Raw genomic sequence first — 57,671 nt, forward strand, 5'->3', positions numbered from 1 at the left:
TTATCATGCGGAACATTCTGTACTCCCTCAGCTCACCAATCATAGTATTCAAGAAACTGAAGAAAAGGCACGTTTATTCACTAAATTATTAAAGTTAAGTCATGAAAGTGATTTGATCCGTTGTTTTGAGAACTTTGAGGAGATAAAAAAACCGGTTGAAGAGGAGCTTAAACAATTACTTGCCCTACATATCGATGTGAGTGGCGTTTCGGATCAATTTCTATCCTATGCAGTAACTCTTTGTAAGCAGACAGGAGCCCCCGTGGCTGGGCCACAATACGCTGAATTAAGAGATAATGGGAACAGAAAACTCGCTGTAGAATCAGCCAACTTTCCCAAAACAGTGCTTTATCGTCTTATTGGAGTAAGGCCGGAATGCAATCCTGGATTTAAATCTCCAACACAATTATGGATTGAGCATGAGCATCATACTCAACCGGATATAAATTCGAGTGGATTTTTACTTAAAGCGCATAATAAACATGGCCAGGATACTGAGTACGTTGAGGGCTGGAATCGAAAAAGTATTGATATAATCCCGACGGAACAGTGTATAGATGTAGAACGGCAATACCTGGACACACATGTCAGTGTTTATCACTCTACAACAAAAGCCAGCTATGCATTGGATTTGTTTTGCCGTAAATTGGCAGAGCTTAATGATGGATCAAAATCTATAGCCTGGATACGTGGTATTAAATCAAAGCCTATAGGCAAAGTATGTGAAAGCTTTGAGCGCATGAAACAAATAATGTCTCAAGATCATGCACTCGATAATAGCGAATATAATTTATGGCATATATTATCGTGTAATCCCAGCTTGTGGCAAAATGCCGATTATGCTTCTGATGAATCCACAGTGGATTATTTTTATAATAACTCATCAGTTACTCGACTTGATTTCAAATGTTTAATCAATAATATTCTGGATCAAATGGGGTTATTATTTGGATACGAATTAGAACGAAATGAGCTGTACGCGAAATTCCAAAAACTGGTTACAGATGAACGTTTTGGAAAGCAGGGCGTTCTTTATCAATATCTAATCCCTCATCATTTGGTTGATGAAATTGCGTACATTTCAAAACAAAACGGGATTGTAGACCCTGAGAATCCCAGCGCTCTCGAGACTTTGGTACAGCTAAAAACACCGGGTAGTGAGGTGCGAAATCAGCATACATTACAGGTACGTTTGTTTGTTCCTAAATTGTTAACTCCTGAAATAGCTCAACAATTGGTCTATAAAAATTACCTCAATTTAGAGGCTCATCTACGCGAAGAGTTTGAAAAAACAGTGGATGATTTGTCTATTATGGCCGTTAAAGGACCAACCAAGGGCATTGTCGAAAAAAAGGTGGCAGATGAAATTCGGCATAGTTCAAAATTCTTTATTCCATTTTTCAAAACAGATCGAGACTTGAGCAAATTTGTGGAAAAAAAGGACGTTGTTTCTACAGCCGATGCGGAAGAGTGTTTTCTATTTTCTGAGGAGGGTAGTGAGCTGTTTTTGAAGCTCACCACAAACTAACGCACAAAGTTGTATATATCAGTAGACATATTAGTTCAATTTTGATACAATTTGCTTACTTTAATTTTGCCAAAATCTCTTTGTTGTTTGTACTCTCATCCTGTCATAAAATGAGCGGGACCATAAGGCGAGTTGATGAATGCTTTATAAACCCTTTGTGGAGCATAAAGTCTGCAGTACACAAGCATACCATGGATTAGTTCATTTGACTCGAGTCGAGCACTTCAGACTAAGACCAATGTACTGTCATTAACGATGAGACAGTGGAAAAGGAAATTGAATGCATTTGTTCAAAATTGAATACGTTGATCCTAATATATATGCTATTAAAATAGACAATGCATTTCAAAAGCATATAAAAGCCACGGATCTTGAGAAGTTGAGCCAAAGTATTACTCAATTTCTTAAAGACATCAAACATCCCGCTCTAGAGTGGTTTGAGCATTTACAAGTTAGCGTAGGCCTTCATCTTGAGTTAACAAATGGCGAATTTAAGACGCTTAAAAAACTCTTGCTCATCGGGGAAGATCGAGAAGTGATCAAACTCCCGGTTGAGTTAAAGTACTCGGTAGAGTTGCAACACAGGATTCTCATTACGCATAGAAAACTGGATCATTTTATAGATTATTGGCGCTTACCTAATCCACAAGGGATTAAATATAGATTATTTCGATGTTTGTCTGAAGACATTATAGAGGTTCCCTACGTAGAAATGCCCCTCGAATATGATTTTAGGCGCAATCTATATGCATTTCGTCCAAATCATGGAACAACACACAGTATTCGTTTGGTTCAATTATTCAATAGTGTACTAAAATTGATGCAGTTTATGGTCAAAGATACTCTGGATTCAGATAATTCTAATGCTCTTTTATCTCTCTCACTTGAAGAGAAAAACTGCCTCGAGTTGGCTTTCTTTTTATATCGCTCAGGAAGAACCAATGAATTGGGATGGTCGGGTGATCGGAGTTATAGTCCACGTTCGTCTGAGATTTTTAGACAAATAGCCTTAAAGTTAGGATACGATCCTGGTTTAGTTGATGCGATTGCGATCTGTTTTGATTATAAAAGCCCTAATCCATTATACTTATATCACCACCAATACATAACGGAAGAAAGACGAACAAAAATCAAACTATTCAAGCAATTATTTAAATTGGTTCATAGTGCAGATTTGATTCGTTGCTTTTCTAATTACGATTCTATTGCGGAACACCTTAAATCTGTGTTTGATACCTTACTTGGCAAATTAGATTCTGATCTAATGGACGAGCTGGCTCATCAAACTTTAGTGATGGCTGCGAAATATTGCAAATTTACCGGTGCGCCAGTTGTAGTGCCATCTCTACAATCCGAATCAATGGGGACTTATTTTGGTAATAAATACGTCATGGTCAAGGCGGTTGCAGAGGTTGAAAAAACCTTTACTGATCTTGATATGATTGATTTTGATTGGAACAATCTTGTCAGTGTTAAAAACAAAGCTGAGGATGTTGATGCAATGAATGATATAAAAAGCGCCTATTGCGGTGTTTTATCCTCTAATAATCAATCTTCTACAATTGATGTATTTAATACCGAAAGTAGTGATTATTCAAAAAAACCGGGCTTTTTTTCAACACACAATGAACGATCAAGCGTGAATAACTGCACCATAAATCATTCAGTGGATCATCGATTCTGATTAAAACCCTTACTATGTCCATTTAAATCAGCATTATCTGTTGTTAGCGGTTGATTATTTGTAGTACCGTCAATTGCGAATAATGTTCGAACATTTGTTGTTGGAGGTTCTATATCTGATTCAGCAATATGTTCTTTCTTAGGTAATTTGCTGAATATGTATTCTGTGGACTTTAGATCGGACTGGGGTTTTTGAATGGTTAAAGAGGGATTAATTAACCAGGTTTTCGGATTAGAACAGGCATAACTTATTATTCCACTTAAGATGAGTGCAACAAGCAGGCCGCTAGCAAAACCAATTGGATTCAGAGCTGCCACAGCTGATGCACCAAATGTTGAAGTTGCAGAACCCGCTATATTCCATGAAATCATATAAATAAAAAAGGCACATAAAACGCTTATACTTAATGCAATGCCTGCATACATTAAGTGAAACCCGTTCATACGAGAAGGAGCTTTTGAGGGAGACAACCAATTGGTGAACAGGTGTTTATTAGGAGTGATGTTTTGTCCTTTCAATTGAAGAAGTGCGACTGTTTTCTTTGCTGGGAAAACCAGATCGTTAAAGACTCTGATTTTATTCGCTTTAATTGCATTCTGAATAATAAGCATTATGGGTAAGCTATTACGTTCCTCGTGACTTTGAACTTCTTGATCCCATTCTTCATGAATGTCTGTTTGATTATTGCTGTATTCATCAATGAACCGGAGTATGAGCCTATTAATGACTTCAAAATGGATGCTGTCAAGAATAACTCGATCTATCAATCGTACTTGTGAATCTCGCAAATCAATGTGTGTTTCTGATCCGAAAAAATAACGAACTCGGTGTTCATTGCTTTTGCCGATAAAATCATAGATTTTTTTATGATTATTAAGCAATATGCCATCTAATTCAGCATCGGTAATTTCTTTTTTATCATAGCGAGCAGATAAACACTCTTTTAATTTTGCCTTGGACGATAATTTTTCTAAAAACAGACGCTTATATTCTTGATCAAGAAGCAACCTGTCGGTAAAAATACAAGTCATGATATACAGCCTTTCTAAATACAATTCTCCAACCGACCCACAGATCAGGTCAGTTGGTCTTAATATTAATCCATTTTAGGAGAAGAGAGCAGTACAGCGACAGGAGTCGGAGCCATTTTCTTAAGATCATCCCATTTTGACCATAACAATGCTTTGTAATCGGTATTCGTGAGTGTTGTCATGAAATAATCGATGGCTTGTTTAAATCCAGTATAGGCATTGAGATCTAATTTTCGAGTTTCGACGCTTATCTTTAAATCATGCAACTTTATTCTTTGGTCGCCACTTGGTTGTGAGGATTTTGAGAAAAGGGAGAACGGTGATGACATGAACGAATAGCCGATTGAAATGGCATTGGAAATATAACCTGTTGGTTCTTCTGCTCGTTCTGCTTCTTTGGGCCAGGCCATCATAAATTCGGTCGTACATAAAGGAGCCATTAATTGTATCATCCTTTGAATGTCAGGGTTTAAAAGGCTCTTAGTATTATCAATGCGTTCATCGTAATGAGTATTCCCACCTTTTAAACACCAGTTGTACAATTGCTTCATCTCGGTTAATTGGCTATAAAAATCAGATATACTGAATCGCTCAAGGATAAACCCGGCTACGCCAAAATAGAGACATGCCGACAGGATTGGATTAATAAAATCAGGAATGGGTAAAAATCGTGCGACAATAAACGATCCTCCCCATGCTTTAATACCATTACTTAAAGCTTGATATACATACATTTGATTGACACTGTATTCAAAGTCATTAATGTATTTTTTCAAAGCATTCAGTTGTTCTAAATTAGCTGAATCAAAAGGTCTTGAAACTAAGGTTCTTAATTCGTCACTTCGTTTTGCACGTTCTGTTTCAAGTGCAGCCATTCCACCAGCATTCAGTTTACCCACAACTCTCTCCTTGATGTAAAAAATTCATTTTATACTATAAATTAATCAAATATTGAATGAGAATTTATCGATAAGTTCAAATTATTTAACAATTATTCGGCACTATTGTATTATAAAAAAAATCGTGGTCTTATTTATCTTAAATTCTGATTAGGATCCCAACAATGCAAGTTACTGTTGATCCTGTAAAATTTTATAAATGGAGTGCAGGAAATAGCGATCATAAGTTGGCTCTTAACTCCTTTTTACTAACCTGTACTGCGGATGGAGTGTGGCACAGCAATCGAAGTTATGAGTACACTTATAAGAATACGCAATATCACTTTAGTTTTACACAGTCGTTCATTAAGAGTCAGCGGAAAGAAGGTAAATCTGGTTATAAATTATCTGTATTTGATACAAATAAGACGCCTATTGGTAAAGGAGGTTATGCTGTAGTTTATCCTATTATTGCTACCTTTATCCAATATGATGAAGGGCGAATACTTGCTAAAACTGGAAGGCCCAAAGTGGTTAAAATCCAGAAGAATCTTGAAAAAGATAAAGCGCGATCAGTTCTTGAGGAACACGATAGACTGGCTCAAGCCGCGCATTTACGAGTCAAAAAGCCTTTATTTTCTGAAGAGGGCCAAGGTAATCAAAGCTATTTGGTTATTGAGCAGGCTCGAGGATTTACTCTGGAGCAGGTTTTAAATCCCCAGAAGCGCTCCCAAATTATCGATAAAATACCCAGCTTATCAGTGCAAAAACGCCTTGAATTGACCTTGGCTATATTGAATGCAATCAAATCTCAAGTCATTGAACGAAAATTAGTCCATAGAGATATAAAACCTGGAAACATAATGATCGATTTCAGTCAGGATCCTCCCAGGGCCATCTTGATTGATTATGGCTTTGCGATGGTTCAGGAACATCAAGATTTTCGAAGGCTTGGTACACGAGCGTATCGTTCTCCGGAATCCTTTGAGAGTAGACCGGTTTATACACCCAAGTCCGATATTTATTCAGCTGGCAGGGTATTAAGCTATGTGTGGGGTGATCCGTATCAGAATTATTACATCAATCGTACCAAAGATTATGATTTTATAAAAATCAAATCAACTAATGAGCAATTATTCTCACTTCCTGAAATTCAGTTGTATCTCGATGAAGCAGATCAACAGTCAATTAAGGGATGCCTCAAGCAGATGTTGGCGGAGAAACCTCAAGAAAGACCATCAATTGATGAGGTAATTTCTTTAATGTCACAAATCAGTTCAGAGCACTATAAAATGGAGGATGCACAATACGTTGCTCCATCCTTTTTAAATGAATTTAAAGTAAGAGCCAAACCCCAAATCAACCTCATAAAAAAACAGTTGAACATTATGAAAAATAAAGAGGCGGATTTACGTAACCGAGGTTTTATCGCTGCAGCAGATGTTATGCACCATTTGAGAAAAACAATTACTCGAAATACTCATTATCTTGAGGAACATCTAAATCCATCAGTAATGTTACGATATAAAAAAAAATGCCTCTCAGATATTCAAAACTCCAAAAATATGCTGATGGTTCATCGGGATCTTCATTGGATACTGGCAGAAATAGCTATGGTTTGTGCACTGCTGGGTGTTGGTTATCTCATCGCTTTAGGTATAAATTATTATTTAAATGGCAGGTTGGGTTTGTTTTCTCAAACCAAATCAGCTCAAATCACTGAATCCCTTAAAGATATTGTGAGCTGTGCATCAATTTGCTAAAAGATGTTTGGGGTTATAAATTAATAACATCGAATTAACACTCGCTTTGGGATTATCTGATGAAACTTTCAACTATTTTTAGATTGATGCGTTTCTGGCCTCCATTTTGGGGCGCTGGTATTAGCGTTAAACGTTTTAACAAGGATTTGAGTTCCATCGAAGTACAAATGAAAATGCGATTTTGGAATAAAAATTATGTCGGTACCCACTATGGTGGTTCCTTATATTCGATGACGGATCCATTTTATATGCTGATGCTAATGAATTTATTAGGAAAAAATTATATTGTATGGGATAAATCGGCTTCTATACGTTATAAAATTCCGGCAAGAGGAACTGTTTTTGCCAAGTTTGAATTAAGCAATGAACAAATTGAACAGTTTAAAGAGGAAATTGAGCGCCATCATAAAATTGAGCCAGAGTTCACTATAGAGGTTAAAAATTCTGATGGTGATGTGATTACCGTGGTTAAAAAAGTAATTCATATATCAAAAAAAAAGAAAAAATAACTTAATGCCTAAGCTGGTAACAGGTTTTTAATACGGAGTGAGAGACACTATGAAATGATTGGTTTGAGCTCAAATACAAGGATGCAGTGCCATTGAGTATGGCATTACAGGATGTAACTGAATCGGTATAAGTGTTAATTGCATGATAAAGACAGAACACAGTTCAAATATTGCGAATGAAACAGAAGGGACAGTAAATAATTGCATCACTGAAGAAGCAGCCAATACAGACATTAACCCTGCTGTTGTGGCTCATGATCCTGTTGATACACACAGTACTCCGGACAGTAGTGTTGTAGTTCAGTTAGAGGGATCATTTAAACGATCTTATGTTATTGATGTTTTAGCTTCTTATTCCACTCGGTGTGCTTCATCCACTATGGTCATTCCTCTTATGGGGATGAAAGAACTCAACCAGGCTTTGGCTGGTTTATTTATTGTCTCACCGATTATCTCTAATCTGTTGACTTATATCCCGATGACATGGCGCGTAAATAAAACCGGAGGCAAAAGGGAAGGGTTAGCATTAATGGCACTTTCTTTGATGGGTTTGACTGGTCTGACGGTTTTAGTTTCGTGTACTGACATTACCTTGGTTAATAGTTTTGATTGGCGCTATGGAATCATGCTTTCATGCGGTTTTTTAATTGGGCATGGTGCTGGTGTCAATTTACTGATGATCGATACCTTAAAATGGGTTCCTAAAAAAAGTGATGTTCCCAATTTACAATTACTGTATTCGTTTTTAGTTGATACAGCTGCTGTAACCACCCCTATAGCGTCTTATTTTTTAAGTCAATTCGGTTACTATATCCCATTTTCAATGTACTCCAGTTTAATCCTTGCAGGAGGATTGATTGAATGGGCTTTAGGAAATCCATCTCCTTATCATCAGTTCAGAGCTCAATTTCCGCATGAGAAAGCAAAACAATTAGCTATTGAATCCGGCCAATTGGAAGATTTTCTTACAATCAATTATGATGACGTCTCAATTATGGACATGCTGAGAGAAAACTTCTCTGTATTATTTGACCGGCGATCCCTGCTTTTAGGGATTACGCTATTTGGTTCACTGGGAAGTTTTTTTGTATCCAGGTCTGTTTTGCCAAGGCTGTTGGCTAACGGTTTTGGTTTAACGCCTGATGAAGCGATAGTGACCTCATCTTTGGCAAATTTGATTACTATTCTTGCTCGACCTGTTGCCTCGAAAATGATTTTATATTGGGATAATAAATCCGGAGGAGTTAAGGTACATTTGCTTGGGTGTGCCATGGCTATTATCGGTTCGACCTCATTAGCAATAGGTAATTTGCCACGATGGGGGCTTTATACCTGTTTGGCTATTAATAATACCGGCTTTGGAATTAACTTGACTACGCCATTGAGCATAGCTTCCTCACCTTCATGGTCTGCCCCCAACGATGGCAAACTCAATAAAGTGAGTCCTTCTACCATGTTTGGATTATTTGGAACAGTTGGTGCGCTGGGTGGAATCATGTTGCCCGTCTTATTAGGTTTGCTAGTCGATGAAAGTGGTGAGAAATGGTACAAGCACTATTTTTATTTAATTGTTGCCTTGATGTTAGTCTCAGCCATTGGCGTTCCTGTCATTCACTATCAGGTCAGTAGAAAACCAGGGGAAAGCATTTTTAAAAGTGCTGTGTCATTTTTTGGTAAGACCTTTCATCTTAAAGAACTAGAGCAATACGCAGTGAGAAATGAAGAAACTGCGGATATTGAAGCGCAAGACAATCACAAAGCAATTTATGTAGATGCATTCATATAATAATGGTATTTACGGCTTTAAGCTTGGCCGACCTTGATTATTTAGAAAAATAGGTATTAAGTAACTTCAAGGTTATTGGTTTTAAAACCTGGCTACCAGCAGGTAATAAAGCAACCGAGCCATAGGACTTATCGGTTGATGCGGGCACTTTATCAGTCAGATTACTGACAAAAATATACTGTTGATTACCCTGTTCAATGAAACCAACAAACCAGCCATCTCTCAATTTGCTTGGATTAGATAAGCGCTCGTTTCTGCCATGCCGACCTGAGCCTGTTTTTCCATAATATTTTGCACCATTATCCAAAGTTCCCAAGTACATATTGTTCTTGGTTTGATTTACAGCTTCGCTATTAATTGGCAACTCATTATTCAGCATGCTGTTCAGGAATTTCAGCTGTTCAAAGCCGGATATTTTCAGACTACTTCCCAACCAGGCAAAGGTCAATCCGTTATTCGTTCCAGGATCACCAGTAAAATCCTGATTGCCATAATCAAAGCCAGCAAGATAATGTTTTATACGGGCATAACCTAATTGCGGGGTAAGCAGTTGAGACACCCAAACAGAAGAAAATTTAAGCCAGGTATGTGGGGTTAAATTTTGATTCCAGTCAGGCAAATCTCGTTTAATTCCATCCCATTTGAAGGTAGTATTTTGATTAATAATGCCCTGGTTGAATGCCATTAGCGACAAGGGAATTTTAAAAGTAGAGTCTGGTGAAATTCGTTCATTACAATAATTATCAGGATTATACTCGCTGATTATCCTGGATTCGTTAACACTGTAGAGTATAAAACAGGCATTGTATTCTTTTAGTAACGAAGTGTAGTCTTTTTTTGTTAGTGTATTGGCAGTACTACTGAGACTGATGATTGCTAAAATGAAAGCGAACAAATGGTTCATTATTTAAAGCTTAAATTGGATATTCATTGGATTGAGATCATATTCTTATTGATATGTGTGTGCAAGTAGTATCCATAGAAACAATTAATAATTAATAATGAAGCATAGACGATGTGAATGTGAGTTCCTCTTCATAACATACCTATATGAAATTCAGCACACCGAAATAAAACACTCAAAACCGCTAATGTATAAAAATAATACAGATCAGCGTAAATTATCAGTAATGTTACTGTATTGTTAAGAACAGTTAATAAATTGTTAAGCATCTGACGTTACTATTGGCTTGAACTTAAACAAAGCGGAGAAATCATGTCAATACTTTCAAGTCTTTATTCCGGAGTAACCAATTCGATTAGTGCCGTAACTTCCGCTGTAAGTAATACAGCATCAAGAATATTGAATAGTGCATCTCAAGCAGTGGGGCGATCTATAGGCCGGACTACTGTAGGAATGGTCATGGATAAAATTAAGCCTGATGTACCGAGTACTACCCCCCAAGAACCTATAGCAGTTAATGAGCCATCAGGTGTTGTTGAAACAATTCAAGATTTATTGGGTAAAGCAGGTTCTGCTGCAAGTGAATTAGTCAGTCAAACTAAAAAACGCGTTATAAAGGAGGTTGCAATGGCAGCATTTGATACAACAATCAATGAAATAAAAGGGCATGTTACAGAAGGTGTTGCATCCTTAGGTGCTCAACTAGGCCAAAGCGCTGCGGAAAAACTGGAATCAGTTATAGTCGAAGGTACGGAGTCTTTAGACAGTACTCTCGGAACTATAGGAAAGAAATTTAGAAGTTTATTGGCGGTTTATAAAGAAAAGATAGATACGAACTTACAAAAGGGTGACTTATCTGCTTCCGAACAATTAGGATTCACTCTTGCTAATCTGTTGCATGACAAGCTGTCTGATTTAGGTGATGCCTGTTTTCAAGCAAAAAAACTGTCTGTTGATGCCTTTAAGCAACAAAGTGCTGACGCAATTAATAGAGCGAAACCAGCAATAGAAAAAGAGCTGGGTGCTGCGTTTGTGAACTTCTTGTTAACACCCATTACTTCTTTCTTGCAAGGGATAATGACTAACGTCATGAAGAGCCTCTTTAGCTTCTTTAAAGAAAGTGCAAGCCCATCTACAACTCCTGTTACTCCAGAAGCAGTTGTAACGCTTAAGGATGGGGTAGAAGTGAAGGCGGAAGATGCAGTAAATGAAGACATTGATGTCGAGTCCGATACAAGACTTAGTATGTGATACCCTCATTGCAAAAAGCCTGATTTTTCAATCAGGCTTTTTTTTGCTCAAATTCAAGGCGATCCTGCTTTACCCCTCTCTTGCAGAAGTTTTTTATTCCATGGTTTTAAGTTAAACTGAGATTCAATACGTACTTAATCTTATTCTGTAGTGATACAAGGATGTTCAAATGATTCGATTCTTATTTGCTGCTCAAATGCTGATGTGTCTGATTAATAATGTATCTGCGTTACCATGGTATCACCAATCCTATAAAATTCAAAAATCGCTTTCACACACCATTGCTAAACCTCAAGCTCAGCAACTTAATTTCTCTGGAATCTGGGAGGGAGAGTGTGATAATAACCCTGCGGTAGACATCACGATCAAGCAAGATGGAACTCAATTCAGGATTTCCTATGGATTTATGGAGGAACAGTATGAGTTGGGTGAAATCAAGTCGAACTCTTCTTCTAATTCAAATGAGACAAAGCTAAACACAACTACAGTCCGCTGGAGTAATGATTATTCTGCGTTAATTTTTATTAATACCGATTTCTTTGTGAATCAGGCAGGTTCTTTAAATGTATTTTTTAGCAAAGTCACTATGACTCTAATGGGCAGCCAGTTGTTGATTAAAGGTCATTATTATCATAGCGATGGAAGTATTGATGATGTGAATGAGGACGTTATTTCTTGTGTTTACCACCATAAGTGATTTTCTGAATAACATGATCTTAAATGTTACATGCCTGTTTTAATATTTTGTACGAGATTTGTCAGTACTTTCCTGGGTCCAATTTCTATAAAATCGGTTTCTCCTTGATCTAGCAAATATTCAATGCTTTGTGACCAGTTAACCGGGTGGGTAATTTGCTTTTCAATGCTTGATGGAATATCACTAACCATCATGGGTTTGGCATTAACATTTGAGATGACTGTAATTCGTGGTGGTAAAAAGGTAAATTGTTTAATAAATTCTGAAAATACTTCTTGGGCTTTGCCCATGTAGGGTGAATGAAAGGCTCCGCTAACTTTTAAAGGAATATACGCCATAGCGCCAGCAGTGACAAAATAGTGTTGTGCTGACAAAATATCCTCGGCTGGTCCGGAAATAACTATTTGGGTATAGCAGTTATAATTCGCAATACTCAAGGTATTGAGTTGATGGTTTTGGAGTACAGCATCTATTAGCTCTGCTTTTAAGCCAATAATTGCAGCCATACCACCACCAAGTGCTGCACTCATGAGTTCGCCTCGTTTATGCACTAATTTTAAACCGGTTGAAAAATCAAACACCTCCGCAGCGAGAAGGGCATTGTATTCTCCCAGACTATGCCCCATCACATAATCAGGCTTTTCAGGTTGCTCCTGTAATTTTTTAAAATAGGAGAGGGCATTCACAACAAAGAGGGCGGGTTGAGTATATTGTGTCTGGTTGAGTAATTGATTTTCGTCTGTCAGGCATAAGGCGGCAATATCGTATCCCAGGATGCTGTTTGCTTGCTCAACATAGGAGCTATATTCATCAAATAATTCGCGCCCCATACCGATTACCTGTGATCCTTGGCCTGGGAACATGTAGGTTGTCATAATATCATTCTTCCTGAACAGTTCATTGTTGTTTAATCAGCCCATTGATTCACTTTAGATTATTTTGATAAGGATTTCAAAAAATGATTCATTATTTTATGGTTTGTTGATTTTTGATATAAGAACTCATAATTAGCTGTTCTCTACTCCCTTAAGGGATTAGGGAGCTAATGGTTCAAGCTGGTCATTTGTGCCATCCATATACGCTCCCTTCTCCCTTGAGGGAGAAGGGCTGGGGATGAGGGTGGGGGTATGGCTCGAAATAAAATGAAAAATTAACACCAGAATCTATAAACCAGGTAACTAAACATAAATTATTGATTTATATAAAATAATCCATAACAATCAAGGCATCAAAACATGTTATGTTCATGTTTTTAATTAAATGGTCAGCCGATTCCATCGAGCGTGAATTAAACGAATACGCCCTTATTCGTTGCTTTTTACTCCGTGTCACATCGCCACCCTCATCCCCAACCCTTCTCCCTCAAGGGAGAAGGGATCCGATGAGAGCAAGCCGTGTGGCAGGTAGCACATAACGAGGAAGTAAGAAGGTTAGTTTAGTTTATCGGTTCAAGCCGGTCATTTGTGCCATCCATATACGCGCCCTTCTCCCTTGAGGGAGAAGGGCTGGGGATGAGGGTGGGAGCATGGCTCGAAATAAAATGAAAAGTTAACACCTGAATCTATAAACCAGGAAACTAAACATAAATTATTGATTTATATAAAATAATCCATAACAATCAAGGCATCAAAACATGTTATGTTCATGTTTTTAATTAAATGGACAGCCGATTCCATCGGAGCGTGAATTAAACGAATATGCCCTTATTCGTTGCTTTTTACTCCGTGTCACATCCCCACCCTCATCCCTAACCCTTCTCCCTCAAGGGAGAAGGGAACCGATGAGAGCAAGCCGTATCACATATCCACCCTCATCCCTCAAGGAAGAAGGAAGTCGCTATAAACTATTCGCAGGCTAAAGGTTTTGTATAAAAAGTTTTACAATTGTTCTGATAGAGTTAATTTGTGTTATAATGAGCCAAAATTGTACTTAAAGGTTTAAAATAAAGTCATGTCAAATGAAAAAAAAGACAGGCTGTCAGGTGTACATTCATTATTTAGTAACTCTGAGGCCAAAAACTGTCAATCAAGTAAGACTGTAATTATTGAACGGTACTCCGATTCAGATTATAAGCCAAAGGAATCTGCTCATGAACTGAATTCCAATACTGAAATCAGCTATTTACTAAGACTACAAACAAAACAAAAACAGCGTTTCATCTATGCTCCAGATGAACAAACCCAAGAAAAGATCATTACTACACAAGAGCGTTATGGATATCCTTGTGAGCTTGTTTTCCTGGATGATCCTGAATCCATAACTCAATTCCTGGATCATGTTTCAACGGGAGATTCACTCCTGATCATTGCCCAGGGTTGTCTGAATGACCATCTAATTGCCGGACTTGATGCAGATGCTTATATTGAATGGATAACAGAGGATCTAGAGCTTGCAGATAAAGAACTCAAACAAATTGAACTGTTTTCTTGCAATATGGGATTGGCTGATGATTATATCAATGAACTCAAGCATGGATTATCCTCAGTGTGTCATCGACTTGTAGCTTATAAAGCTTTGTGCGGGGCAGGAAAAGAGGGTAAAGTCTTTATAAAAGAATCAGGGAATAATAAAGACCAAGATTTGTTTTATGATGAATCAAATTTACCAAATGAGCTTAAGGTTGTTGAATACATACGTCCTTATGACAATCAAAAGTGCATCAGACAGTAAGTGTGACTTCATTTCTAACTGTAGCTCGTTGGGTCACTGACCCAACGAATTCTACAATCAGTGCATTCAAGAACCAATTACATCAAACACTACATCAACATTACCACGGGTAGCATGGGAGTAGGGGCAAACCTGCTCGTGCGCTTCTTTTACCAATTCGGCCAACTCTTCCTTTTTTAAACTCTTATCTTCAATAAGCATGTGAACAGAAATTCCAAAGCCACCTTTTTTCCGAGGTCCAATTGAAACAGCGCAGTTTATTTTAGCTTCAGTCGCATTTTTTTTATGTTGTTTGGCTACATAATCAAGCGCACCGCCAAAACAGGCAGCATAACCCGCTGCAAACAGATGTTCTGGTGTAGTCGTTCCTGGTTTGCCTTGACCGCCTAATTCTTTGGGCACAGAAAGATTAACGGCCACTGAGCCATCACTCGCTTCACTTCGACCATTTCGTCCACCAAAAGCAGTTGCCTTGGCTGTAAATAACGGATTTATTTCATCAGACATTTATATTCTCCTGTTCTTTTATAAGTAACTATAAAGATTATCAAATTCAATTTTTAATTAGGGCGCTACAGATTATAGTAGAACTCAATCAATTCATAGACAGAATAATATTCTGATTAGTATACTCTTCGTCATTCGATTACAAAATGTGTCATTAAAAATGAAATTCACGGACCGAGACTGGCTTCTCGAAGAGTTACCTGAACATGTTGATTACTGGTGGTTGGTACGCTTAATTAATGCTTGGGTAGAGGCGGAATCACTACCTTTCAAGATGGGAGTTCTCACTACTGTAGATGAACAGGGATTTCCCAAAAGCCGTACAGTGGCCATTCGTGAAATAAACGAAGAAGGTTTGCTTTTTTTTACTCAGTTGGGTAGTGCTAAAGTTGCGCATATTTCCGTCAATCCCAATGTTTCTTTTACTTTTATGTTACCCAATACTCAAAGACAAATTACTGTTTCAGGCAGAATAAATCCTCTTGATGAAATGGAAAGCGTAAAAAATTGGGAAACTTATGATCAAGAGAGAAGATTACGATTTTTAGTTTATGGCACCAAATCAGGCCAGACGATAAAACAACAACATGAACTAGACGAAGAGTTGATTATTTTAAGGGAGAAATATAAAAAAACTCTCCCGGAAAGGCCTCGAGAATATGTTGGTTATACCATTGTTCCAGAAGAAATAAAATTTTATCAATTAAATGAACATCGAATATCGGACTCATTAAAAGCAACCTGTATTCATGAATACTGGATTTTGCAACGATTTGTTCCTTAGTATAAGGTCATCATGGGAAAAAATTTAGATAGTTACCTTAATTTATGCACACAATTTTATGATTTAATCAGACCCCAACCACCCGAGGATGCTTATGCATTTTATCGTTCTTACGTCGCCAATGCAGGTGGAGTTGCTTTAGAACCGATGTGTGGATCCGGGCGATTTTTATTGCCTCTACTTAAAGAACAATTTGAAATTTCAGGTTTTGATGCCAGTGAGCACATGTTGGCCGCCTTATATGCTAAAGCTCAGTTGCAGCATCTAAAGCCCGATGTATGGCAAGGTTTTGCTGAGGATTTAAGCAGAACACAAAGGTATAACCTGATTTTTATTCCCAGTGGTTCATTTGGGCACCTGATTCATTTAGATACAATAAAAAAATCGTTGAAGCTTTTTTATGATCATTTGAATCCTGAGGGGATTTTATTGTTTGAAGCAGAAACATCTAAAATAGTCCCGGAGCAACTTGGAGTTTGGCGAGGCGTTGCTTGCGACAAGCCAGATGGAAATTTGATATTGGTCAATAGGCTCACAACCTTTGAAAACAACGTTTGTTATTCAATTGATAAATATGAGCTTGTTGAAAAAGGGCAGATCATTCAAACTGAAATTGAGCGTTTTAATGTTCGAATCTATGACGATCCCGCTATTTTAATGAACCTGCTGAAAGAAGCGGGTTTTAAAGAAATTAACATGATAAAAGCATTTAATCGATCAGCTGAACCGGATAAAAATGACTCCTGCATTGTGTATGAGTGCAAAAAATAAAGACAGTAATTTAGGTCTGTTGACATTTCATTATGTTCAAGCCTACTTTCCGCGACTTGTTCGCGGAATCGATAGATCGTGCGCAAAACAAGAATATATTGCGCCTATAAAGATTGAATTAGATCCCGCGAACAAGTCGCCGGACGTCGAAACTTGAATTGTCAACAGCCCCTAATCTATTTATAACTATTTTTTCATCACATAGGATGATAGACATTGTTCTACATCGTCTGGATTAAAGTGCAACTCATGTTTACTAGCCCATAATCGAAATTCTGATTTAGATACTTGGGTAGTTTTAGCATCTTTATCGGATAACCATAAAGCATTAGCTACCTTTTCGGGAGTAAGTTGTTTGGGTTTTACTTTTAGATAGTGCAAGAAGAATGGATAGGGGGGATTAGGGGGATTAGATCTTAATAAATTAACAATGCCTCTGTGTTTAAATTTCTCAGCAAAGTCTAGAGCCGTTTCACCATTATTGGTTTTAATATTTCTATCTGCACCGATACTAACAAGCCATTTAGCGACCTCTTCTTGCTCCTTTTCAAAATAATCATTTTTATCTCCACAAGAAGCGTAATGCAAAGGAGTAAAGCCAAACTGATCCTGGATATTAAAATCAGCACCTTTTGCTACAAGAATTTTACAGGCTTCCAAGTCTCCAGAGGATGCCAACTGGCCTAAGTAACTTTTAGAAACATGAGCAGTTTTATTTAGATCAAGTCCAGCTTCTATGAAAAGGTTTACGATTCGTTCAAAAGTTTCTGTTAAATAGGGATCAAGAAACAGCAAAAATTTATGAAATGGGTTCGACCCAGCATGATTGACTGTATCTATTCTTGCTCCATTTTTTAATAAAAATTCAATTACTTCAACTTGTCCCGTCATTGCTGCTAAATGCAAGGGAGTATTTCCTGCATCAGTTTTTGAATGTATTAAATCTGGGAACGTTTTTACTAATCGCACTGCCTCGTTGAGTTTTCCGTCACAACTCGCGCTTAAAAGGTTATCTTTAAAACATTTAGAGATAATTATATTTAAACTATCAGTTTTTTTATTATATTGGGTTTTATACATAATACATTCTCTAAATGTTGTTTCCCACAGATAAGCATTTAATAAATCAACCCCCTCAAGATTACATTTTTCAAATTCACATTGAATCAGGTTTGTTTTTTCTGCATTACTGCCAATAAAATTACAGTCATAAAAACTAATGTCACACACCTTAGTATGACTAAAATCAGCATTTGTAAAATTAACTGATGGAAAAATGATACCGTTATTACAAAAATTTCTAAAAGCAATATTTTTCAAATTAAATCCAGCAAACATTGGAATTTGGGGATTGTAAGAAATTGCATACTTAAAAAATCTAGCATCTTTATATTGCACGGAAAAATCCGTGTGTTTAATATCCAGGTAACCGTCTACATCCTTCCACAATTGCATATAATCCTTCAAAACAACCATTTTATCTGCAGGAGATAAGTCATTTTGATGAACATCAAAAATTTTTTTTGTTTCCAGATATATTGTTTTACAAAACTCAATATGGGCAACAGGATGTTTGGGCCAGGTTATTGGCGGGCCTATTCTGTGTTCATCTTTTTTTTTATTTAGGTATTCCGTCCTAAAATCCTGGAATTTAGTTTTAATTATTTCTAATAAATGACTGGCTGATAACTTTATCTGTAGTTCCGAGCTGGAATACATAAACGGCACCTTTAAATTCGACTAATTGAATCAATATTGTACCGGAAATAGTCAGCCATGTTATCCGTATAAAATACGGTGTGTCGCTGATTATCGTTATTTGTCTTGGCAAAAATGGTCTTGGCAAAATAACGGTTTATTACAAGAATCTGGTTTATAAACACATGACCTCTGTACATCATAAAAAACCTGTCTTGCCCGCGCAGGCGGGCAACTATTTGGCATTTAGCACTTCACTAAGTTGAGATAACTCGTTGACATACACCAACTCGAACGCCAAAACGAGGTGATATGCAGTGTATCAGTGAGTTGAAAAAAAGCTTGAACGTGGAGACAAATAATCCCCTCGGGCTCTTTTGCATCGGTTTATGTTGATGAATGGTTGCCCGCCTGCGCGGGCAAGACAGGTTTTTTGTCATGTGTAGAGCAAATATCCATCAGATTAATATGAAGTGTTAGCGAAGCAATCCAGATCGAATTTCGCTAAACTGCCGTGTGGAGACAAATAATCCCCAGGGGCTCTTTTGCATCGGTTTATTTTGATGAATGGTTGCCCGCCTGCGCGGGCAAGACAGGTTTTTTGTCATGTGTAGAGCAAATACCCATCAGTGTTAGCGAAGCAATCCAGATCGAATTTCGCTAACATTCCGTGTGGAGACAAATAATCCCCAGGGGCTCTTTTGCATCGGTTTATTTTGATGAATGGCTGCCCGCCTGTGCGGTCAAGACAGGTTTTTGTCATGTGCGGAGCAAATACCCATCAGACTTAACAAATTCTTTAAATTTATTAATAGCTCAAAAACTCTGTTTAATTTGATTTGGATTTAACACCCTTTGATCGGGAAAGTTTTATGGGCGACTTGTTCCCCAATGTACGAAAAGAGATTTTGGATAAATTAGCACAATAAATCCTCAGCTAGTTGAGATTCTATATGTGCAGTGCAAGCCTAAATTAATAGAACCTGAGATCTGGATGTTATCAAAGTCGGAGGCAATACCCATCGCTATTTACCCTACACAGAAACTTGTCTACATTATTCAGATACCGAACAAACCCAGTAATTGGTTTATTCGGTAAGTGATTGTCCTATTGAAGACTATGAATTCTATAATTAGGTGATGGATAAACTAAATAACAGCCCCCGAAAAACTATTGGATATGCCACACCTAATGAACGATTTTCAGCTGGAGCTTAAATGACAAATAGAAATAAAGATCATGTTTATCAGATTTATGATGAAATTATTGATTGGTTTGACAATGCTCGCACTAAAGATTTGAACATGGAGAAATCCTATTTAAATTTAATTCAAAAACATCTTCCACTTAACAGCAAAATTTTAGATGTTGGTTGTGGGACGGGAGAGCCTTTAGCACAGTTTTTAATTAATGCAGGTTATATACTGACGGGTATTGATGCCAGTAAAAGAATGATTGAGCGGTGTAAACAAAAATTTCCAAAGGGAAAATGGCTGTTGGCCGATATGCGCACTTTAGATTTGAATGAACAATTTCATGCAGTAATTGCTTGGCATAGTTTTTTTCATTTATCCCATGAAGATCAACGCTGTACATTAAAATTACTGGCGTCTTATGTACATCAAAATGGTTTATTCATTTTTACATCGGGACCAGAATATGGAGAGGTTTGGAGTGACAATGGAGGACATGATCTTTATCACGCATCGCTTTCTACTGAAGAATATCAACAACTCCTTATTGATAATAATTTTAAAATATTAGTACATAAAATAAGAGATCCAGAATGTGGAGAAGCAACCGTTTGGGTTGCGCAAAAAAGTTAGTGCGTTATCGAGTTGAATCCGCCCCAGGATCTTATATCTTAGGTCTGATTATCAAAATAATCAGACTTAAGATAGTGGTATTTACTATCGAATCACTCTTTGTCAGTTAAATAATGAATTTAATCTGAAGAAGCCATCGACATACTCAACATCGAACGACGAGCAACTTCCCCTGCTTCGTGGCCTTCTTGTATAGGCAAGAATCTCTGGTTTATTCCTTCCTTGAATAAGGTAACGGAAGGAGCGCGATGCACAAGGCCAATGGATTTATTTACTTTTGTTGGGTTAAATAATTGTTCACCTTGTTTGTAGCAATAATCAGCTATTGCATGCCCATCCAGATCTGGCGCAAACTCATTTGTCTTAAAATCAACCACCATCATTTTTCGGTAGCTGTTTTCAGCAGAATAATTGCTTCTCGCTTTTTCACCATAAAACCCCCATTGAACGAGAAATTTATCAAAAGACCGCTCCCAGGAATCATGTAATCCGCGCCCTAAAACAGCGTCATCAACGGGATTGTTCTCTCGGTCTAAAAGAAAGTCGATAATTTGTTGAAGCCAGGACCCTTGATGTTTTTTTCGATATTCATTTCTATGAGCTTTTGGCGAGATGACGACTGAATAATTTCTCTTTTCTTTAGGCAGGCTAAAAAACGCTTTGCCAGTATCTAAATCCCAATTGGAACCCCAGGTTCCTAACTTGATAAATGGGAGACAAAGGGTTGAAAAAATTCGAGAAAAAATATTATTACCCAGCGCTCGGTTGAAATAATCCCGACCGACTTGTGCTGTAGATGCAAAGGTTCTTGATGCATATAATCCACCCAGTGTCTGTTTTTGCTTAGGATCATCCATTTTTGGCAATTGGTGAAAATGAGCGGCTACATGACTAGCAATACTTCCTCCTAAAGAAACTCCATGCAACACAATATTCGAATGGGACACTCCCTGATCCAATAATGCCTGTACCTGAGCAATCCCTGAGTCTATAAGATCCTGGGCAATGTCCACCTGCCCTTCACTGTTTAAGATACCTGGATAATTAAATTGAATGGCAGTTACTGGAATCCCATCTTTACCGTAATGGAGAAGATCTTCTGCAACTTGTTGATAATCTTGTTGAAAGCTTCCACTGTTTCCGTTGAAATAAACAATGGTCAGATGATTTTTCTCATTTTCTGCAGTGACCTGTTCGTTGGAGGCAACAATGGTTTCAAGAGCAATCATTTTATTTCGTAGGGACATTGAAACAGGTTTTTCACTAAAACGGATCGTTCCATTATGTGATTGATAGATAGGATTATACCCTTTCAGGGCTTTATACTGTTTGTGTTGAATCGTATCAATTTCGATAATACCCAGGGCTTTTTCACGATCAAAGCTGGGTTTTTTAGAGCCAGCAGGAAAAATCAAAGGACCTAAGGTTTTACCCAATACTGAGGATGGGATGGTTTTATAGTGTTTATTTTCGCTGTTTGCTGAGTATGCAATAACATGACCAATTGCCCCACCGATTAACTGAGTGTCTAAAAGAAAAAAGCGCAACAGCCATTTTAATTTTGAGTCTGCGTTTTTAAAATCTTCCCAAGCTGATGTTTTGGGAGCGCTCCTTGGTTTTAGCGTAGTAAATAAAGTAGCGATGAATGCATGTTCTTTTTGTAATGACTGTTCGGTTATTTCTTGTTTTTCGGAGGTAACTTTAGTACTGCTTTTGCTTTCATTGAGCTCAACACTTTCAAAATAAAAGCAGTTTTGTTCTCTGGACAGCTTTATTTCTTTATCAATTGTTTGGTCATTTTTTTCTTTACTGTATCGAATAACGATGGTGTCATTATATTGATAATGATCGTATATCGCTTGAAATTCATTAAAAGTAAGTCTCATCATTTTCCTTATCTATATTCAGGGACATTAATATTGCTGTCCATTATAATGATTTATGCAGCACATTTCTCGTGGGGGGGTAACGCATTATTGAGATCTTCATAGCTATTTTTGGTTGCAACGTTCAGTATGAAACATAATAAACTATACTATTCTTGATAGAAAATTAATGGATGATTTTTCTTAAAGGAATAAACATGATTAAACCAGCGATAAAGATTTCAAGCTTTGTTGTACTCGGTGACAGCTTATCGGATAGAGGGACTCTTAATAAGCGCTATGCGGCTGGTGTGCTGCCAATGCGAATAGTTAGCGGTCTTAGTAGTAAATCGCCACGCGGACGATTCACAAATGGCTTTCTTTGGGGCGATTATGTTACCGCTAGCACCGCTGAACAATTTCAGATCGATAGCGTTAGAAAAAAACTGAATCTAGATAAAAGCGCGCTCAGCAATGCTGATATCAGTGATTATTTTATCTCTAATCATTTGAGCCTCGGTAATCATAAACTGTGCGATTTCAGCCTAAATAATGATAAACATGTTTTATTTCAAGGCCAACGATTTGCCAGGTTTTATTGTGAAGGCGGTTTGACATCTCATAACTATAGTGGTGATTTTACCTTTAATCTTGTGCTCTGGTTTACACGACTATTATTGTCTCATCTGAGTAGCAAGGTTAATCTGTTAATCCAGGATGATAAAGCACACAAAATCTCCAGAGCTGAGAAATTAGAAACACTGGTAATTGAATGGTCTGGTGCCAATGATTTAATTACTGTAAATTCTGAACCAACCCATCTTGAAGTCGATAAAGCCATTGCTGATCGCATCGCCAATATGGAGAATTTAATTAAGCACGGTTACCGAAATCTCCTCCTTTTTAATTTACCAGATCTTGGTTTAACACCACGATATCAGGCAAAAAGTAAAGCTCTACGCAATAATGCAGCTGAATGTTCAGCCTACTTTAATGCTCAGTTAGAATTAAAAGTCCAGGAACTGAATAACAAATATCTTAAAAGTTATCCCAATCTTTATCTCTCTGTTTATGATGTAAGCGGTCTTTTTAATGAAGTATACAACAACCCCAAGGCATACGATTTTGATGAAACTAAAATCAAAACTCCCTATATAACCTCTGATGAGTTTAAAAAAAACCAGAAAAACCCTGAAGAAAAGGCAAAACACACATCACCATCTGAAGGTTTTATGTTTTGGGATGATGTACATCCAACAGCAGATATGCAAGCATGGCTGGGAGATAAATTCAACGAAAAATACCGCGAAATTTTTAATTTTGTTCCTCCAGCTAAAAAAGCCAGATTGGAAAGTAAAGAGGCTTGGGAAACGCTGGAAAAGATAAATGATACTTCCAATCCTAAGACATTATCAAAACTGCCAGATGATACCGCTACAATGTTGCGTAGCCTTTATGCCTACGCACAAACGATGTGTAACTCCAGGAGTCCATTGCGAGTTAAAAAAGGCCAGTTATTGGAACAATTTGTTTTTGATGTCAAATTGCAAAGAGGCAATCTTGATGATATCTACCGGTACATCAAGCAATTCACCAGAGATACTGAAAACATGGAGTTATTATCCGCTCGCAAACATAGTGTTTATGATTTCTTTACTTCTAAAAAAACTACCGAATCCGTGGATAGGATTATGTCCATAAAAAGTAATATTAAAGAACATATGAAAGGATCATTAAGCAATGCAATGCATTAGACAATGGTATGGACTAATGAACAGCTGATAGTACGCGGGAATTTAAAATCTCATATGTATGTGAGTGAATTGGTCATCATCTTGATGATCGTTCACTCAAGTTGTATTTATGAGAAGACACGGCATAGTTGTGATTCATTAGAACCAAACGCCACTGGTTCAATATGTAGCACCAGTCTATTAATCATATATGAGGCTATTCCTCAGTCCGAAGATCCTGGGACTAGATCGGTATAGGTGTATTTTTTTAAAGCAGAATTTTTTGCTACACAACCCTTGCTAAATATCAAAGTTTAGTTGATGATATAAAAAGAAAAAGGACTTTATTCAACATAGAATATGTTAACCATAGTCTTTCAAAAACTCTCATAACAAAGTTTGGTTTTATGGATATTAACTCATTATTTATTCGCTTTCGGACCTACTTTAGAAACATTCCTCCCCGCCAGCAAAAAAAACTGATTTTATTCGCACTATTAGGAATATTCATCATTATTATGTTCATCAAAGGATGTTTGGCCATTGTAATTAACAAACAAAAAGTATCCGCAGAGCCCTTATTAATTCGTGTCAACAACACCATCAAAATTCCCGAGAGCTCTCCATTACGCTCTCATTTGCTCATTAAGACAGTTACTACAAGTACAGCGCCCCACATTGTGAAATTTCCAGGAATTGTAGAAGCTGATCAAAGCAGTACCATCACTATTTTACCCCCAGTAACTGGACGTATTATTCGTCTTGAGACCAAACTGGGAGACGTAGTAAAAAAAGGACAAGTTTTGGCAGTAATGCAATCGTCCGCCCTGGCACAGGCGTATACCGATAAAATTAAAGCACAAAGCGCGTTACAACAAGCGTCAGACGCATTGCAACGCACTCAAAAGGTAAACCGAGCCGGAGGCAGTTCAATTAAAGATTTGCAGCAACAACAAAATAATTACACTCAAGCGCAGGCTGAAATGCAGCGTGCTCAAGCAACTCTTAATGCATTAGGAAACAATCAAAAAGAACATCTGGAAATACAGGCTCCTATAGATGGGAAAATAATTGCGCTTAATTATGGTGTGGGCTCCTATATTAATGATCCGACAAGGGAACTATTTACACTGTCCAATATCCAGTCCGTTTGGGTTACCGCATGCATCCCTGAACACCTTATTGCCAAAGTGGCCAAAGGACAAAAAGTAGATGTTATTTTATCAGCCTATCCACAACAGACATGGAAGGGCAGCATTGCCTTTGTTAATAATATGATCGATGCTGATGCACGCTGCAATAAATCACGTATTGCCATTGCAAATAGCGATGAAAAATTACAACCCAATATGTTTGCATCCATTCATGCTAAAATCCCTCAGGAGGAGCAAATTATCGTCCCCCTATCTTCTATTTTGATGAATAATGACAACACCTCTGTTTTCATAGAAACAGCACCATGGATTTTTACTCGACGCACAGTGGTATTAGGTACTGAAGACGGTAATCACGTGCGGATTTTATCTGGATTGAAAGCGGGTGATCGAATAGTCGCTGCTGGTGGGATACTGGTTAATGATTAATAAACTAATAGCTCTATGCTTTCAAAGGCGTCATATTGCCTGGGGAGCTGCGATTCTCATTGGAGTTTATGGATACATTTCCTGCACGCGAATGACTATTGAGGCATATCCTGAGCTCAATGATGTGACTGTTGTTATCACCACTCAAGTACCGGGATTGGCAGCAGAAGAAATAGAACAACAAATCACCATTCCCTTGGAAAGAGCATTAGTAACACTACCTCATCTTTCAGTATTACGCTCCAGCAGTACTTTTGCTTTGTCGCTAATCACACTGGGCTTTAAAGATAACGCTTCTGAATATTTTGCGCGTGCTCGCGTATTTGAATTACTCAATACAGTCAGCTTGCCCCCGGGAATTCAGCCCACTATTGATCCATTAACTGGCTCTGGCAGTGAAATTTATCGCTATACCCTGGAATCCAATACCAAAGATCTGATGGAACTATCAGAGATTCAACGCTGGATAGTCATGCCTGCTTTAAAACAAGTTCCTGGTATTGCAGAAGTAAATAATTTTGGCGGCTTTACAAAAGAATATCAACTCACCCTCAACCCTTTAAAATTAAGCAGCTATGCTCTTGGCGTCAATGATGTAGTCAATGCAATTATTAATAACTCCTCTTTTGCTGGTGGCGGTCGCGTATCTCGTGGTGAACAGAGTTACATTCTCCGTGGAATGGGACAAATTCATACCTTGGAAGAACTGGGTTCAGTCGTTGTACGTCAACAGCAAAACATCCCTATTTTTACTCGTGATTTGGGGGTATTGGAATTTGGACATAAAGAGCGAGAAGGGATTTTAGGAAAAAACCATAATCCCGACACCATCCAAGGCATTGTCTTGATGCGTAAAGGTGAAAATCCTGGAAAAATTTTAGTAGGTGTCCATGCAAAAATAGATCAACTACAAGAGCAGCTCAAACCAATGGGAGTTTCGATTGTCCCCTATATTGATCGCGATGATCTGGTGCATTTAACAATTCATACCATCACGCATACAGTCATAGAAGGTATTGTTGTAGTCTGTTTGGTACTGATGCTCTTCTTGGGTAATTTTCGCAGTGCATTAGTGGTCACTGTTGCTATTCCAGCCGCGTTGGTATCAGTATTTATCTTCATGAATCTTACCCAGATGCCAGCCAATTTATTTTCACTGGGAGCTATTGATTTTGGGGTTATTGTTGATGGGGCTATCGTCGTAATGGAAGCTATTTTACGTCGAAGAGAAGAGTATCCAGATAAAATTCTTTCCGCTGAGGAAGTATTAAAGGCCACCAACAATGTTGCCCGCCCTATTTTTTTCGCTACTTTAATAATTATATCTGCCTATTTACCCTTGTTTGCTTTTGAGCATGCTGAAGGTAAATTATTTAAGCCAATGGCCTACACCGTTTGTTTCGCTCTGCTTGGTGCACTAATCTGCACCTTGGTACTTATTCCAGGTTTAACCTACACAGCCCTTCGTAAACCACAAAAAATGCACCATAATCGTCCCTTAATCTGGTTAACAGAAAAATATAGCTCACTGCTAAGACAATTACTCAAGCGTCCAAGTATTGCCTATGTTCTTGGCTTAATAACCCTGTCTATGGTGCTAATTCTCGGCTCAACGGCTGGACGAGAATTTTTGCCGGAGCTTGATGAAGGTTCTCTTTGGCTGCAAGCGGAACTTCCTTCAGGTCTTTCTCTGGAAAAAGCAAACACCATGGCGGAAAATCTGCGTCAAACTCTTCTTAAGCATCCCGAAGTTTCTTTTATAGTCACACAGCTAGGACGCAGTGATGATGGCACAGATCCCTGGACTCCCTCTCATATAGAAGCGCCGGTAGGATTAAAGCCCTACTCTCAATGGCCTGACAAGGAGACTAAAGCCCAGTTCATTAATAAGCTCAGCAAAGAGTTTGCTCAAATGCCTGGTTACAATATTGGCATTAGCCAGCCAATTATTGATGGTGTCAATGATATGGTCGGTGGCGCGCATAGCCCTCTTGCTCTGCGTATTTATGGTACAGATTTGCGAGAGTGTCGTCGTATTGGTAATGAGATTGTTGCTATTTTAAAAACCATACCAGGTACAGCTTCTGCATCGTTGTTTCAAGAACCTCCGATTCCACAAATAGCTATTGAAATTGACCGAGACAAAATCGCTCGTTACGGAATCAATGTATCAGATGTAACCAACCTAATCCAAACCAGTCTTGGTGGTGCACCTGTTACAACTGTTTATGTTGAAAATCGTATTTATAATGCAACCGCTCGCTTACCCAAGTCTTATAAAAACAACATCCAATCTTTGGGCGCGTTATTTATTACCAGCCCTAGCGGAGCACAAATCCCTCTGTCCGAATTAGCCCACTTAGAATATAGAACTGGAGAAAGCAATATTTCTCATGAATCAGGAGAACGTCAAGTTACCGTGCGGATGGACAACCGCGGCCGTGATCTGACCTCTTATCTTAACGAAGCCAAATATCGGATAAACAACGAGGTACGATTTGATGCAAAACAATTCCGTCTTGAATGGGCAGGACAATTTCAGAGCCAGGAGCGCGCAGAAAAACGTTTGGTTTATATTTTAGGCATCATGTTGATCATGATGGGATTACTCTTATTTTTTGAATTTCAAAAATTACACTTAGTACTGTTAGTTTTAGGTGTAGTACCGATGGCAACTCTAGGTGGACTCATTACCTTGCATCTCACCGGAGAAACACTCAATGTGGCCACCGCAGTTGGCTTTATTGCCCTTTTTGGCGTGTCTGTGCAAAACGCCATCATTATGTTAGCTAATATACGTCGCGTGCGCTCCTCTAATAAATCCCTCAGCCGTGCGGTAGTCAACGGGGCTACTGAGCGATTGCGTCCAGTACTATTGACGGCCACTGTAGCCTCTTTTGGAATGTTGCCCGCTGCATTAGCCACCGGAGTGGGAACCGATGTACAACGAGGTCTTGCTACAGTCATTGTGGGTGGTTTGGCCGTGTCCACTCTTCTGACTTTGTTTATTTTACCAACCTACTACTACGCTTTAGCACGCTTTTTAGAACATAATGGCTCTGGATTTCCTTTATGGAGAAGAAAGCGATGAGCACTAAAAATAGGTCTTTTTTTGCTTTAATCACCTCTACTCTCTGTAGCAAGTTATACATGAGTATAGTGCTTGCGAGTATTTTAAATGGTTGTGCAGTTGGCCCGGATTATCATAGACCGGCACTCTCATTGCCCTCAAGTTATACTGCACAAAACATGAACCCAAAATCCAGTGCTAGAAAATCATTGCCGACTAAACAAATTTTTGTATCCCAAAACAATCTTCCCAATCAATGGTGGACATTATTTAAATCCCAACCTTTGAACGAACTAGTAATGGCAAGCCTGCTCTTCAATCCTACTATAGAAGCCGCTCAAGAAGCTTTGAGAAGTTCTCTGGAAATTGCTTACAGCGCAAAGGGAGCTTTATTTCCCGCTGTAGGCGTTTCGTTTAATCCAACCACTCAAAAAACCGCTGACATATTGACCAGTGTGCTTGCAAATAATCAATACCAATACTCGCTTTATACTGGGCAGGTTTTTGTGTCTTATTCTCCTGATGTTTTTGGTGGAGTCCGGCGACAACTGGAGTCATTGATGGCTCAGGCTGAGACCCAAAAAGCACAATTAAATGCAACTTATTTAACCTTAACCGCAAATGTCGTGAATGCAGCAATCCAGGAATCGGCTTTACGCGAGCAAATTAGTGCAACTCAGGAAATTATTAACAGCCAAAAGAAATTACTGGCAATTAGCCAAAAACAATTGCGCCTGGGGGATATTGCTCTAATAGATGTTGCCAGCCAACAAGCCGCATTGGCCTCAGCAGAAGCAACTTTGCCTCCTTTAACAAAGCAGTTGGCCATCCAGCGTGATTTGCTTAATGCGTTAACTGGTCGTTTTCCTGATGATCCCCGGACACCAATAATTCACCTCAGCAGCTTGCATCTGCCAAAAGAACTTCCTATCTCTATTCCCTCAGAACTGCTGGAGAATCGGCCAGATATTCGCGCCGCTGAAGCACAAATGCATGCCGCCAATGCCCTTATTGGTGTTGCAGTCGCTAATCGCCTGCCCAATTTCACTCTTACCGGCACCAATCTGGGCACATCGGCTACATCGATTGCATCATTGTTGCAACCCGACACGCGCTTTTGGGCATTGGCAGGAATTATTACCCAACCTATTTTTGCTGGCGGTAGCTTAAAACATCGACAACGTGCAGCAGAAGCGGCTTACAGACAAACTGCTGCGCAATATCGAAGCACCATTATTAATGCCTTCCAAAATGTAGCCGATACTTTAAAAGCCATACAAATAAATAATCTTGCCATCCATGCGGCACAAAATGCCGAACAAGCTGCGCGTACTAGCCTTAACATTGCTCGACACCAGCACACCCTGGGTGATAGCAGCATCGCAACCTTACTCATTAATCAACAACTATACCAACAAGCCAAGCTGAATTTAATCCAAACTCAAGTCAATCAGCTAGCAGATACCGTTGCTCTTTTTCAAGCTTTAGGCGGGGGATGGCAAAACGCCGATAATTCCTCCAAAAAATAACTGGTATCAAAAGCAGAATGTTCTCTTTTCATTGACAATGGTAGTGGAAGTACAATATTCAACATCAAAATACTGCTTTCGGATGAATTCTTCCTAAGCAAAAATAGACTCAAGCTGCCTAATCCCCTACTTTTAACGCCTGTTAAAAATAGGCCGTTCACCGTCCTTTAACAACAGTGCCAACTCTTTAAAATTCTCTACGATCATATCTGCATTAGCCAGTTGATTTCGACTCAGTGTTGTCAACAATCCAGCAACCAGCATTCCACTTGCTTTAGCAGCAGCAACACCATGTTCCGAATCTTCTATAACAAGGCAGTTTTCTGGTTTTGCTTGAAGACGATGAGCTGCCAGTAAATATCCTTCTGGAGATGGTTTGCCCAAAATTACGTCTTCACAACTGACTATGGTGTTAAAATAAGAAGCAAGGCGACCGTAATGAATTTTTTCCAGTATTTTAAGTATTGAATGACGATTGGAGCCACTGCAGATGCCAATTTTTTCATATCGTTGTGCCACTCTATCTAAAAACCAATCCAGCTCCGGAATCATGGGTAATTGCTCACTTTGTTCGATGAGCTCGTTGTAAGCAAAGACTTTTAGTTCTATCCATTCATCGATTTGTGATTTGGAACAGTCAAGACCTTTATCATTCAGAATCTTGGGAAATACAGTACTATCACTTAATCCCAGATAATGGGTTCTATATTCTTCATAATCAAGACGAATGCCTATTTGATTTAATACATGGGCTAGTGCCTTAAAATGCATGGGCTCACTATTGAGTATTACTCCATCAAAATCAAAAATTATCGTATTAATCACTTTATTACCTCTGTTCATTGGATTGATTAAATACAATCATCTAATAATGTCCTTTCACTCACTTGTCTCTTTGGTAAAAAGATAATTCATTATATTTTAGACAAGTATTGCCTCCATTTCCTAAAAAATTTGCTTATTGAAAAACAGATTTCAATCCTATATTGTGCTTGTTGATTATAAGGTTCTGATAATCTTGAATTTAAAATAAGGAAGTATTCATGAAAGAAAGTAAATCAAAGGTATTCAATTTAAGTGATTATAAAATTCTTGATTATTTAATAAGCCATGTGGAACTGGAAATCGATATATCCAAAGATCCTGTGCAAACAAAAGCATCAATTACTGTAATCCCTAATTCTCAGGTGGAAGATCATTCGGATGATTTGATTTTGGATGGGGAAAATATGAAATTAACTTCAATTGCTCTCAATGGAAACCCACTTGATGAAACGCAATTTGAAGTAACGGAACATTCTCTAATAGTCAAGAACGTACCACAAAGTGAACCATTTATCCTGACTACCACTACACTTCTTGGCGAAAATACTGATTTATTTGGCTTGTATAAAACTGAGGGTACAGTACTCGTAAAGGCGGAAACAGAAGGTTTGCGTCGCGTACTTTATTGCAATGACAGACCCGATAATTTAGCAACATACAAAACGACAATAATTGCAAGTGAGCTGGATTTTCCTGTCTTATTATGCAATGGAAAAGCGTTGGGGCGAGCCCAATTGCCAGATGGTCTTCATTCAGTAACCTGGATGGACGAAGTGCCGAAACCCAGTTATTTATTCGCTATGGTTGCAGGTAAATTGCACCGTTCAGAAGCCCATTTTACAACTCGTTCAGGCCGAGATTTGCCTATTGTATTTTATGTCCCGCCTGAGGCAACAAAACAATGTGCTTTTGCTAAAGAGGTTCTTGCTGCAGCAATGGCTTGGGATGAAAGAACCTATAACCTCGAATGCGATTTGCACCAGCACATGGTTGCTGGAGTGGATAAATACGCCTCTGGTGCTTCAGAACCAACTGGCCTGAATTTATTCAATACAGCCAATTTATTTGCCAGCCCAGAAAGTACCACTGACTTAGGGATATTGAGAGTTCTTGAAGTCGTAGCACATGAATTTTTTCATTATTGGTCTGGAGATCGGGTAACGATTAGAGATTGGTTTAACTTGCCTTTTAAGGAGGGTCTGACTACCTTTAGAGCGGCCATGTTTCGTGAAGAGTTGCTAGGTACTGATTTGGTGAGGCTTATGGATGGGAAAAACCTCGATCCACGTGCGCCGAGACAAAGCACGTATACTGCAGTGAGAAGTTTGTATACTGCCGCGGCATATGAGAAAAGTGCTGATATATTTCGTATGATGATGCTTACTCTGGGTAAGGATGTGTTTTATAGCGGAATGACCGAGTTTCTGAAGACTCATGACGGCAAAGCCGTGACCCTTGAAAATATGCTAGAGTCGTTAACTCATACCAGTGGAGTCGATGTTCACCGCTTTTTATCCTGGTTTACGGAACCGGGTATTCCTGCATTAAATGTTACTGATGAATACAATCCAGATACAAAAACCTATACTTTAAAAGTAAAAACCACGGATGGGAAGTCAAGACCCATACCTTTGATTATGGGATTATTAGACCGTTCAGGGAAAGAAATTAAAGGTGATACTTTGTTAATGATTGATCAGCCTGATATGGAGTTTACAATGACAGAGGTTGAGACCCGCCCTGTCCCCTCTTTATTACGCAGTTTTTCCGCTCCGGTTAACTTGAAGTATCCCTATTCTCAAGAAGAATTAGTACTGCTTATGCAGCACGATACCAATATTTATAACCGCAGTGAAGCAGCAAAATTAGCTGTCACTCAGATGGTGAAAGATTATTGTTCAGGCAAATCACTCAATTGTACTTCAGCAATTTTTGATAGCTTTCGTTCGGTACTAACCGATCATTCGCTTAATGAATGGTTACAGGCAGAATTGTTGACTTTACCATCGGAAGAAGAGTTGGCTCTCGAATTTGCCAAACCCGATTTTGAAAAAATTGCAGAAGCACGTCAATTAATTCAGAGCGCTCTTGCTCAGGAATTAAAGACTGATTTATTTAAACTTTATAATGACCTGCAATTACGAGAACCGGTAAAATCACCTCAATTTAGTATTTTTGACATTAAAGATGCAGGAGTACGACGTCTAAAAGAAGTTTGTACTTCTTATTTTCAATATACCGACTCAGTGCAAACTGAACACTATTTGATTTTGCAATTTAAAGATGCTTTAAATGTTAATATGACTGACACTTATTCGGCACTGAAGCAGTTGTGTGAGATGAATTCGAGTAAAGTCGATAGTCTATTGAATGATTATTATCAGCATTGGAAAAACGATGCAACTGCAGTGAATTATTGGTTTACAATTCAAGCATCAACTCATTCGCATAGTGTCGTTCAAAGAGTAGAAGAATTAACTCATCACCCAGCTTTTGACTTATCGAATCCCAATAAAGTCTATGCATTGTTGCGATCTTTTATTAAAAATCCCTATGGCTTTCATGCGAAATCAGGTCAAGGTTATCAACTTATCGCAGATAACATCCTGCTATTGGATAAAATAAACCCTACTTTGGCTGCAAATTTGACAGAAAGCTTCGTGAACTGGGAAACATTTGATGAGTCACGTCAACAGATGATGCTAATGAATTTAAAGCGAATCAATAGTAATGCGGTATCAGATGATGTGAGAAACGCAGCAAAAAAGGGGTTAGATAAATACAGGGAGAAACCACCGTTGCCTATTCATTTAACTTTGCTGGGCAGTTCTTCTAATGGTGAATCATCGCAAATGGCTCATGAAGAAGGAGTAAATCCTGGAGGTACATCAACTAGGGCGTGTTGACAATTGCCCCTCTTCCAAATGATTTTATTTCAATCCTTTTTAAAAAGGTGATTTCTGTTTGCGTTTAATGAGGAATTCACTTTCATCTAGATAAGCGTATAATTCCATCCTTTATATATAAGTTATAAGGAGATATTATGGGACCAGAAACCCACGTTAATCCTGACGATCAATACATCAATACATTAATAGCAGCAAGTACATCAGGGCTTCTTGGAGCTGGTGCGAGTTTCTTTTTTAAAGGTTTGAAAATACGGATACAAAGCGGACAAGCCTTACCTAGCATGTCACAATTGGGTGCGTACTATTGGGCTAAAGAAACGTTTCGTGGCACACTGAGTTATGCTGGATGCCTTGTTTCCACCTCTATAGTTCAACAAATGATGGCCAGGTATTTAGAAAAACAAAATCTATCTCAAACGACTCTAGGTAAGTGGTCTGAAACTTTATTTTCAGGAGCTCTTGGTGGTGTGACCTACAATATTGCTGAAAATATTATACTCGAACAACAAAGAAAACGAATGAACGCATTGGATGCAACCAGAAGTTTGCTTCAACAATCTCCAACACGAATTATTCGTGGTCTTCCATTCGTTATGGCTAGAGAAGCTGTATTCGGATTTTGCTATTTAAAAGGAGTAAAACAAGCCGGGGACTATGCTAGAGAGCAATGGGGAAGTAAATATGAAATGCCTGCCCAAATTTTGGCAGGAATGGGTGGAGCCTTAATATCACATCCTTTTGATACGTCATCTACTACCATGCAGGCGTATGGCTATAATAAGCCTAGCCAAGCGATACGACATTTATTATCTGAGGCAAGTCCTTTTAAAGCATTATATCGAGGCGGGTTAGCAAGACTTGGTTTATTTACTTCATCTGCACTCGTTATGAATAGTGTACGCGAGAGGGTTATGGAGCATTTAGAGACACCGTCGGTATAGTTGTAACTGTTTGCTTATGTAGGTGGATATCAACAAGTAGGCCTAGCGCACCGGAACTTGCGCTCTGCCGCAAAAATTTAAAAACTGTCCATTTTATTGAATCAAATCACTTCGATAACTGGCTAATGTCATGGGTGACTTGTCGGTAGATTTCTGATAGTCGATGTAGATCCCAATATAAGTATTTCTAGACATTACCTATTATGCGATTAGTTGGGGGATATTTAATCGCATAATGATTATTATGCGATTTATATTTAACAACTAGCAAATGACAAATACATTCTACTCAAGAGCATTACTATGTCATTAAGCAATTACTGATTTACAATTTCCTCCCTTTTAAGGGATACTATCCAATTGAATTTTTACCAGTTTGAGAATCTCATCCAACATTTGCTGTATTGTTTCAGTATTTCCTGAAGATTGTTTATAGATTACATTAACTAAAAAAGAAGATAGGGCATTAGAAACCATTTTGTGATTACGAAAATGAGGCTCTAACTTCTCCATACTTTGAACTAAGGATGAGAATAAATTTGACCCAATAAGATTCATGGCCTGAGAGTATTCTTCATCAGTTGGTGCTGATTTAGTATTTACATTCATATTTTTTCCTACAATATTAATTTGCGGAGCAAGTATAAAGAAATTCATTGAAGAGTTGAATACAGCGTGCTGTGAGCAATAAATCAAACAACTGATTTAAAACGCAAATAATATTATAATTAACAAATTAGGCAACGTCCCTGAAGTTTGTTTAGACAAGATTTAATCTTGAAATGAGCACAGATTTTTCAATTTCACTTCGAACTGCCCCCTCTCCCACGATAGTAACTTTGATAGTGGTCCGACCCGGGTAGATCGGTAACACAAATGACCGGATACATAGGTAACAGTTAATCTAATCTCATTCCCTATAAAGGAGATTGAGATGCCTTGGAAAGAGACTGTTGCTATGAGAGAAAGAATAAAATTCATATCTAATTACATGGAAAAGAGCTTTGATAGCTTTTCAGAGCTATGCGCATTTTATGGAGTGAGTAGAAAAACAGGTTATAAGTATGTTAATCAATTTAAAGAATCAGGAATTGATGGCTTAAAAGAACGATCAAGATCACCTCATCGGCATGGCCTAAAAACAGCTCAATGGATGGAAGATAATATTTTAAAGATTCGCAAGAAGCACACCAGCTGGGGTGGTAAAAAGATTCATAATTGGCTTCAACAAGAATACCCTGAGACAGAATGGCCTTCCAAAAGCACTATAGATGATATTCTTAAAAGAAATGGTCTTGTAAGAAAACGAAGAGTTCGAGGTCACGTAGCACCATATAATGAGCCTTTTTCATTGTGCACAAATCCGAATGATGTATGGAGTATCGATTTCATGGGACAGTTTTATCTAGGGAATAAAAAACGTTGTTACCCATTAACGGTGACTGATAATTTTAGTCGTTATCTTTTAGATATAAGAGCATTCGATGCGATATCGAGCTTAAAAACGAAAGAAACACTAGAGAATCTCTTTATGATTCATGGATTACCTAAAGCAATTAAAAGCGACAATGGTGTCCCTTTTGCTAGTACGGGGATTGCCGGTTTATCTCAATTATCTATTTGGTTAATTAAGCTTGGAATTATACCTGAGCGGATCCGAAAAGGGCATCCAGAGGAAAATGGCAGACATGAACGTATGCACTTAACTTTAAAAATAGAAACCACCCTGCCTCCTATGAATGATCAAGTGGCTCAACAAATACGGTTCGATGAGTTTAGAAAAGAGTTTAATGAAGAAAGACCGCATGAGGGAATCGATTTTCAACGCCCATTTAGGCTTTATTCGAATTCTGAACGCGCTTTTCCCAAAAGATTACCTAAAATAGAATATGATACAAGGCATGTGGAAACCCGAAAAGTGAGAAGCAATGGAACGATTAAATGGAAAGGAAAAGAAATTTTTTTATCTGAATTATTAATCGGGGAAACCATTGGCTTTATACCCCGAAGCGACGATCAATGGAATCTACATTTCTCTTTTATGCCTATTTCTATTTTTAATGAAAGAGAACAAAAAATGTATAAAATATGATATAAAAGTGTTACCGATATATCCGGTCATTTATGTTACCTATGTTCCGGTCATACAGCATCATCATACTATCAAAGTTCCTATCGCGGGAGAGGGGGCAGTTCGAAGTGAAATTGAAAAATCTGTGCCCATTTCTAGATTAAGTCTTGTCTAAACAAACTTCAGGGACGTTGCCTAATATAATAATTAACAAATTAATTATAATCAGTTGTTTGTTTTATAGTTCACATTTGCCCCGTTTCTGTTATTACACCCATGGTTCCAAAAGTAAGGACTTATTAGCTTTGTGAAACAAAGGGGTTGTAAATTTTTAAATGAAACCACCGTATTCGACATCGCAAGTACGGTGGTATAAGCTGTTGGGTCGTGAGTCTCCTCCGACTCGATTTCACTTTGCTCCATTCAATATTATTGTTTTAAAAACCAAGGTGCGAGCAAAAAATTAATTTATAAGACAGGCTTCTTCTTCTAGAGCTCCACTTAATACAGAATACTCGCCATTTACCCAATGAATCATTGCGTGGCCAGATTTTTCACTGGGTCTATATAAATGGCCGGTGACATGCTCTAAATATCCTGGATTAGTAAACATGGCCACAGCGATTCGGTTCCTTAATGTTTTATATTGTCCATTAGTGTACATTAAAGAAATTTCGCCATCCCTTGTAACACTCGCACCCGCTAACACGCCCATAGGATAGCCATCACTCTGTATGAATTGAACAGAAAATGGGCTTTCAAATTGTGTACTTGTTTTAAAATCAATTTTCAATTCGTGCATACCGTACTCAGCTGGCCATTGAATATGACCTAATCCTTCTTGTTTGCTGAACGTTCCTCGTGGATTGAAAACCAATGTCCCTTTATCCCTTTCAACTTCATCAACAAATACTCGAGCTTGCCAAGTACCCATAACAATTTTTGCTGATTTAATGGTTACTACATGTGTGTTAGATAGAGAATCATAGATGATCATGGAGCTTTGATAGTCACTACCCTCAGATGCCGAAGCAGGAAAATTGATGTTGATGTTAATTTTGCTGGTTGCCTTAGGCGCTAAATTTTTTATAGGAATTTTGATTTTACTCAAATGGCTAGCATCTGATTTTTGTGTTACCGCGAGTAGATAGTCACCTTCATTACTCCGAAAATAGTAGTCTTTGTCCAAATACATTTTTCCTAAACGAGTGAACAATAATTCACTGTCTTTTTTGCCACGAGATACAACAAAATAGCCTTTATTCGTCAAAGCAAGATCAAATGGGTTATCCGTAACTGAAATAGGACATTGATTAATAGTTAAAGGCTCTTTAGTTAATTTAAATAGGTTGCCCGCATGCAATTGAGGTGAAACAACTAGAGCTGCTGCTATTAGAATCGATTTAATGTGCATGTAAATTCCTTTTAAATGAATACAATTGTTTAAAGAAACCCCTTTTCTTTATCACAAAACTTTATCATTTCTATTATCTTGACTCAACCTGATCTTTCTGTGGCAAAAAATTAAACAGATAAAAGCTCATATTTTTGCTGGCTCCCTAACGCAAAAATATAAAAAACTCTCTGTTGTCACAACTTTACTCAGAGGGGTTCATTGCAGGAAGGTACGGAATTTCCCAGCACACCCCTACAAGCCTGTTTGTGACCGTTTATCAAGGTCAATGCCACGGAAATTCAGTTGCGGCATGAGCAAGTACTATCCTTCAACAAATCTTTAGCAATGCGGTGGCTAGACTTATTTTGGACTGGTGGTTGGCGTAGAAGAGTCCGTAGGTTCTTCCTTCACAGTACCAGAACATTCCGCTGCAATCGCATCAATGGATTGATCGTATTCTTTATCAGTAATTGTTTCTGATTTTTTAATCAGTTCCATGAGTTTAGGCTGAGCGCATCCGCAGTAGGATGTAGTAAACTTTTTATCTTCATCAGTTTGTTTGGGGTAAATTAAACTCCATCTATCCTGACAATATTCAGTGAAATCATTTGCTTTTGCATCTGAAAGACCGATTTCTTCTTCTAAAGAATCCATAGCATCATGAAGCAAGGTTCGAGACAAACAAATTTGAATGGCATGATTGATTTCTTCTTCAGTGTTCATAGGTTGCGTGGATGCACAAGCACAATATTTTTCACCAAAATTTTTATAATCTACTTTATCAGTACCCTGCTTGCCTTTATCCATCCAGGAATTGATACAAACGGATTGAAATGAGCCGTCTGGTTGAGCCGAGTTGTCGGAATAAGCGGATATTGAGCACAGCCCAAGAGTAGCAACAACCAACATTCGTTTTAATGAAAAAGCTCTCATTCTATGTCACTCCATTGATTAGATTCGATTAAAGTAGGATAGAACTTACGAACTTATCCAGTGGGAAATATTCGTAAGTTCCATTTTATGGTAAATAGCATAACCCATGTCCCATAAGTTAGCTACTGAATGAAAAGTTCTACTCCCAATTAACTTCCTTTCGTAGGTGATATTGTTGGAAGATTTTGATTCATTTCTTCTTTCGCTTTCTCTATAAATGTTTGGCCTTTGGATTGCCAAAACTTAGGTGAATTACCGGTCACTGCTGATACTATAGCTAAAGCGGCCAGGCCGGGTAATACTCCCGTTAAAACGATGCCGATTACAGCTGCTGTATTGGCAATATATCTTTGCCATTTAGGATCTTTATGTTTTTTAATGTCCTCATTGGCTTCGTTTAGTTTAGTATAAAATCCAATGACTTTGTCGCTGGGTTTTATTACCCTGTCATCATTAAGGTGTTCAAATAATGCGCTGACACTATCGATTTTTTTCTTCAATATAGAGCTGGACTCGTTTTCAGGCCATACATCTATTCGTCGAATGTCTTCAATTAACGATGGTATGCTTGCATTCGTAACAACAAGGTCATGATTAACGCTCTGTTTCACTTCTTTAGCGAGATGGATAAGGTATTCTTGCGTTAATGGTATAAGCTTGCTTCTTACCAGCATTTGGCATTGCAACTCAGTATCATTATTTAATACGTCTTTAAGACTCTGATTTTCATCGGCTAACGCACGTTGCCCGTTTAAGGCACTTCTATTAGATTGCTGTAATCTTGCAAAAATCTGTTGATTTTCAATTTCCAGTCTTGCAATAGTTGTTTCAAGTGCTGATTTTTCACCTTGTGCAGCAGCCAGACCTTCTTCAAGTCGTGCTTTGTTCTCAGTCAGAGTTGAAATAGACGCATCAAGTGCTGATTTCTCGCCTTGTACAGCAGCCAGACCTTCTTCAAGTCGTGCTTTGTCCTCAGTCAGAGTTGAAATAACGGCATCAAGTACGGATTTCTCGCCTTGTACAACAACCAGACTTTCTTCGACTCGTGCTTTGTCATTAATCAGAGTTGAATTAGCAGCTTCTAGTGCTAATTTCTCGCCTCTTACAGCAGTCAGGCTTTCTTCAAGTTGTGCATTATCCGAAGTCAGACTTGAAACATTTGACTTAAGTACTTGATTTTCTCGACCCAAACTGGCGTTTTGTTGTTCGAGCAGCCGTTTTGCTGACTCGAGCGCTAAAGTGCCTGCTTGCTGTTCTTCATTTTGCCTTTCTAATGTTCTCAGTTGTAATTGAAGCTCAGAAATTGTTGTGTTACGGCGGGCCAGTTCCATTTCTACATGATTTACAGCACCTAGACCAATCGCAAGTCCTTCAATCTGTTTGTATAATGCATCGTTGTTGGCATACAAAGGTTTAATTTCTCGAAGCAAATCTAATTTATGATTTACTATATATTCAGCTACTAATCGGATTAAATGATCTCGCTGTTCTTCGAGCTCATTATTCCACTTAGTGTAATCCAGTTCATCATTAAATGCTTTGAAATCAGGTAATTTGACTCTAAAGTGCTCAATGCGGTGATGTGCACTAATTACTTCAGCCATCAGGTTTTCGGTGTCATAATCAATACTGTCCTCAAGTGCTTCATTCATCACCCCATTGACCCATTGCAGCGAGTTATTCGCTAACTCTGAATGGAGTTCTGCTGAAGCCAATTGCTCAGCAAACTCTCTGTACGAAATCAGTTCTTGATCAATAAATTCTCTGATTGCTTGAGGATTTGGATTTCGTTCCTTTAACTGTTGCATTTCTATCAACGTTCGTCGTATTTTAATATCTAAATTGTATTCATTACTATTTCGTCCATCAGATAGCTGATTTAAATTCGTACTGATCTCCTGAAGTTTATTTTGTAAAACATTAAAAAATGTATTTTCCCTCAGCTTGATTGAAATATTTTTATAGTCTTCTGCTAGTGACTCTCGTTTTGAAGTCAGAGTTGATTCAAGACTTGTATTTAATACTTCATTAATTTTTTGTGCCACTTCATTGTCAGGATCTCTTGCAAGATTTCTAAACTCCGCAAAGGCGCTCTGAACTGCGAAATACAATGATGCTCTTTCTTCTGGATTGGTCAATTGATCCTGTAGATAAGGTCTTCTGACTTCTTCGATTAACATTTTTAAGCCATCAAGCATCAACGCAAAACCCTCTTTTGTCTCGATTGTGGCAGCCAATGTATCCAATCTCACAGAGTCAGTAATGTTTGCTAGCGCAGCCGGTCGATCTTTCAAATCCTTCAGGGCTTTTGTGTGTAGGCATAAACTAACAAAACGTTGAACTGATTGATTTATTGTTTCGTTTAACGGTGCATTATTTCTTAGCCCTAACTCATGAGTTAGATGAATGCGCGCATGCTCATAGTTTAAAAAGCGTCCACCGGGAACTACGGGTACTACTGATTCAAGATAAGTATCATTATGGGCTTGATAATGAACAATACGTTGATCAAGTACATTCCATATGCGTCTGATAAATGCTTGTTCCTGACCCAATACGGGATAGGATGTTTTATTAAATTGACGATAGGCATCCCTGTTAGTGATAATTTCGTCATACAAACGGTAGTATAACGCTTGAACCCGATTATTAAATTCAGGTGAATATTCAGTCCCATCAAATAGCGGGGATATCAACTCTGCAAAGGGATCATCAGGATTATCTCCTGGATGAAGTGTTACATCATGCCTTTTTAAAAATTCAATGATTTTAATTAAGACGAGCTCTTGTACGTGATCAGTAGTACCATCGGGATTAATTTTTCTTTGTTGATCACTCAAGTTACCAGAACCTGTGCCATGGTGGCCTGGCAAGCTAACGAGCTTAAATTGAGTGTCCGGAGAGTCACATTTAGGCACAATGGCTTTAAAACATCGAGTTCTTTCATTCTCGTAGGTATATTGTTCGTATTCACTAACTATCTTTGGGACTCTGTAGAACCGGGGATCTCTCCATGCCAAGCTTGAAGCATGAGTGACAACCATATAGTTACCCCCAGGGACTGGGTCAATATTGAGTATGGATAATTTTACCTTTCCAATATGCGCTGCAACGTGATCGAGATTGATTGATGATAAAGCATCTCGGTGAGTTCCGTTCATTGCTGTTCGGGTATATTTGCATTCACTGTTGCTTAATTGTCTTCTATCATAATTAGGATCCGATAAAAGAGATTGAATGCGTTCCAGTTCATGAGCAACAAGAATCGCCTCTACTGCTCCCCTGCTATGAGCTATGATGCTGATGTTTTCTTCACCGCGGCTAATCGCTTCCAATATTGCTTGTACACCTCGCGCAATTCGATCCCCTACTTCTTGCCCTAAAGTAGTTGGTCCGTTTACCACAGCGACATTTGAGTTCCTGAACTGTGTGCATTCGTCTACAGCTTGGGGACTACCTTGAATCATGGTAGAAATGTAACTTAATGTTTCTGCCTTGTCGTATGCATTCTCAAGTCTGCCTGGGGTATATGCAGTATCGGTACCCAATAATGTTAAAGTAAAAGTCATTGCACTCTCGAATTCTTTTTTATGTTCTTTTAGTATATTATATGATCATTAAGGCAACATTAAATAACTACACCTCAAAACCATACCCAGTGTAAGTTTTATAACCAATTCTCATTGTCAGATTTAATTTCCGAAGCATGTTCTCCCAGCCTGTCAGTAACCAATCAAGCCATATAAGGCCAGGATTCACCATTGCCATAGAATCTCTGTTTTTTGTGAACTACTGCAGCTTCTGTAAATGGAGGGTCAAAGGAAGGTTTATGAGTATATTCAGTATTCTTTCCGAGCATGAATAAAAAATAATCCGGATTGACAGTAACATGTTCGACTAATAAAACTTGCCATAGCGCGTGCAAATCATTAACTTTGGACATAGTAAGCTCTACAATTCTGGAGCCAACTCGAAAATATTCCTTCAGCATTCAGTTCAATGCAGTACGGGGTTTAGCTAAAACACAGGGGTAACCTGCGCCATGTAAACTATGATTTATTGATGCAATTCTATATTTTAAAAATCCATTTGATTTTCGAAACGGAACATAGGTTAAAAATAGAACACACTCTATGCTTTTTTTGTAAGACTGTCAATAAGGTTTATATGCATCCATGTACATTCTGATGCAATGGGGAGTGGCTAATCGGCATGATATATTCGCTGCGTTATACATAAGGTTTTTCCATCATCGCGCTTCACTTCCGAGCTCCCTTAATTGTGATGCTACACGATGGCGAGATTTAAAAGAAAATCACATTGATACTTTTATGCTCTCAGAGTAAAATATTTCAACATCAATCAATTTCATCCGTCTATTTAAATGAAAAAACCAACAAGTCCTCTAGGCAAACTATCTATTTTTTCTTCTGAATCACTACAGAATACAAAGTTAAATACTAATGTAGCGGCACCTTCTTTAACAGCTGTTGCAACAAATCTTGGAGTAAGTTCAATTACGTCAATGGCGAGCATCGAGCCCATTTCTCTTTCAGTGTACCTAGGTTGTATCATCTTGGGAATAGCTTGTTTACCAGGGTTTACTTCCGGCTTATTATTAGGCTCATTATGCACTTTGGCCGTCGGTTCTCTTTCCCAAATCATGCAATTTATTGATCCTTTATATGTGCGAAATAGTCACTATTACCGTTATGTACTTGATAATCCTTTAACAGTAACAATAACAGCCCCTCTAATAGAAGAGCTTATTTTCCGTGGGTTGCTATTAACAGTAGCTTTAATCGCAGTTACAACTTTATTCCCTATAACTACGACAATAATGATGTGGGAAACAGGTATATCACTTGCAGCGGCAATCGCAATAAGCGCAGTAGCCATGGTGTTCGGTCTGGTCCATCTTGGTAATGAGCATGAGGGAGCTTATCGCCAAGCGTTTATAGCGACTCTTTCAGGAATAGCATTCGGAGTTATGGCACTTCAATTTGGGCTCGGAACTGCTATTGGAGCGCACGTCATCAATAATTCAATCTCATACACCATTGCCTATTTATCAGACTTAGGTTTTCTCAAACCTTCGTTAGGTTTGTCAGTGCAATCTGAAGAGTCCGACACTTCTGAATTAAACTTCGCTATGTAGCATCTATTTAATCTGTTAGGGAGGCATTCGAGCACCTTAATCGAAGCACCTCCCAAAGAAATTTGAACTATTAATAACTTAAATTAACGGTATCGTTATTGGGGTGTTTAATCGACACCATAGAATTCTAACCCGCTGACTTTTATGACCTCACATTAATTGACATACGTAGGTCAATGGCTTGCAATGTGACTCATGAATAAATACACACTCCACAGAGCTTTTAAAAAAACACGATTGCGATGGATTTAATCGTGGAACAATTTAATGCAACTTTGAAATGAGCTTATTTTTCAATGAATTCACTACTCTATACACAAGGTTATCCACAGAAATTGTGGATAACATAAACTGAATAGAATAAAGAAGATGGCCTTATAGCCTATGTAAATAAAGGGTTTTGGAATTCGTGATTATAAACAGGGAATATGGACGGTGAAAAATGATTAAAATTATCCACAGATAAAAACGTGTGTGTAAACACAATGCGGGGCATGTATTATATCAAATTTATTATTAAATTACAGTCATTTTTTAATTTTTAATGTTTATTAGATTTTGTTGATAATGTGTATCTGCCTTGGCTTGTTTCTGTGTCTTGATCTCATCTCAGACGATATCTGCGCGTTGTGTGATTTAAGGATTCAAAAGTAATGTATTTAACACGCCCTAAGTTGGAATTCTTTACACCCATCCATGAAAATTAAAATAGATTGATTATCATTAACTACTAAGAGTTTTTCTAAGAAGAATAGCATCTTCAACTCCATGCTCATCTTTATAGTAATCTTTCTTGATTTCCACTTCTTCAAAGCCTAGTGATTGATACAGGTGTAAAGCATTATAGTTACTTGGTCTGACCTCAAGAATTACTTGTTTAGTCTCCGTAAATTTGGATAAGGAATAAAGGACCGTTTGCAGTAGTTTTCGCCCTAATCCTTTTGACTGAAGGGGTTTTGCTATACAAAAATTTAAAATATGACAACAGTTATTACTAATTCGGGAAATGATATATCCACCAAGAACTGGATTATCCCCATTGTTTATTTCCAGTACGCGACAATCATAACCGACCAAAACACAGTCTCTTAATATATCCTTACTCCATGGAGCAATATGAACATTAGTTTCTATAGAATAAACATTGTCTATATCAGATTCTTTCATACGACGAATGTTAAGTATCATTCGATGCTCCCGATATTTTGTAGCAATACATACAGAGTATTTATGACGAATCACTGTATTTCAAATAAGTCAGAACAAATATATTCGCGAATTATTCAAAATACAGCCGCAAATGAGCAGTAAAAAGATGATACTGAAACTTTATTCGGAGCTTGTTTTCTATATACAAAAATAGATTTGGATTAGAAAAACAAGCTTCGTTAGATAAGGGTTATAGAGAAATTTTAACTTCCTATAGCCCTGGTTCAATTAGTTACCAGTTACCAATTTATTTCTTTTTCTTTTTGGGTAAATAAAGATCGGTAATCGTTCCCTCAAATGCTTCTGCTGCTTGAGCTATTGTTTCAGATAAAGTTGGATGAGGATGAATTGTTAATGCAATATCCTCAACATCGCAACACATTTCAATAGCTAAAGCTGTCTCTGCAATGAGATCCCCAGCATTGATACCGACAATTCCAGCGCCTAGTATACGGTTTGTTTCAGGACAAAATAGTAATTTGGTCATCCCTTCTTCCCTGCCCATACTTAATGCCCGACCACTGGCAGCCCATGGGAACGTGGCTTTTTCGTAATTAATGCCTTTTTCTTTTGCTTCTTTTTCAGTTAAACCAACCCAGGCCAGTTCAGGATCTGTATAAGCAACGCTGGCAATACATTTTGGTTCAAAATAATGTTTTTTACCGGCAATAACTTCAGCTGCCACTTTGCCTTCAGGAATGGCTTTATGAGCAAGCATAGGTTGGCCCACAACATCACCAATGGCAAAAATATGGGGAACATTGGTTCTTAGTTGATTGTCCACTTTAATAAACCCACGTTCATCAACTTTAACCCCGGCTTTCTCAGCATTGATCGTTCCACCATTAGGTTTTCTACCAACTGAAACCAGAACTTGTTGGAAGCATAATGGCTTATCAGTTGCATGCTCCCCTTCCATGGATACGTAAATACCGTCTTTCTTGGCTTCAACAGCAGTGACTTTAGTTTTAAGCAGGAATTTAACACCCTTTTTAACCATTCTCTTTTGTAGCACATTGACCAAATCAGAGTCTGCACCGGGTATTAGTTGATCCATAAATTCAACAACGGTGACATCAACACCTAATGAAGAATAAACTGTCGCCATTTCCAAACCAATAATACCACCGCCTAAAACTAACAGACTACCCTTAATATCAGCAAGTTCCAAAGCACCAGTTGAACTGAATATACGCTTATCTTCTGGAATAAAAGGCAAATTAATTGACTCAGATCCTACCGCAATAATGGCATTCTCAAAATCAACCTCAACAGGCCCCTCTTTCGTTTCAACAACAACTTGATGGGTTCCAGAGAACTTTCCTACACCAGTGAGAACTTCAACTTTTCTCTGCTTGGAAAGGGCTTTTAATCCGCCTGTTAATTTTGAAACTACGGAATTTTTCCAGGCTACTAACTTTTTGTTATCCAGTTTGGGCTTCCCAAACTCAACACCCTGGTCAGACATTTCATGAGCTTCATCAACTACTTTAGCAATATGTAAAAGTGCTTTTGATGGAATGCAACCAACATTGAGGCACACGCCACCCAGTGAGTCAAATCGCTCAACCAGGACTACTTTTTTACCCAAATCAGCTGCTCTAAAAGCGGCAGTATATCCGCCAGGTCCACTACCTAAAACTACGACATCAGTTTTAATTTTGTTAGCCATTATTAATGCCTCATATTGAAAATTACAGTTAAATTATCTCATAAACTCAGAGTAGCACTCTTCTAATATCAGATAAGTTATCACTTATATAACGTGTAAATCGTGCTGCCTCAGCACCATCTATAACTCTATGATCGTAAGATAAAGACAGAGGTAGCATTAATCTTGGCCTGAATTCTCCTTTATCATATATCGGTTTTACTGATGAACGCGATAATCCAAGAATCGCGACTTCCGGACTGTTTACTATAGGAGTAAAAGACGTGCCTCCAATACCACCCAGGCTGGATATTGTAAAGCAACCACCAGCCATATCTGCTGGCATTAAACCTTTATCTCGGGCTTTGCTGCTTAATCGTCCCATCTCCAATGCAATGTCACTTACTGCAAGTTGATCCACACTTTTAATCACAGGAACCACCAAACCATTACTGGTTTCGACTGCAATTCCTATGTTGCAATACTTTTTGTATATTAACTGTTCACCGCTGGCATCCAGCGATGAATTAAATTGCGGATAAGCCTGTAAAGCTTTGCTGACCACTTTGCAAACAAATGCCAATATAGTTAATTTATAACCGGAATCTTTAATCCGTTCTGATTCTGATTTTCTAAACTCTTCCAGGTCTGTAATATCTGCTTCATCAAATTGGGTAACATGAGGAATGGTTATCCAGGAGCGATGTACATTGGCACCAGTTAATCGTTTAATTTTATTCAGTGGTTTTAACTCAATGTCACCAAATTTACTAAAATCAATTACTGGTGCTGATGGTACATTAAATTGGCCGCTAGCTGGCTGTTCGCTTAAGCGGCTTTTTATGTAATTTTGTACATCCTCTTTAGTAATGCGAGTTTTACGTCCACTTCCTTTTACGAGTCGTAAATCAACCCCTAGTTCTCTGGCCATTCGGCGCACAGCAGGGCCCGCAGATAGAAGTTCTGCATGCTCAACAGGCTCAGAAACGACAATAATCTCTGAACGAGATTCTATTGCTGGGCTTGCTTGTGTATGCTGTTTTTCAGTTGGTGCGGGCGCAGTAATGATTGGCTCATTTTTTTCGGTCTCATCGCCTGCAATCGGCTCCATGATAAGTATTGGTGTTCCTTGAGCTACTTTATCACCTAATTTAATTTTGACATCTACAATCTTGCCTGAATAAGGCGAAGGTATATCCATTGTCGCCTTATCCCCTTCAAGGGTAATCAATGACTGATCTTTCTCAATATTCATACCCGGCTGTACTAAAATATCGATAACATCTACATCGGTTGCACCACCAATATCAGGTACAGTTATTTCGATAGTTTTTTTATTGTTACTTGATATAGATTGAGTTTCTTTAGCCGGCTCATCGCTTTTTTGAGGTTGAGGAGTATCTGCCAAAGTTTCAACTTGAAGGACTTCATTGTCCTGATTAATTGATGCCACAAGGATCAAATCACCTTCAGATACTTTATCCCCTACTTTTAAAGCGATACGGCTGATAACGCCTTCTACTGGGGAAGGAATTTCCATGCTCGATTTATCTGTTTCAAGAGTAACAAGCGGAGTATCAACGTTAATCTGATCGCCTGCCTTAACTAAAATCTCAATCACATCAACCTGAGTTGCACCACCTATATCAGGTATTTTTATTTCTATTTCATTTGCCATATCTATCCTCAACATTCAGTTAAACTGTCGTAAAAATCTTCATTTCAGTTAGTTTAACTAATGGGTAACTGGATCTAATTTATCTGGATTAATAGAGTAACGCTTAATCGCATCCGCAACTTTAGACTTATCTATCGCTCCTTCGGCAACCAAGGCATTTAAAGCTGCCAGAACAATAAATTTAGCATCTACTTCAAAGAAATGCCGTAATCGTTCACGCGTGTCACTTCTTCCATAGCCGTCTGTGCCTAAGGTAACGTATCGATTAGGTACATAGGGTCGGATCTGATCGGCATAGATGCGCATATAATCTGTCGCTGCAATAACTGGTCCTTTGCGATCCTTAAGCTGGGAAGCTACATACGATTCTTGAGGTGTAGATTCAGGATGCATTGCATTATGACGCTCTTTGGCCAAACCATCACGACGCAATTCATTAAAGCTTGTTACGCTCCAAATATCTGAAGTAATCGAGTAATCATTTTCAAGCAGTTCAGCAGCTTTAATCACTTCACGTAGAATGGTGCCTGAGCCCATTAATTGGACATGATTTTTAGCGTTCTTTTTGCTTTCTTTAAATACATACATGCCTCGAATGATCCCTTCCTCGACCCCTTTTGGCATATCGGGTTGAACGTAGTTTTCATTCATTACAGAGATGTAGTAAAACACATTATCCGCTTTTTCATACATTCGGTGTAAACCATTCTGAATAATCACAGCAAGCTCATAAGCAAATGTTGGGTCGTAGGAAACGCAATTGGGAATGGTAGAAGCATAAAGATGACTATGCCCATCCTGATGTTGTAGCCCTTCACCAGCCAAAGTAGTTCGACCGGCTGTTCCACCAAGTAAAAATCCTCTTGCCTGGATATCGCCCGCAGCCCATGCTAAATCGCCAATCCGTTGGAAACCGAACATGGAATAATAGATATAGAACGGTATCATCGTGAGTTTATTGGAGCTGTATGAAGTCGCTGCAGCAATCCATGAACAGAATGCTCCAGCCTCATTGATGCCCTCTTCCAGAATCTGACCATCACGTGCTTCTTTGTAATACATAACCTGCTCATGATCAACAGGAGTATACAGTTGACCAACAGGAGAATAAATTCCAATTTGGCGGAATAACCCTTCCATACCAAAGGTTCTGCACTCATCAGGAATAATGGGAACAATTCTTGAACTCAACTCTTTGTTTTTCAGCAGAATAGAAAGAATACGTACAAAAGCCATTGTTGTTGATATTTCTCTATCACCCAAGCCATGAGTTACTGAGGCAAAGTCTTCTAAAGGAGGAATCGGTAACACCGGTACCTCATTAGATCGATGAGGTAAATAACCACCTAAAGCCTCTCGTTGTTTTTTAATGTATTGGATTTCAGGGCTATCGTCATCAGGTCTGTAAAATGGAATTTCTGCGATTTTATCGTCACTAATGGGTATACTGAAACGATCTCTGAATGCCTTTAATTGTTCTAAAGTCATTTTCTTTTGCTGGTGTGTAATATTGAGACCTTCTCCAGCAGCTCCCATTCCATAACCTTTAATAGTTTTAGCAAGAATTACTGTTGGGGTGCCTTTATACTCAACTGCCTGAGCGTAAGCAGCATAAACTTTTTGAGGATCGTGACCACCACGATTGAGGCGCCATATCTCCTCATCACTCAGATTTTCAACCATTTTCTTTAATTCGGGATATTGATTAAAAAAATGTTGTCTGACGTACGAGCCGTCATTTGCTTTGTAGGCTTGATAGTCACCATCAAGACACTCTTCCATCCTTTTTTGCATCCAGCCTTCTTTATCTCGGGCAAAAAGCGGATCCCAACGCCCTCCCCAAATTACTTTAATCACATTCCAACCGGCGCCTCGGAACAACCCTTCCAATTCCTGTATAATTTTTCCATTACCGCGCACAGGACCATCCAAGCGTTGTAAGTTGCAATTGACCACAAAAATAAGATTATCCAGTTTCTCTCTGGCGGCAATACTTAGAGCTCCTACTGATTCTGGCTCATCCATTTCACCATCGCCAAGAAATGCCCAAACTTTACGGCCCTCTGCTTTAATTAATCCTCTGTTTTCAAGGTATTTTAGAAAACGAGCTTGATAAATAGCCTGTAAGGGGCCTAATCCCATGGAAACAGTTGGGAACTGCCAGAAATCATGCATAAGCCAAGGATGCGGGTAAGAGGATAACCCATCCACTTCTACCTCTTGTCTGAATTTTTGCAGTTTGGATTCTGACAGGCGACCTTCAAGAAAAGCGCGAGCGTAGATTCCAGGCGAAGAATGGCCTTGAATATAAAGCAAGTCACCACCATTGTTTCCATTTGGTCCTTTAAAGAAATAGTTGAATCCTGTTTCATATAAAGTTGAAGAGGAGGCATAGGATGCGATGTGTCCCCCTAATTCAGGAGCATATTTTCCAGCCCGTAGAACCATTGCGACAGCATTCCAGCGTAACAAGGCATTGATACGCTTACCAAGTCCTTCATCAGGAGGCATTTGCTTCTCCTCATGAGGTTTAATCGTATTTCTGTAAGGAGTATTAATAGAACTAGTTAGTTTCACCCCTTCTGCATTTGCTTTATTTAAAAGCTGTTGTAAAAGAAATGCAGCACGCTCGTTACCATCATTGGCAAAAACAGCTTGCAGGGCATCCAGCCATTCACGTGTCTCAATTGGATCCAAATCAAAATTAGTTTCATTTGCCATGAAAAAGTTCCCCGACTTTCAAAATTTTATGTACAGTATGGTACAGCTTGTAAGCGCTTTTGTATTACACCAGTGCAATTTTGTTTGCAGGTTAAAAGATCTGATGTACAGTTACACGTTACTTTGCGGCATTGTAGTGGATCACGGTAAGAATTCAACCCACGTGACACATAACCCCCTTGAACTTGTTTGTCATGCACGTATTGACGGTAATTTTTTTCAGCCTCTTCAGAGGCAACCAGTGAACATCTTGGGCAATTATTGGAACATTGCTGTTTGCATGAATCGAACCGTTGCTCGCACAATTGCATGCATTGGGCTATTTCTTTGGACTTGACCATGCCTGGCTGTTGCGTAGCACAACCCGATAGCACTAAAAGCAAAGCGCAACAGATTAAACGAATAAAGTAACTCATAGATTAGTCCTACAATAAGTTATGGGGTATTACAATACTAGAGCCAAGCAACCAATGTAAATAAAGCAATAAACACCACGAATACTATTGTGGCATGCTCAACAAGTGCTTCAGCATTGGGTATCGGTATCTTATCAGATTCATTTACTCTTACTGCTTGCAAGCCGCATTCACTTAATAATCGATAGTTAGAATCCGGGCTATTAAGAACATATTGAAGAAAAGTAGCAAATCCGCGTTGAAAATTACCCACTAATAAAAACAATAAAGCGGTAATACGGGCTGGTACCCACTCAAGGATCTCAGTGACTTGTTTTGCTTGTTGACTTACCTCATTATAATTTTTGCACAAGGTGAATAATCTGTAGATTAAAACAACAATTGGCCCGGCAAGTATATACCAGAAAATAACGGCAAAAAGTTGGCTGTTTACCAAAGCAAAATAATCTCCTACGGACTCACTATCCTCAGTTTTAGAGTCAGATTCTGTAAGTGGATAAAATGCATTCTGGGGGCCTAAACAATAGAAAAAAATTAATGTGCTGAGCAATAATCCTGTAAAACCAAAAAACAGATTATGGAACACTAGGTATATAATTGATGTGAGCAAAGTGATCGGCAATATTATAGCCGCTAAATAAACCCAAGGATTGTCACTATGAATGCGCTTCTCAATGGCATTGGTAATCATTAAAAAATAATCACCAAACCATGAAAATCGTTGATATGAAAGCGAATGGATCAAAAAACGTTCACTAAGCAAGCACAATACAACTACCAATAATTTCATAATATTAATCCTTACGCATTTTATCTGATAGGGCAATCGGTGTGGGGTATTTCAATACTACAAGGTACGATGACACTATAAAGGTTAATATAGTTGTGGCCTGAATCAGATTGGAAGCAACATCCGAGATGAGTTTCGTACTAAGGGCAATGCTTGCAACCAGCAATGAAAACTCACTGGCCTGTCCAAGTCGAAACCCTACTTCTTTGGCAACTTGCTTTTTCTCGCCAGCTCTAAATAGCAGAATATAAAATAATAAAGGTTTAACAATTAGTATCAGTCCTGCAAGAATAACCGCCGGAATAACTACCTGTGCGGCATAACTGAAATTGAACGTGGCGCCAATGGTAAAGAAAAACATCACCAGGAAAAAATCCCTTAATGGTTTTAAGCTTTCTGCAATAAACAAAGAAATAGGGCTAGCTGCTAGAGCAACACCTGCTACAAATGCGCCTATGTCTTCAGAAAGTCCTAATTTTTGTGCTAAAAATGACAATCCAAGACACCAGCCAATAGAAAGTAAAAATACATACTCCTGTGTTCTATCAAAGCGCGCGAGCAATTTAATCAATATATAGCGCTCAAAAGCAAAAGCAAACAAACACAGAGCAGGAAGTGCAATCAAGACCAGCACCAAGTCATCTAATGATAATCCACCACCCTGGTGTGCTCCATTAATCAAGATTAAGATGATAATCGCAATGACGTCCTGCATTAGCAGAACACTGATCATGACTTCACCAGTATGTTGATGATGCAAGATAGTAGTTGGCAGCAATTTTAAGCCTATGATAGTACTTGAAAACATCATTGATGCTCCAAGAACCCATGATTCGGTAACAGTGAGTCCAAACCACCGACCTATTCCGTAAGCTATTCCGGCAAAGAGAACAGAGCTTACTATCGCGATCCACGTCACCTTTTTTAACATGTGAACCAGATTTTGTGGCTGTAGATGAAGACCTAGTAAAAACAGCAAGAATACAATTCCAATATCACCGATTTGTTGAATGGTCGTCACATCGGGTACCAACTTTAAACCCCAGGGACCGAAGGCAGCACCTAAAAGGATATAAGCAACCAGCAGCGATTGTCTGGTGTAGAGGACCAGTGTGGAAAAGAATGCAGCCCCAGCAAATATTAAAAATATTGTATAAAATACAGAGCCATCATGCATTGGTAGTGTGCCTCATAAGTAAATTGAATAGTGAAAATCATCCCTTTTTTGCAATTTTATCCATTAATCCATGAATTAGCTATTAATTCTTCAATTTCGTAACTTAATTTAATGTCAAAATTAAGTATATACCGTTAATCAGTTTTTTCATGAGAGTTTTAGCTAATAGATTTATTAGTCTGTAACACGCTAATTTGTTCAAACTGTATGAAGCACCTCCCTATGAATTCTCAGGATCCGGATTTTAAACCCCGGATCCCGGAAGGACTAGATAAGAACAGAAAAAGAACCAGTTACACCATTTTGGGCTAACATCTTTTTAAGGTTATCCGACATAGTTTTATTACCAAATGGCCCAACTCGGACAACATAATGTTGTTGGTAGTGCTCAATAAATACAGGGGATGGCGTAATATGAACCAATTTTTCTTTTAATCGTTTTGCAAGAATTTCCGATGAAAATGCACCTGCTTGTAGATAATAATGCGCAACACCAGAAGGTCCTTTCAACGTTTCAATTTCGACATTTGCAGTACCTTTGGGAAAAACGCCCAGCTTTAAGGCTGCTGCATAAGATAAATCAATGACTCGATCTGCATGAAAAGGTCCACGATCATTCACTTTAACCACAGCGACACGGCCATTGTCCAGATTTTTAACTTTAACATAAGTAGGTAAAGGCAAGGTTTTATGTGCTGCTGTCATCACATACATATCATAGGGTTCACCACTTGAAGTGCGTTGTTTGTGGAATTTAGTACCGTACCAGGATGCAACGCCTCGTGTTTTATATCCGCTAGAACTTTGCATCACTTTATACGCCTTACCATCTACGTAATACTCCGAGGGGTTGCCATAGCGGCTTAGAGGTTCACTGGCAGGAACCGGCTCTTTAAAACTAACATTTTGTTGCTTTTCAGGAGCTCCATCCTGTTTTATGGTATATCGATTATTTTTGTTTTTATATCGATCGTAAACGGAATTTTGCTGATACTGACGAGGATTGTTTACTTTTTGTTTTACGGAATTTGTCGATGATGAATCTGGTGAATTGGTCGTTTGGCAACTTGAAAGTAAAACAGTTAAAACTAAAAGTATTTTTCGCATTTTTTTTCTTTATTATTAATATTTATTTCCTTGTAATATACCTAAATTTATTGAATTTTCGTAGTTTTGTAATCAATTAAATGGAATTTGAGACTTTCGCAGAAAATAATATCAATATTTTCATTATGCTATTTGGAGGCGCGCAAAAGGCTGTGTTAAGATATCGGCATTTTGCAACTACATCAGGTAACAACATGACTAAAGCCACGTCTTTTTTATTGACGACTCTCTTTTTTATTACATTATTTGTCCAATCCAGCAATTCAGCAGCTGAAGACTCTTTACCCACTGATTTGGCGAAGCCCACCCCTAACTTAACAAATAAACCAATGGTCACACCTGCAGCTCCGGTGCTCAACGCGAAAGCGTACATTCTTATCGATGTGAATAGTGGAAAAATAATTGCTGAAAAAAATAGTGAAGAACGTTTACCTCCAGCAAGTCTGACCAAAATGATGACATTATATGTTGTCTCTAATGCACTGCATCATGGACAGATACATTTAAATGACAGCGTTCGAGTAAGCCGTGAAGCATGGAAAATTGGTGGTTCGCGCATGTTCATTAAAGAAGGCCAACAGGTTTCAGTCGAGGAATTATTGAAAGGAATAATTGTCGATTCAGGGAATGATGCCTGCGTCGCGATGGCAGAACATTTGGGCGGAACTGAAGGTGCATTTACGGAAATAATGAATCAGCAGGCTCAAAATTTGGGAATGAAAAACAGTCATTTTACTGACAGTACCGGCCTTCCCGATCCAAACCTTTATACTACAGCAAAAGATTTGGCAATTCTGGGTCGTGCATTAATCACCGATTTTCCTCAATATTACGGATGGTACAAACAAAAATGGTTTACTTACAATGGAATCCGCCAACCCAATAGAAATCGTTTGTTATGGAGAGACAACCAGGTTGATGGAATAAAAACCGGTCATACTAACGAAGCTGGATTTTGCCTCGTTTCATCTGCAAAACGGGATAACATGCGCCTGTTGGCGGTAGTACTTGGTGAACCCAATGATTCGTCCCGTGCTGATGACAGTGAAAAGTTACTCAATTATGGATTTAGATTTTTTGAAACCCATCAACTCTATAAATCTGGCCAATCTTTAACAGAACTTCCTCTCTATAAAGGTTCTGTAGACAAGGTTACTGTCGGTTTGACTGATGATCAATTTATTACAATACCCGCTGGTCAATATCAAAGATTGACTATTTCGACCAAAATACCATCCTATCTGCAAGCACCTGTTAAAAAGGGCGATAAAGTGGGTGATTTAGTGGTTCAGTTTGATAATAATATCATCTCAACTCGTCCTCTTTATGCACTTCAAACTGTAGAAGCAGGCGGTTTTTATACGCGCACAAAGGATTCCATTCGCTTGGCCTTCAAACGATGGTTTGGTTCTTAGGATTTTCGAAAGATGAACATCGCTTATGTTAACGGAGAATACTGCCCAATTTCCGAAGCCAAAATATCAATCTTTGATCGAGGTTTTCTATTTGGCGATGGGGTATATGAAGTTTTGCCCGTTTATCATGGCCAACCGTATTTCGTAGCACAACATATAAAGCGTCTCAATTCTAATATACAAAAAATTAAAATTGAGATGCCTGATTTTGATTGGATTAAATTAATAGACGATCTTATTACCGCAAATAATGGTGGTGATTTACAAATATACATTCAGGTCACTCGAGGTAATCAAGGTGCTCGCAAACACGATATCCCCTCTGAAATTAAACCGTCCGTTATTGCCTTTACACTTCATACCCCCTATCCAACGCAGCAGGAAAAAGAACGAGGGCTCAGTGCAAAATTGTTAGAGGACATACGATGGAATCGCTGCGATATAAAGACAACCTCCCTGCTCGCCAATATTTTACTGAACGATGAGGCTGTTTCATCTGGTTTTCACACGTCAATTCTTGCACGTGATGGACTGGTTACTGAAGGAAGCACTTCAAATGTTTTTATTGTTACTCAAGATAACGTGATCAAAACACCAAAATTAACTCACTACTGCTTACCGGGAGTAACCCGCCAAGTAGCCATAGACTTAATCAATCAGTTAAATTTGAATTTTATTGAAGATAACATAAAAGTTTCTGAACTATTTGATGCAAAGGAGCTTTGGATTAGTAGTACGACAAAAGAATTGTTTCCTATAACCAAACTTGAAAAATCCTTAATTAATCAAGGAAATATTGGTCATAATTGGCGTATACTAAATGAATCATTTCAGCAATTAATAAATTAAACTATGACTAAAAAATCAATTATAGAATTTCCATGTGATTTCCCTGTTAAAATCATCGGCATTAATTCAGATGTTTTTCTTGAAGAAATAAGAATAATAGTGAATCAACACTTTCCCGATTTTAATCATGATAATTTAACTCATAAATTAAGTGAAAAAAGCAGTTATTTGGCTATTACTGTAACAGTATGCGCCATAAATCAGGAGATGCTTGATTCATTTTATCAGGATCTCACCAAACACCCTGACGTGAAAATGGTTTTATGATGGACATTCACCATTTAGGAATACAAGAATACGATGATGTATGGCATCGAATGAAAGAGTTCACTAGCAATAGAAATGAACACAGTAATG

Annotated in this window: 44 protein-coding genes (2 of these 44 running past the window's edge); 23 read left to right on the top strand and 21 right to left on the bottom strand. The window is 38.3% G+C overall.

Annotated features, from left to right (window positions below; translation table 11 throughout):
* Both G543_RS0111190 and G543_RS0111195 read left to right on the top strand, forming a co-directional pair.
* Positions 1–1,528, top strand: partial view of a SidE phosphodiesterase domain-containing protein gene (locus G543_RS0111190; protein WP_028384590.1) — the 3' portion only. Its footprint begins 758 nt before the window's first position; 1,528 of the gene's 2,286 nt are visible here — the last part of the coding sequence; its start codon lies off the left edge, out of view; the stop codon is at positions 1,526–1,528.
* Positions 1,529–1,808: 280 nt separating this feature from the next.
* The gene (locus tag G543_RS0111195) at positions 1,809–3,212 is read left to right on the top strand and encodes a SidE phosphodiesterase domain-containing protein (RefSeq protein WP_028384591.1); all 1,404 of its coding nucleotides are present in this window, start codon (positions 1,809–1,811) and stop codon (positions 3,210–3,212) included.
* Here G543_RS0111195 and G543_RS0111200 read toward each other — a convergent pair.
* On the bottom strand, positions 3,200–4,243 hold the full coding sequence (locus tag G543_RS0111200) for a hypothetical protein (protein WP_028384592.1): 1,044 nt from the start codon (positions 4,241–4,243) through the stop codon (positions 3,200–3,202). The two genes, G543_RS0111195 and G543_RS0111200, sit on opposite strands and share 13 nt — an antisense overlap.
* A 65-nt stretch (positions 4,244–4,308) precedes the next feature.
* Positions 4,309–5,142, bottom strand: coding sequence for a hypothetical protein (locus G543_RS0111205; protein ID WP_028384593.1), 834 nt, complete (start codon positions 5,140–5,142; stop codon positions 4,309–4,311).
* Between the two features lie 164 nt (positions 5,143–5,306).
* Here G543_RS0111205 and legK1 point away from each other — a divergent pair, with 164 nt between their 5' ends.
* From legK1 to G543_RS0111220, 3 genes are all read left to right on the top strand, one after another.
* Positions 5,307–6,884 (top strand): Dot/Icm T4SS effector kinase LegK1, encoded by a 1,578-nt coding sequence (gene legK1 / locus G543_RS17780; RefSeq protein WP_051190681.1) that lies wholly within the window; start codon positions 5,307–5,309, stop codon positions 6,882–6,884.
* A 59-nt stretch (positions 6,885–6,943) separates the two neighbouring features.
* Complete coding sequence (locus G543_RS0111215) at positions 6,944–7,393, top strand: DUF4442 domain-containing protein (RefSeq protein ID WP_028384594.1); 450 nt, start codon at positions 6,944–6,946, stop codon at positions 7,391–7,393.
* Positions 7,394–7,535: 142 nt separating this feature from the next.
* Positions 7,536–9,179, top strand: coding sequence for an MFS transporter (locus tag G543_RS0111220; RefSeq protein WP_028384595.1), 1,644 nt, complete (start codon positions 7,536–7,538; stop codon positions 9,177–9,179).
* A 37-nt stretch (positions 9,180–9,216) separates the two neighbouring features.
* On the opposite strand, the gene G543_RS0111225 is transcribed toward G543_RS0111220, so the two are convergent.
* On the bottom strand, positions 9,217–10,083 hold the full coding sequence (locus tag G543_RS0111225; protein ID WP_028384596.1) for a penicillin-binding transpeptidase domain-containing protein: 867 nt from the start codon (positions 10,081–10,083) through the stop codon (positions 9,217–9,219).
* 312 nt (positions 10,084–10,395) lie between these two features.
* Here G543_RS0111225 and G543_RS0111230 point away from each other — a divergent pair, with 312 nt between their 5' ends.
* Together G543_RS0111230 and G543_RS0111235 are read left to right on the top strand one after the other, a co-directional pair.
* Positions 10,396–11,334 (top strand): hypothetical protein, encoded by a 939-nt coding sequence (locus G543_RS0111230; RefSeq protein ID WP_133141355.1) that lies wholly within the window; start codon positions 10,396–10,398, stop codon positions 11,332–11,334.
* Between the two features lie 169 nt (positions 11,335–11,503).
* Positions 11,504–12,031, top strand: coding sequence for a hypothetical protein (locus G543_RS0111235; protein ID WP_051190682.1), 528 nt, complete (start codon positions 11,504–11,506; stop codon positions 12,029–12,031).
* A 26-nt stretch (positions 12,032–12,057) separates the two neighbouring features.
* Here G543_RS0111235 and fabD read toward each other — a convergent pair whose 3' ends face one another.
* Positions 12,058–12,906 carry an ACP S-malonyltransferase gene (gene fabD / locus G543_RS0111240; protein ID WP_028384599.1) on the bottom strand — a complete coding sequence of 283 codons (849 nt, stop codon included), beginning with the start codon at positions 12,904–12,906 and terminating at the stop codon, positions 12,058–12,060.
* Positions 12,907–13,981: 1,075 nt separating this feature from the next.
* Here fabD and G543_RS0111245 point away from each other — a divergent pair.
* Positions 13,982–14,701 carry a hypothetical protein gene (locus G543_RS0111245; RefSeq protein ID WP_028384600.1) on the top strand — a complete coding sequence of 240 codons (720 nt, stop codon included), beginning with the start codon at positions 13,982–13,984 and terminating at the stop codon, positions 14,699–14,701.
* Between the two features lie 66 nt (positions 14,702–14,767).
* Here the strand turns inward: G543_RS0111245 and G543_RS0111250 are convergent, their stop codons facing one another.
* Positions 14,768–15,208, bottom strand: coding sequence for an organic hydroperoxide resistance protein (locus tag G543_RS0111250; RefSeq protein ID WP_028384601.1), 441 nt, complete (start codon positions 15,206–15,208; stop codon positions 14,768–14,770).
* 160 nt (positions 15,209–15,368) lie between these two features.
* Between G543_RS0111250 and G543_RS0111255 the strand changes: the two genes are divergently transcribed.
* Positions 15,369–15,992, top strand: a complete 624-nt coding sequence (locus G543_RS0111255) for a pyridoxamine 5'-phosphate oxidase family protein (protein WP_028384602.1) — start codon at positions 15,369–15,371, stop codon at positions 15,990–15,992.
* 12 nt (positions 15,993–16,004) lie between these two features.
* Complete coding sequence (locus G543_RS0111260; protein ID WP_028384603.1) at positions 16,005–16,763, top strand: class I SAM-dependent methyltransferase; 759 nt, start codon at positions 16,005–16,007, stop codon at positions 16,761–16,763.
* A 186-nt stretch (positions 16,764–16,949) separates the two neighbouring features.
* Here G543_RS0111260 and G543_RS0111270 read toward each other — a convergent pair whose 3' ends face one another.
* Entirely contained in the window at positions 16,950–18,482 is a 1,533-nt protein-coding gene (locus tag G543_RS0111270) for an ankyrin repeat domain-containing protein (RefSeq protein ID WP_028384604.1), read from the bottom strand.
* Between the two features lie 1,197 nt (positions 18,483–19,679).
* Here G543_RS0111270 and G543_RS0111275 point away from each other — a divergent pair.
* Entirely contained in the window at positions 19,680–20,288 is a 609-nt protein-coding gene (locus tag G543_RS0111275) for a class I SAM-dependent DNA methyltransferase (RefSeq protein WP_028384605.1), read from the top strand.
* Between the two features lie 119 nt (positions 20,289–20,407).
* Here G543_RS0111275 and G543_RS18465 read toward each other — a convergent pair whose 3' ends face one another.
* Positions 20,408–22,177, bottom strand: coding sequence for an alpha/beta hydrolase family protein (locus tag G543_RS18465; protein ID WP_115343517.1), 1,770 nt, complete (start codon positions 22,175–22,177; stop codon positions 20,408–20,410).
* 194 nt (positions 22,178–22,371) lie between these two features.
* On the opposite strand from G543_RS18465, the gene G543_RS0111285 reads away from it, so the two are divergent.
* The 4 genes from G543_RS0111285 to G543_RS0111300 all read left to right on the top strand — a co-directional run bounded on the left by G543_RS0111285 (position 22,372) and on the right by G543_RS0111300 (position 30,068).
* On the top strand, positions 22,372–23,907 hold the full coding sequence (locus G543_RS0111285) for an SGNH/GDSL hydrolase family protein (RefSeq protein WP_028384607.1): 1,536 nt from the start codon (positions 22,372–22,374) through the stop codon (positions 23,905–23,907).
* 386 nt (positions 23,908–24,293) lie between these two features.
* On the top strand, positions 24,294–25,469 hold the full coding sequence (locus tag G543_RS0111290; protein ID WP_028384608.1) for an efflux RND transporter periplasmic adaptor subunit: 1,176 nt from the start codon (positions 24,294–24,296) through the stop codon (positions 25,467–25,469).
* Entirely contained in the window at positions 25,462–28,560 is a 3,099-nt protein-coding gene (locus tag G543_RS0111295; protein WP_028384609.1) for an efflux RND transporter permease subunit, read from the top strand. Before G543_RS0111290 ends, G543_RS0111295 begins: the two co-directional genes overlap by 8 nt.
* Positions 28,557–30,068: an efflux transporter outer membrane subunit gene (locus tag G543_RS0111300; protein WP_238584711.1), complete on the top strand. Its 1,512-nt coding sequence runs from the start codon at positions 28,557–28,559 to the stop codon at positions 30,066–30,068. The genes G543_RS0111295 and G543_RS0111300 overlap by 4 nt, the downstream gene beginning before the upstream one ends.
* A 132-nt stretch (positions 30,069–30,200) precedes the next feature.
* Here G543_RS0111300 and G543_RS0111305 read toward each other — a convergent pair whose 3' ends face one another.
* Positions 30,201–30,893 carry an HAD family hydrolase gene (locus G543_RS0111305; RefSeq protein ID WP_028384611.1) on the bottom strand — a complete coding sequence of 231 codons (693 nt, stop codon included), beginning with the start codon at positions 30,891–30,893 and terminating at the stop codon, positions 30,201–30,203.
* Between the two features lie 218 nt (positions 30,894–31,111).
* Here G543_RS0111305 and pepN point away from each other — a divergent pair, with 218 nt between their 5' ends.
* Both pepN and G543_RS0111315 read left to right on the top strand, forming a co-directional pair.
* Positions 31,112–33,799, top strand: a complete 2,688-nt coding sequence (gene pepN, locus G543_RS17790; RefSeq protein ID WP_051190683.1) for an aminopeptidase N — start codon at positions 31,112–31,114, stop codon at positions 33,797–33,799.
* Between the two features lie 137 nt (positions 33,800–33,936).
* On the top strand, positions 33,937–34,743 hold the full coding sequence (locus tag G543_RS0111315; RefSeq protein WP_028384612.1) for a hypothetical protein: 807 nt from the start codon (positions 33,937–33,939) through the stop codon (positions 34,741–34,743).
* A gap of 342 nt (positions 34,744–35,085) precedes the next feature.
* Here G543_RS0111315 and G543_RS0111320 read toward each other — a convergent pair whose 3' ends face one another.
* Positions 35,086–35,352, bottom strand: coding sequence for a hypothetical protein (locus G543_RS0111320; RefSeq protein ID WP_028384613.1), 267 nt, complete (start codon positions 35,350–35,352; stop codon positions 35,086–35,088).
* Between the two features lie 325 nt (positions 35,353–35,677).
* Between G543_RS0111320 and G543_RS0111325 the strand changes: the two genes are divergently transcribed.
* Complete coding sequence (locus G543_RS0111325) at positions 35,678–36,835, top strand: DDE-type integrase/transposase/recombinase (RefSeq protein ID WP_028384614.1); 1,158 nt, start codon at positions 35,678–35,680, stop codon at positions 36,833–36,835.
* A 442-nt stretch (positions 36,836–37,277) separates the two neighbouring features.
* Here the strand turns inward: G543_RS0111325 and G543_RS0111330 are convergent, their stop codons facing one another.
* The 5 genes from G543_RS0111330 to G543_RS19120 all read right to left on the bottom strand — a co-directional run bounded on the left by G543_RS0111330 (position 37,278) and on the right by G543_RS19120 (position 43,808).
* Positions 37,278–38,228 carry a flagellar hook-basal body complex protein gene (locus G543_RS0111330; protein WP_028384615.1) on the bottom strand — a complete coding sequence of 317 codons (951 nt, stop codon included), beginning with the start codon at positions 38,226–38,228 and terminating at the stop codon, positions 37,278–37,280.
* A gap of 342 nt (positions 38,229–38,570) precedes the next feature.
* Positions 38,571–39,143 (bottom strand): hypothetical protein, encoded by a 573-nt coding sequence (locus G543_RS0111335; protein WP_028384616.1) that lies wholly within the window; start codon positions 39,141–39,143, stop codon positions 38,571–38,573.
* A gap of 149 nt (positions 39,144–39,292) precedes the next feature.
* The gene (locus tag G543_RS0111340) at positions 39,293–42,712 is read right to left on the bottom strand and encodes a coiled-coil domain-containing protein (protein ID WP_028384617.1); all 3,420 of its coding nucleotides are present in this window, start codon (positions 42,710–42,712) and stop codon (positions 39,293–39,295) included.
* Positions 42,713–42,876: 164 nt separating this feature from the next.
* The gene (locus tag G543_RS0111345; protein ID WP_133141354.1) at positions 42,877–43,086 is read right to left on the bottom strand and encodes a hypothetical protein; all 210 of its coding nucleotides are present in this window, start codon (positions 43,084–43,086) and stop codon (positions 42,877–42,879) included.
* Between the two features lie 437 nt (positions 43,087–43,523).
* Complete coding sequence (locus tag G543_RS19120; RefSeq protein ID WP_028384619.1) at positions 43,524–43,808, bottom strand: hypothetical protein; 285 nt, start codon at positions 43,806–43,808, stop codon at positions 43,524–43,526.
* Between the two features lie 22 nt (positions 43,809–43,830).
* On the opposite strand from G543_RS19120, the gene G543_RS19125 reads away from it, so the two are divergent.
* On the top strand, positions 43,831–44,301 hold the full coding sequence (locus tag G543_RS19125) for a CPBP family intramembrane glutamic endopeptidase (RefSeq protein WP_162145892.1): 471 nt from the start codon (positions 43,831–43,833) through the stop codon (positions 44,299–44,301).
* 723 nt (positions 44,302–45,024) lie between these two features.
* Here G543_RS19125 and rimI read toward each other — a convergent pair.
* The 7 genes from rimI to G543_RS0111395 all read right to left on the bottom strand — a co-directional run bounded on the left by rimI (position 45,025) and on the right by G543_RS0111395 (position 55,050).
* Positions 45,025–45,489: a ribosomal protein S18-alanine N-acetyltransferase gene (gene rimI, locus G543_RS0111360; protein ID WP_028384621.1), complete on the bottom strand. Its 465-nt coding sequence runs from the start codon at positions 45,487–45,489 to the stop codon at positions 45,025–45,027.
* A gap of 268 nt (positions 45,490–45,757) precedes the next feature.
* The gene (gene lpdA, locus G543_RS0111365; protein WP_028384622.1) at positions 45,758–47,182 is read right to left on the bottom strand and encodes a dihydrolipoyl dehydrogenase; all 1,425 of its coding nucleotides are present in this window, start codon (positions 47,180–47,182) and stop codon (positions 45,758–45,760) included.
* 46 nt (positions 47,183–47,228) lie between these two features.
* Complete coding sequence (locus G543_RS0111370; protein WP_028384623.1) at positions 47,229–48,839, bottom strand: dihydrolipoyllysine-residue acetyltransferase; 1,611 nt, start codon at positions 48,837–48,839, stop codon at positions 47,229–47,231.
* Between the two features lie 57 nt (positions 48,840–48,896).
* Positions 48,897–51,560, bottom strand: coding sequence for a pyruvate dehydrogenase (acetyl-transferring), homodimeric type (gene aceE, locus G543_RS0111375; RefSeq protein WP_028384624.1), 2,664 nt, complete (start codon positions 51,558–51,560; stop codon positions 48,897–48,899).
* Between the two features lie 453 nt (positions 51,561–52,013).
* Positions 52,014–52,766 (bottom strand): regulatory signaling modulator protein AmpE, encoded by a 753-nt coding sequence (gene ampE, locus G543_RS0111385; protein ID WP_028384626.1) that lies wholly within the window; start codon positions 52,764–52,766, stop codon positions 52,014–52,016.
* A 4-nt stretch (positions 52,767–52,770) separates the two neighbouring features.
* Positions 52,771–53,943 carry a cation:proton antiporter gene (locus G543_RS0111390; RefSeq protein WP_028384627.1) on the bottom strand — a complete coding sequence of 391 codons (1,173 nt, stop codon included), beginning with the start codon at positions 53,941–53,943 and terminating at the stop codon, positions 52,771–52,773.
* A 267-nt stretch (positions 53,944–54,210) separates the two neighbouring features.
* Positions 54,211–55,050: a septal ring lytic transglycosylase RlpA family protein gene (locus tag G543_RS0111395; protein WP_028384628.1), complete on the bottom strand. Its 840-nt coding sequence runs from the start codon at positions 55,048–55,050 to the stop codon at positions 54,211–54,213.
* 194 nt (positions 55,051–55,244) lie between these two features.
* On the opposite strand from G543_RS0111395, the gene G543_RS0111400 reads away from it, so the two are divergent.
* The 4 genes in view from G543_RS0111400 to lipB are tightly spaced (at most 12 nt apart) and all read left to right on the top strand, a layout consistent with a single transcriptional unit that may run on beyond the window.
* A complete protein-coding gene (locus G543_RS0111400; RefSeq protein WP_028384629.1) occupies positions 55,245–56,465 on the top strand; it encodes a D-alanyl-D-alanine carboxypeptidase family protein in 1,221 nt (406 codons plus the stop codon).
* A 12-nt stretch (positions 56,466–56,477) separates the two neighbouring features.
* Positions 56,478–57,314: a D-amino acid aminotransferase gene (locus tag G543_RS0111405; RefSeq protein ID WP_028384630.1), complete on the top strand. Its 837-nt coding sequence runs from the start codon at positions 56,478–56,480 to the stop codon at positions 57,312–57,314.
* Between the two features lie 3 nt (positions 57,315–57,317).
* Positions 57,318–57,581: an HP0495 family protein gene (locus tag G543_RS0111410; protein ID WP_028384631.1), complete on the top strand. Its 264-nt coding sequence runs from the start codon at positions 57,318–57,320 to the stop codon at positions 57,579–57,581.
* Positions 57,581–57,671, top strand: partial view of a lipoyl(octanoyl) transferase LipB gene (gene lipB / locus G543_RS0111415; protein ID WP_028384632.1) — the beginning only. It continues 512 nt past the right edge of the window; 91 of the gene's 603 nt are visible here — the first part of the coding sequence; it begins with the start codon at positions 57,581–57,583; the stop codon falls past the right edge of the window. The genes G543_RS0111410 and lipB overlap by 1 nt, the downstream gene beginning before the upstream one ends.

The sequence above is a fragment of the Legionella moravica DSM 19234 genome (genome assembly GCF_000423305.1).
In the GTDB taxonomy this organism is placed as follows: Bacteria; Pseudomonadota; Gammaproteobacteria; order Legionellales; family Legionellaceae; genus Legionella; species Legionella moravica.

Bases quoted from the DNA above. Each gene is read 5' to 3' on its own strand.
- G543_RS0111285 (WP_028384607.1), top strand. From the start codon at position 22,372: ATGATTAAACCAGCGATAAAGATTTCAAGCTTTGTTGTACTCGGTGAC.
- G543_RS18465 (WP_115343517.1), bottom strand. From the start codon at position 22,177: ATGATGAGACTTACTTTTAATGAATTTCAAGCGATATACGATCATTAT.
- G543_RS0111290 (WP_028384608.1), top strand. From the start codon at position 24,294: ATGGATATTAACTCATTATTTATTCGCTTTCGGACCTACTTTAGAAAC.
- G543_RS0111395 (WP_028384628.1), bottom strand. From the start codon at position 55,050: ATGCGAAAAATACTTTTAGTTTTAACTGTTTTACTTTCAAGTTGCCAA.
- G543_RS0111250 (WP_028384601.1), bottom strand. From the start codon at position 15,208: ATGTCTGATGAAATAAATCCGTTATTTACAGCCAAGGCAACTGCTTTT.
- G543_RS0111260 (WP_028384603.1), top strand. From the start codon at position 16,005: ATGGGAAAAAATTTAGATAGTTACCTTAATTTATGCACACAATTTTAT.
- G543_RS0111270 (WP_028384604.1), bottom strand. From the start codon at position 18,482: ATGTATTCCAGCTCGGAACTACAGATAAAGTTATCAGCCAGTCATTTA.
- G543_RS0111410 (WP_028384631.1), top strand. From the start codon at position 57,318: ATGACTAAAAAATCAATTATAGAATTTCCATGTGATTTCCCTGTTAAA.
- G543_RS0111235 (WP_051190682.1), top strand. From the start codon at position 11,504: ATGATTCGATTCTTATTTGCTGCTCAAATGCTGATGTGTCTGATTAAT.
- aceE (WP_028384624.1), bottom strand. From the start codon at position 51,560: ATGGCAAATGAAACTAATTTTGATTTGGATCCAATTGAGACACGTGAA.
- G543_RS0111275 (WP_028384605.1), top strand. From the start codon at position 19,680: ATGACAAATAGAAATAAAGATCATGTTTATCAGATTTATGATGAAATT.
- legK1 (WP_051190681.1), top strand. From the start codon at position 5,307: ATGCAAGTTACTGTTGATCCTGTAAAATTTTATAAATGGAGTGCAGGA.
- G543_RS0111295 (WP_028384609.1), top strand. From the start codon at position 25,462: ATGATTAATAAACTAATAGCTCTATGCTTTCAAAGGCGTCATATTGCC.
- G543_RS0111315 (WP_028384612.1), top strand. From the start codon at position 33,937: ATGGGACCAGAAACCCACGTTAATCCTGACGATCAATACATCAATACA.
- G543_RS0111225 (WP_028384596.1), bottom strand. From the start codon at position 10,083: ATGAACCATTTGTTCGCTTTCATTTTAGCAATCATCAGTCTCAGTAGT.
- G543_RS0111195 (WP_028384591.1), top strand. From the start codon at position 1,809: ATGCATTTGTTCAAAATTGAATACGTTGATCCTAATATATATGCTATT.
- G543_RS0111345 (WP_133141354.1), bottom strand. From the start codon at position 43,086: ATGTCCAAAGTTAATGATTTGCACGCGCTATGGCAAGTTTTATTAGTC.
- G543_RS0111405 (WP_028384630.1), top strand. From the start codon at position 56,478: ATGAACATCGCTTATGTTAACGGAGAATACTGCCCAATTTCCGAAGCC.
- G543_RS0111390 (WP_028384627.1), bottom strand. From the start codon at position 53,943: ATGCATGATGGCTCTGTATTTTATACAATATTTTTAATATTTGCTGGG.
- G543_RS0111230 (WP_133141355.1), top strand. From the start codon at position 10,396: ATGTCAATACTTTCAAGTCTTTATTCCGGAGTAACCAATTCGATTAGT.
- G543_RS0111245 (WP_028384600.1), top strand. From the start codon at position 13,982: ATGTCAAATGAAAAAAAAGACAGGCTGTCAGGTGTACATTCATTATTT.
- G543_RS0111220 (WP_028384595.1), top strand. From the start codon at position 7,536: ATGATAAAGACAGAACACAGTTCAAATATTGCGAATGAAACAGAAGGG.
- G543_RS0111255 (WP_028384602.1), top strand. From the start codon at position 15,369: ATGAAATTCACGGACCGAGACTGGCTTCTCGAAGAGTTACCTGAACAT.
- G543_RS0111330 (WP_028384615.1), bottom strand. From the start codon at position 38,228: ATGCACATTAAATCGATTCTAATAGCAGCAGCTCTAGTTGTTTCACCT.
- G543_RS0111335 (WP_028384616.1), bottom strand. From the start codon at position 39,143: ATGAGAGCTTTTTCATTAAAACGAATGTTGGTTGTTGCTACTCTTGGG.
- rimI (WP_028384621.1), bottom strand. From the start codon at position 45,489: ATGATACTTAACATTCGTCGTATGAAAGAATCTGATATAGACAATGTT.
- G543_RS19120 (WP_028384619.1), bottom strand. From the start codon at position 43,808: ATGATTTGGGAAAGAGAACCGACGGCCAAAGTGCATAATGAGCCTAAT.
- G543_RS0111300 (WP_238584711.1), top strand. From the start codon at position 28,557: ATGAGCACTAAAAATAGGTCTTTTTTTGCTTTAATCACCTCTACTCTC.
- G543_RS0111200 (WP_028384592.1), bottom strand. From the start codon at position 4,243: ATGACTTGTATTTTTACCGACAGGTTGCTTCTTGATCAAGAATATAAG.
- ampE (WP_028384626.1), bottom strand. From the start codon at position 52,766: ATGAAATTATTGGTAGTTGTATTGTGCTTGCTTAGTGAACGTTTTTTG.
- G543_RS0111325 (WP_028384614.1), top strand. From the start codon at position 35,678: ATGCCTTGGAAAGAGACTGTTGCTATGAGAGAAAGAATAAAATTCATA.
- G543_RS0111320 (WP_028384613.1), bottom strand. From the start codon at position 35,352: ATGAATGTAAATACTAAATCAGCACCAACTGATGAAGAATACTCTCAG.
- fabD (WP_028384599.1), bottom strand. From the start codon at position 12,906: ATGACAACCTACATGTTCCCAGGCCAAGGATCACAGGTAATCGGTATG.
- G543_RS0111370 (WP_028384623.1), bottom strand. From the start codon at position 48,839: ATGGCAAATGAAATAGAAATAAAAATACCTGATATAGGTGGTGCAACT.
- G543_RS0111215 (WP_028384594.1), top strand. From the start codon at position 6,944: ATGAAACTTTCAACTATTTTTAGATTGATGCGTTTCTGGCCTCCATTT.
- lpdA (WP_028384622.1), bottom strand. From the start codon at position 47,182: ATGGCTAACAAAATTAAAACTGATGTCGTAGTTTTAGGTAGTGGACCT.
- G543_RS0111400 (WP_028384629.1), top strand. From the start codon at position 55,245: ATGACTAAAGCCACGTCTTTTTTATTGACGACTCTCTTTTTTATTACA.
- G543_RS0111340 (WP_028384617.1), bottom strand. From the start codon at position 42,712: ATGACTTTTACTTTAACATTATTGGGTACCGATACTGCATATACCCCA.
- pepN (WP_051190683.1), top strand. From the start codon at position 31,112: ATGAAAGAAAGTAAATCAAAGGTATTCAATTTAAGTGATTATAAAATT.